The organism is Paractinoplanes pyxinae (genome assembly GCF_026626335.1).
In the GTDB taxonomy this organism is placed as follows: Bacteria; Actinomycetota; Actinomycetes; order Mycobacteriales; family Micromonosporaceae; genus Actinoplanes; species Actinoplanes pyxinae.
This window is the reverse complement of sequence record NZ_JAPNTZ010000018.1, coordinates 115,343-173,013: the sequence shown is the minus strand read 5'-3', so window position 1 is coordinate 173,013 and position 57,671 is coordinate 115,343. Positions and strand designations below refer to the sequence as shown.

Here is a 57,671-nt window from a genome sequence, read left to right as displayed (position 1 = left end):
GACCTGGACCCACCAGGTGCTGCGCTTCTCGTTGTTGTAGATGTAGGCGTACACCTCTTCGCCCGATTTCTTGCAGTACGCCTGCAGGCGCGTGCCCGGCTTGGCCCAGCCGACCTGCTTGCCGTTGTCCTGCCGGGCCACGCTGAAGATCTCGTTGCCGTTGCGGCCGTCGCGATCCTTGTCGCAGTACGTCGCGGTCTCGCCCTCCTGGCCGTTCTTGCAGGTGGCGATGCCGAAGACCGCATCGGTGGTGGCCGTGGTGGTCGCGGTGACCGTGCCGGCCGCGTTCTTGGCGGTCACGGTGAACGTGTATTTCGTGCTCGGTTCGAGGCTGCCCACCTTGAGGCTGGTGCAGCCGCCCGCAGCGGTGCCGCCGCCACTGGACGCGGCCACCGAGCAGCTGGCCGTGCCGCCGCCGGCGTCCACGCTGAACCGTACGGTGGCCGTGTTGAACGTCGGGTCGACCCCGGTGACCGTGATCCGCGGCAGCGCGACGGTCTTGGCGGTGGCCGTGCCCGGCTCGCTCTCGCCGGCCTCGTTGACCGCGCGCACCTCGACCGCGACCGTGGCCCCGGACTCGAACCCGGTCAGCGTGGCCGCCGTGCCCTCGGTGACGTCCAGGCTCTTGTCGCCCGCGCTCACCACGTACTTGGTGATCGGCCGCCCGTTGTCGGCCGCGGGCTGCCAGGCCACCGAGATGGAGCCGGCCTGGTCGCCGGCGGTGGCCGCGTCGGTGCCCTCGGGTTTGCCCGGCTTGGTGTAGGGGACCACGCTGCCGCTGACCGGCGAGGCCTTCGACCCGGCGCCGCGTTCGTTGATCGACACGACGGTGAACGCGTACTGCTTGCCGTACTCGAGCTGCCCGTCCTTGATGGTCAGCGAGGCCTCGGTGGCGTCGCCGGTGGGGGCGCTTCCGCCCTCGCTGATCGCGGTCACCGTGTAGCGGCGGATCTCGAGCCCCTGCCCGTTGGCCGGCGGCCAGCTCACCACGACCGAGCCGTCCGGCTTGGCCTCGGCGGTGACGGCTGTCGGCGCGTCGGGCACCTCCGACGTCGGCCGGACTGCATTACTCGTACGGGCCGGGCCTTCGCCCTTCTTGTTGACCGCCCGCACCGAGAACTCGTACGTCTGCCCGTTGACCAGCCCGGTCACGGTCAGTGCACGCTGGTCGGCGCCGACCTGGAAGCTGCGGCCCGCACCGGCCACCACGTAGCGGGTGATCGCGGCGCCGTTGTCCCGCGCGGCCTGCCAGGTCACCCGCGCCTCGGCGTTACCGGCCGCGGCGCGCACGTTGCGCGGCGCGCTCGGCTTGGTGACCACCGGCTTCCTGGGCTTGGGCGGCGGGGGAGGAGCCTGCGGCGGGGCGGGCGGTGCGTCGCCCCCGAGCACGTCGTCGGCGTACTTGTCGACGGTCCGGACGCCGTGCGAACCGTCCACCACCCGCGCCGTCGACGAGCCCGGCGCGTTGATGAACAGGTAGCCCTCGCGCACCTCGAGCTCGAGCGGCCCGCCCGGGTTCTTGAAGCCGATGTCTTTCTGCCGCTTGCCCGCCGAGTCGAACACCCGCACCGAGCCGGTGGCGTCGGCCACGTAGAAGTAGCCCTCCCAGGCCACAGCCGGCTGCAGGTTCTCGCCGTCGCCGGGTACCGCGAAGTCGCTGCGGAAGCCGTTGTCACCGACCACATAGACGTGCCGCGCGTCGGGCACCGTCACCGGCACGCGCTTGCCGTCGGTGTGCGGCGCGAGGGTGCCCGGACCGGCCAGGGGCAGGGTGGCGCTGGTGAAGCCGGGCTCTTTGCCGAGCACTGTGTGCAGGGCGTTGTTGGTGCGGTCGAGCACGGCCACGCCGTCGTCGAGCGTGGAAAGGGTGAGGTCGTGCGAGGGTTGCGCCACTGATTCCGTACGGACGCGTTGGGGTTCGCTCTTGGCCGGAGCGGACGGGGACGGGGCGGCCGGCGTGATCGCCGTGACCGTGCCCTCGCTGGGCGCGGCCACCCACAGCTTGCCCTCACCGTCGAACACCCCACCGGTGATGCCCGGCGGGAACCTCAGCGGATTGCCCAGCTTGCCCAGCGTGCGCGGGTCGAGCTGCTGCACCTGCCCCTGCACCGCGTCGATGACGAAAACGGCGTCCTCATGCAGCGCCACCCGCACCCCGATGCCCGAGGTGGACGAGGCGTTCCAGAACTCTTGCAACGTGGTCAGGTCCATCGACCCGATCGCGCCGGTGGTCACGTCCCGCAAGATCACGAAGCGGTCGTTCTGCACCACCTGCAGCTGGTGCCCGCGCGCCTTCGGCACATCGACCCGCGTGTCCACCTTGGCCGTGACGCCGTTGATCCGCGCCACCTCGCCCTTCGCCCGGCTCCAGACCCAGGACGCGGAGTCGAAACTGGCGACGGCCTGATCGGCCGAACCCAGCCCCAGCACGGTCAGCGCGAGACCCCCAGCCAGGCTGAGGACGGTGCCCATCGTGACCAGATAGCCGCGACGCCGGCGGCGTTTCGGTCGGTCGACGGTCACCTCGTCTGCGCTGGTCACTGCCACTTCCTCCCCGTGTGGACCTCGGAACGCAGGCCATCATAGGGGAGTGCGGCAGGCGTCGATACCCGCTGTGGATAACCTCGGTCGCTCTGAGTGATCATCCTCTCCGGAGAGTCACAATGATCTATCGCGGCGTAGCCGAAGCCCGGCTCGTGCACGCCTGCGGAGACGTCGCGAACTGATCTCCTCGATAGACAGCCACCACGGCGAAGCAGTAGTTGACGGTCGCATTCAGTCCACTCATCTCGAACGATGTCTGCCCAGGTCCGAGCGTTCCCACCGGCTTCAGCTCGAGCCCCGGCCGGCCCATGATGACCATGAAGGACACGGAGGCCTCGGTCGGATCCGTCCAGCTGACCCGGATCGTCGTGCCCGTGTCCCGCAACTCCACATCGCTCGGAGCCGGCCCCGTCAGAGTTGGCACATTGTCATTGTCAGACGGGTCACTCGTCCGGTTGGCCAGCACAAAGACCAGCGCCGCAACCGCAATGACAGCCGCGAGAACAGCGGCGATGGCCGCGAAAACCCCGAGCCCCTTACGCCCCGTGGGGCTAGTGCTTGCTTGCGCGTACGGGTTGAAGCCCTCCGGCGGGTACGCAGGCGCGAACAATTCCCCCGCACCTGCCGGATGTGCCTGCCCATGTGGATAACTCGGCGCGCCCGGATAGCCAGGCCCTCCCGCGAAACCCGGCGCGCCCGGATAACCCGGCGGCGCGGGGTGCCCGGTACCCGGGTGGGCCGCGGTGGCGTCCCCGTCGAGCGCCGGGGCTGCCGTCTCGCGGACCCGGGGGAGGACGACGGGCTGCACGATCGTCGGCTCCTCGATCGCAGGCACAGGCCGCGGCGCGGGGATCGGAGGCGCAGCCTGCGGAGGCTCGCTCCACGCGGTCTGGTTCTCGGCGGACGGCGGTTGCACCTGACCAGGCCGCGCCGGAGGCGGAACAGCCTCGAACACCGTGGTCGGCGCCTCACCCGCTGAGGCCTGCGGATTAGGCGCGCTCTCCACCCGTACGCCTAATTGGTCAGGGCCGAGATAGGCCCGAGCCTTAGCCACAGCCCAGTGCCCGTCGCCGAGCACGCCCGGCCCCAGCTCAGCCACGCGAGTGAACGCCTTGCGGGCCTCATGCCGATTCCCCAGCTCCTCGGCCACCGCCCCGATGTCGTGCGAGATCTGAAGCATGAGCGGATCAGAGTCCCCCAGCCGCCACTGCCCAGCCGCGTACGCCTCCTCGAGGACCCGGCGAGCCCCCATCGGGTCGTCACCCTGCTGCAAGACCCGCCCCAGCTCGAACGCGGTGGCCAGAACGGCCGGATCATCCTCGGAAAGGTTCAGCTTCCCCAGCTCAACCGCCTGCTCAAGCACAGCCCGAGCCTCCGCCAGATTCCCGGAGGAAGAAAGAGCAAGGGCCCGCTGCCGAGCAGGCGCAAGAGGCGATGGCTGAGACACGCAGGCCATGCTGCCCGCAACAATCCCCCCAGGCCACCCCACCCCGCTCAACAGGAACGTATGCCCCCTTTTGTCCGCACCCCCACCCTCCCTGCAACCCCCTGGCAAGGCCGTGTACAGTTCTCTCCTGTGCGGCCCGCCGGGACGCCGACCTCGGTCGGCCCCGAACAGGCAGCATGCAGGTCCGGGTGGCGGAATGGCAGACGCGCTAGCTTGAGGTGCTAGTGCCCTTTATCGGGCGTGGGGGTTCAAGTCCCCCTCCGGACACGTTAACCCCCACAAATGCCTTTCACGTTTCGTGGGGGGCGGCGGTGGGGGTTTCTCTTTTCCGCCGCTTGATCGGTGTCCCAGCCCCGGGATGGTCGGCTGGATCGGCCCCTTCAGCCCGTGCTTTCCACCGGTCGCCGCTAGGATCTCCAGCGTGGCACTGACTGCGGTGCAGACGATCGTCATCTGACGGGCTCTCATGTGCGCGGTGATGTCGTCCGGGTGGACGTCGGGAAGTTGCGCAGCCACCTGGGTCAGGAGCTGGTCCTCGCGTAGGTAGAGCGTAGGCATCCGGCCGGCGGTGGCGTCGCGGCTGCTGGTGGCGCCGTGCCGGCACCGGTAGCGGGCCCGACCGTTCGCCCAATGTCCCTCGGCACGGCGCCCGCACAGCCCGCAGAGCACCAGCCCGGTGAGTTGGTAGCGGCGCGGCGTGCCGCCGTCGTCGGGGCGGGTGATCGCGTTGACGTGCTGGGCGCGGACGAAGTCGGCCTCACTGATCAGCGGCGGGTGGGCTTGTTGGGTGGAGATCACCCACTGGTCCTTGGTGTTCCAGCCGTGCGTCGGCTTCCGGCCTGGCTCGCGGGTGGTCTTGTCGCCAGAGTCGCTCTCGTGGTGGTCGACCGATTGTCGGTTCCAGACCTGTCGGCCGGTGTAGCGCGGGTTACCGAGGATCGCCGCGACGATGCGCAGCGTCCACGCGGCGCCGGTGCGGTGCGAGTTGCGGGCTCGGTCGTGTGCGGACGGCGGGATGACGCCGAGCGCGTTACTCCTCGGCCTCGCCACGGATGATCGGCAACACGCGGTCGGTGATGACCTGCGCGGCATGCAGGGCGCGTTCAGCCCGTGCCTGGCACTGGGCAGCGATCAATGTGCCGGGCTGCAGTCGCTGCAGGAGGCGACGCTGGCCGTCCGCGTGCGTCTGCAGCCGCGACACCGCGACCCACAGCGCCTCGTCGATCTCAGCGCTCCCGCGTGGGCCCGAACCTCCCGCTGTGTCATGCCCGTCCCGTGCGGCGGGCACGGCGGCATCAATCAGATCAGCGATGACCGGACCGAGCTTGGCGGCAGGCCAGACCGCGGCGTCGGGAAGCTCCAGGGCGGCGAGGGGCATGCCCCGGTTGGCGGCGTCGACCGGATCCTGCACCAGGACAGTCCCGCCGTTCGCGGCCACAGCGGCAGCCCCGTCCGCGCCGTCGCGCAGCCGCCCGGACAGAACCACCGCGATCGCCCGGTTTCGACAGACGCCAGCGACGCTGTGCAGCAGTGGGTCGACGGCCGGACGCGCGCGGTGGACCAGCGGTCCACAGTGCAGACGCAGCACATCACCAGCGGTCAGCACCAGGTGCTGCCCGGGCGGGGCGATCGTCACCAGCCCGGCTGTGAGGCGCTGGCCGGGCACGGCGTACGCCGCGGGCAGCGGCCCGCAGCGGGCGAGCACATCGGGCAGCAGCCTCGGGGACGTGGGCGGCGTGTGGACAACGACCAGTACGCTAGCCGACAGCCCGGCCGGCAGCCCACCGAGCACCTCGTGCAGAGCGTGGATACCGCCCGCGGAGGCGCCGATCACCACCACCCCGTGTTCGTGCACAGCCAGCCACCTCTACGGTCCCGTGCCCGCGCCGCAACGCATCGACGACACAGCGCACTTCCCACATCGCCGATGCACCACCGGGCATGTCCAGCGCGTCGACCACCGACTCCGTAGCTAGCGCGACCCGGCTCCTGCGGTGCGTTCAGGGGCGGGTTGTGCGCTGAGCTGACGCGCGAGCTCAGCCAGCAGTTCAGCGTCAGACAGAGCCACGAATGAGGCTCATGACATAGGCGGCAGCGACGAACGACTCCGCTTCAAGCCTCGTGCTTGGGACGGTTGCCGGATACCCGGCACGGCGCAGAACGGATACGCGAAAAACGAACCGGTGATGCGCTGGGCTACAGGATTCCCCTCGATGTGAGCGATCGCCCGCCGGATGGATTCAACGCTGGCATTCCAGCCCGGTCGTCCTGCCGGCCATCGGCAGCCTCAGAATCGAACACCGAGAGGCAGGTGGCGGCCGGCAGCCGCTCCAGTGCGCCCAGGACCAGCGGGCTCGGTTCGGCCGCATCGTCGGCCAGCACCGTACCGGTCATGTGATCGACCCGGTGCTACCTATGTGGGCAGTTCCGGTGTCACCGAGTCGGTTCGGTATCACTGGGCCAGCGCGCTGCCCGGCTCATCGATGAGCCGATCCAGCAGCGAGGAGGCAATGAAAACGACCTTCATACGGCGCCGCCCACCCAGGAGCGGTAAGTCTCGCCGAGCTGTGCCAGCAGTATGACCTCGCCAAAATGCGCCCGTGCGACGTGCGTAATGTATCGATGTCGGCCGTTCCCCTTCCCCGGATGACGATCAGAGCAACTGGAACAGGTGCTCGTCGCTGGGGCGGAGTCGGGAGAGCGCCGTTGTGCCAATATGGCGGCCCTGCTTGGGTGTTCGACTCGAGCGGTGCCTGCGCCGGGCCGGTAAGACAATGGCTGCGGCTGGTGTACCGCCTGCCGTTGCGACCGACATGTCGGATCAGAACTTTCGCCACGTCGTTGCGTTACCGGGTGGCGACGGTGTGACCCGGAGAGCCCGTGCACGACCATGGCGGGTCGCGCGGTGGGCATGGGCGGTGTCCGGGAGGTCGACGAACAGCACGCGCATGGACCGGAAGGAGGTCAGGCCGGCCGCCCGCCAACGGCCGGTGGCCGCCGGTCGGCGAGACACCCGAGGTCGTGGAACACATAACCGGACCGTACCGGCCATCCGGCTTTCGAGATCAACCAATGTGATTACCGAAAGTGTCGGACTGGTCTCCTAGAATGACGGCGTGTCGGGCCGGGCACCTCACGGCGGTCGATCTCCCGCGGTGTGCGGGTGGGAAGGAGATCACGAGTGCCAAGCGAGTGGGACGTGCCGGTGGAGCCCGTCGACTGGGACATCACCATCCCGACCGATGACACGTCCATCGCCCGGCGCCGGCGCGCACTCGCACCCATTCAGGTTCTGGCCGACATCGAGCGGACGAAGTCCAGCCTCGACGGCGACTTCTGGCACCGGTACGACCTGTTCACCATCGCGCTCGCCGTCATCGATCAAGTTGCGCTGGCGATGGGGATCTCGGCCGGCAAGACGTGGGACGAAACCGTCGACTATGCGACCAGCCAGGCCGCTCGGCAGGCGCCGGACGCCGCCGGCAACCAATGGGCGGCGGTGGCGGAGCGCGTCGTCGTCTCCCTGGTGACCACCGACATCGAAACAGTTCCTTACCTGACGTACACCGGGGCAGGGCCGCAATGGCGCGCGCAGCGTTTCCGGCTGCTGTACGTGCATGCCGGCGGCGGCGACGCTGTGGAATATCTACGCGCCTCCGAGCAGGCGATCAACATCTTCATCGACGCGCTCGACCTGGACATCGAAGCGGCGCAGATCGCCACCGAGGCGCAGCTGACCGCATTGATCGCCCGCGGAGCGATCGAATCCGCGGTGCAGATCGCCCGCTACGCCCGCTACCAGTCGATCCAGTATCAGGAACGGATCCGCCGGATCATCGCCGACACCCTCATCGACCCGGACACCCACGACTGGGTCAGCGAAGTGCCCGCGTTACTCGATGCGGCGTTGCTGCACGTCCGGGAACGTCTGGCGGGCGAGTCCTCGCTGCTGGAGGCGGTCGCCGAGCGGCGGTTCGAACTGGACGACCGGGTCAAGCTACAGGCAGCTAACACGCTGATCGAGATCCTCCGCGAGTGCCGTCACCGGCACGACGAGCTGCACACCCACCTGATCGGCGCGCGGACCAGGCTGCGGGAGGCGCTGGACGACCGATTTGTTCGTGCCCCGCGCTCGACGCACCGTTCCGACCTCGGCCGGGACCTGCTCAACCCGTGTCTGGCCGCGCCGACGGCGACAGCCGCTGCGCTGGCCGATCGGCTGGTCGCGGCCGTCGGCGGCCTGTCGGCCCGGTGGCTGCCGTCGTTGGCCGTCCTGACCGACGAACTGTGCGCCCCAGCCCGGGTGCCAGAGCCGGGGGAGCAGTTCGAGCCGCCGGAGTTCGACGACGATGAAGCGCCGGAGTGGTGGGAGACCTACGAGGACACCGTCGAGGCGATCTTCGCAGCGGTCGACGAGCCGGTACGGCTGTCCCAGCTGGTCGCCCGGTCCGATGAGCTCGCTTCGCAGGTCAGCGACGATGACGGTGAGCCGCTGAATCCCGAACTGCTGGCGGCAGCGATGGTGCACGCCGCCCACCGGGCGTGGGCGGCGCGGCTGGCAGGACGGTCGGCCGGCGACCGGGTCCTCGTCGCCGTGGACACCGGCAGCCAGCTCAGCAGCGACCTGCTCCGGACGGCCGATCTCCTGCTGATGCCGGGATGGGTCACCGCCGACATCGAGGAACCAGCAGCCGGGCGCGTCGATGTCCCGGACACCGCGGAGGCAGCATGAGCGCCAGCAATGACAGCGTCGACGTCGGCCGGATGCTGGCATGGGCCAGCCGGCCGCGAGAAACACCGGGCCGCCACGACGACTACCACCGGGTCGTGACCCGGTACCGCAACGAGCCGGACTTCGCCGCCACCGTCGACGCGGTCTTCACCGGCGCCGGCCTCTACCTGCTTGTCGATGACCGTGACGGCATCGTGGCCACCGCCAACCCTGACTCGCCGCTGCGGGTCACCGCGTCCGACGTCGTCAAGCGGGCGCAACCGGCGCACCGGGCGGCGATCGGAGCGGTGATCCTCACGATCGCCCGCACCGCGTACCCGGACAGCGCGATGCTCGACGACCCGGACCGGGTAGCCGTGTTCACCACCCAGTCCGTCGTCGACGCCCTCGACCGCGCCGTGCAGGCCCACGCCGAGGCGACCGGCGAAGACGGTCCGGTCGACGACGACCTGGTCGAGGCCTGGCGGCAATGGGCCGGCCTGCAGACGGCACGCCCGAACGCGCGACGACGCTCCACCAATGACCGCCCCGGCCTGGTCAACCGGGTATGCCGCCTGCTGACCGACGCCGGCTACCTGACCGCCCGCGGCGACACCGACGGCGGCACCTGGCTGGCCCGGCCACGTTTCCGGCACGCGGTCACCGTGCTGTGCGAGGACTCCGACCTGTACGTGATCGTCAATCAGCTCACCGAGGTCGACGAGGACCGCCCGTGACCGACATCGGACCGCACCACACGATCGCCGCCGTCGACCTGTTCACCCAGGCTGCCGAGCAACCACCGGACCGGCTCCCGGTTCCGCCGTTGCGGCTGCGCCGCATCTGCCTGCACGGCGTCGGCCCCGACGGAGCCCGGTTCGACCCGCTCGACGTGGACTTCACCACCAGCGACGGCGCCGCCTCCCGCGTGTTGCTGTCGTTGACGAACACCGGCGGGAAATCCACGCTGATCACGCTGGTGTGCAGCCTGGTCGTACCCGCCTCCCGTGCCCAGGTCGGCGGCAAGAACCTGGGTGACTACGTCCTCACCGGCGACACCTCCCACATCCTCTGCGAATGGGAAGACGCCACGACCGGAACCCGCACCGTCACCGGCGCGGTGATGGAGTGGAAGGACGGCCGCCGTCAGCCCGGCCACAAACAACGCTCCACCACGAACATGCACCGGGCGTGGTACCTGTTCCGCACCGGGCCGGGCCTGCCCGGCATCGACGACCTGCCGTTCGTCACCGACGGCCGCCGCACGGGCCTGGAAACCTACCTCGCGCAAGTCACTGACCTGATGTCGAGCAATCCTCGAACGCAATGGGTCCTCACCCGGATCCAAACGGAGTGGACGCAGGCCCTGCAGGACCGCACCAGCATCGACCCTGTGCTGTTCAGCTATCAGATGCGCATGAACGACTCCGAGGCCGGCGCCGAGAAACTGCTCGCCAGTTTCGACTCGCCGGACAACGTGGTGCGGTTCTTCATCGCCGCCCTCAACGACGACCGGGAGATCACCGACTTCACCGGCAAACTCGGCCCCTACGCCGAACTCGCCGCACAGCGGCCCTACCTGGACGCCCTCGCCGGATTCGGCACGGAACTGGCCCCACGAGTCGAACTGCTGGCCCAACGAACAGCCGCGCTGGACGAGAAAGTCGCCCTGGCGCTCAAGGCCAGAGTCGCCGGCGGTGAACATGCGGCCGCACTGTCCAACCGCGTGGCCCAAGACACCGCCGCGCTCAGTGATCTGACGAGGGCCGTCGAGGCCGCCGTCCGGGAGCTGGCCGCCGCGCGCCGGGAGTACGGCCAGATCAGCGACATCCGGCTGCAGTTGCAACTGGAACGAGCACGGCATCGGCTCGCCGAAGCCGACGCCGCCGTCCTGCGCCGCGCCGGGCTGGCCGCCGATGCCGCGAGGGAAAGAGACGCCTGGGAGGCGGTCGACCGGGTTCTCGAGGTGGACGTGGCCCGTGAACAACGCGACGCCGCGAAGATCGCCTACGAGGCTGCGCACGCGGAGCTGGCACCCCTGCGCGAACAGGTCACGCGAGCCGCGGCAGCAGTCGCGGGCCGCCTGAACGGCCTGATCGCAGAGGCTGATGCCGTTGCTGAAGCCGCCGACGAACAAGCGCGGGAGGGCGAGCAGGCCCTCGGTGAAGCCCTCGACCTCGAGAAGGAGGCAGAAGGCGCTCGCGACGCGGCACGCCAGGAACTGGCCCGCATCGACGCGGCCATCCAGACCGCCGAGGCGGCCACCGAGGCAGCCTATGAGGCAGGGTGGCTGCTGCCGGGTGAACGTCCCGCGCGATGCCTGCGCCGGTGGCACGATGCGATCGAGGCGGCCGCCGCGGAGATAGAACGGCAAGACGGCCTGGCCAAGACCGCCGAGACCGCCTTCGACGACCTCCAGACGGATCTGGACAACCTTGAGGAACAACTCGTCGAACTGCGCACCGCGGCCAACGCCGACCGGATCAGGCTGGAGGCCTTCGACGCCCAACTCGCCGCCATCGCCGCGAACGACACCGTGACCGCCCTGCTCGGCGGCACGCCCGCCGACGTGTCCGACGTCGGCCGCGTCGTCGAGCTGGCCGGACAGTCCGCACGGCGTGCCGACGAGCGCGCAGCCGACCACGAACGCCAGGTCCGAGCCGCCCGCGACGAGCTGGCGCACCTCGACGAGGCAGGCACCGCCCCCACCGGCGCCGACGTGCTCGCCGTTCTCGACATCCTGCTGGCCGAGCGCATCGGAGCAGTCACCGGCCTGGACTGGATCGAACGCAACATCATCGAGCCCACCGATCGGCCCGCGTTCATCGCCGCCCGTCCGGAGATCGCCGGCGCCGTCATCGTCTCCGATCCCCACCGCTTTGCCGCGGCCATCACCCATCTCACGCAGGCCAAGCCCCGAACCCGTGTACCGGTCACGGTCACCGTCGCACCCACGTCGACGAGCAGTGCCGCCGCCCGCACCGATCCGGGACCGCGGCACGTGGTCGTACCGCACCGCGCGACATGGGACCGTGAATGGGCCCGCGCCGCCCGCGCCGAACTCGAGACCACCCAACAACAGCAGGGCCAGAAGCTGGCCGAAGCCCGCACCGCTGCCGAAGCACACCGGGCAGCAGCCGCGTCATGCTCCGCCTTCACCGACAGCTGGCCCGCCACCACACGATCCGCACTGCTCGCCACCTCGACAAGCTCAGCCGACCAGGTGGAATCGGCCGTACGGCGCAAGACCACCCTGAGCGCCGAACGCGACCGCCAACGTCAAGCAGCCGCCCAGCATCGCCGCCTCGCCGACCAAGCACGACGCGAACACCAGCACGCACGAGACACCGCCGCGCAGGCTGCCCAACTCGTCGCCATCGCCGACACCGCCGCTACTGCAGCCGACCAGCGAGCACACATCGCGACGGCCGAGGCTGACGCCGTACGATGGCTCGCCCTCGCCGAAGAGAACCGAGCCGCCGCCAAGGCCCGGATGTCCGCCGGCCTTGGCGCCGCCGCTCAGGCTCGCGCGGACCGCCGGACCTGGCAGACAGCGCGCGACGAACTGGGCGTCGAAGACGCCGCTGCCGACCCCGGCGGAAACCTCGCCGTCGTCCAGGCCGCCTGGGAGTCACTGCGCAGGGAACTCACCTCTGCCGAACAAGGCCTGCGGGAGGCCGAATTCCTCAACCGCGCGCAACGGCATCTGGACCAGGCCATCGAACGTCGTGACCGGTTTGCCCCACTTGTCGTGCAGCGAGCCGTCGTTCTGGCCCGCTCCACCTCCGCCTCATCACGTGACGCGCTGATCGCCGCGCAAAACCGGTCGCGGGCCGAGGCGGACGAGGCCGCGAAAGCCCACCTTCGAGCAGTCACCGAACAGGAGAACGCCGCCACGGAAGTCCGGGAGGCAACTCCGGCCTCCAGCGACCGGCAGAACCACATCGACTTTTCCAACACCCCGCAGTGGCTACCGGCCACACCCACGGACATCCCGCACCTGCTGGAACGCCTCGAGATTCACAACGCCGAGCTGCTCGCGCGCCGCGAAGCCGCCGAGCAGGCCCAGCACGACGCCGAAGAGTTGCACGCCGCCGTCGTGGCCGACATCAGCGCATTCAACGACACCATCGGCATGTGGCCCGCCGAACTCATGCACACCGACCGCATCTACGCCGGCGGCAAAGACACCGCCCGGATCGACATGCGCACTCTGTTCCAAGCCCATCGCCAAGCGGAAACTGCCGAACGCACCGCTCGTGACCTGCTGGGCGAAGCCGTCACCAACGTCCGCGCCGGCGCCAACGAACCCCGCTGGCGCGACCTGGACGCCCCGGCCGCTGCCCGGCTCCGAGCCCTGCCCGACGCCGACCTGATCACCGAAGCGCAAACCCTCGCCCACCGGATCCAATCCATGGCCGAATCCGCCCGCGCCGACCTCAACGACCTCGACACCCACCGGACCATCCTGCGCGACGGACTACTCACCCTCTGCCGCGAGCAACGCCGGCTGCTGCGCGAAGTGACCCGCGCCTCTCGCCTGCCCGCGGGACTCGGCGAATTCTCCGACCACCCGGCCATCAAGATCCGCTTCGAGGAAGCGACCGACGACGAAGCAGCCGCCCGTCTGGCTGACCGCATCGACGCCTGGGCCACCGAACTCGCCGCCAATCCCAAACGGGCCTCCTCAGCTGAGGTCCGCGCCCGCTGGCTTGCCGACGCCGTCCGCGACACCGTCCTCGACCGCCTCCGCGCCGGCGCGTGGTCCATCGAGATCCTCAAGCCCCGCATCGACGGCAAAGTCATCTACTGCCCACCCGACCGCATCCCGCAGGAATTCTCCGGCGGCCAAGTTCTCACCCTGGCCGTCCTCGTCTACTGCGCCCTGTCCGGCGTACGCAGCACCCACCGCCCTGGCGGCGCCCGACCACCCGGGACCCTGCTGCTGGACAACCCCTTCGGTGCCGCGTCCGCCGAAACCCTCATCGCCATGCAACACCGGCTCGCCGCCCACACCGGCCTGCAACTGGTCTGCGCCACCGGCCTGCACGACGCCGGCGTCGACGCCGCCTTCACCGGCCCCGGATCCGTCGTCGTCAAACTCCGCAACGACGGCGACCTGCGACGCAACCTGTCCTTCCTGCGGCTACGCGCCCGCATCGTCGACGGCATCGACATCGCCGCCGCCCTCACCGCTGGACGCGATCCGAACGAACCGAAGAACTGGGTCGACGCCACCACCTACGAGATCCGCCGATGACATTCGCCCTCACCCGTCCCGCCGAAATCGACGCCCTCGCTGACGGGCTTGGCCGGACCGGATCCGTCCGCGTGCCGCTGTCTCAGGTGTGGAGCCTGTGGACCGCCGCCGCGCCACGCCTGATCGGTGACGCGGTCCAGGCCGCGGCCCTGGAAGCGGCCCTGCGCAACCTCGAGACCCGCGGCCTGCTGGAACTGCCGAGCACCGCGTGGGACACCTCCACCACACCCCCGTTGCCACGATCGGTCACCATTCCAGCAGCCCGCCGTGCACTGCGCGCCAAGGAATGGATCAGGTTTCCGTGGCGGCACGAACTCGGCTGGGTCGCCTCCCTGCCGACGCTGTCCGACGCCCGACTCCGCGAACTCATCGCCATCAACACCTGGCTCGCCCGCACCAACGGCGGCACAACCAGCATCGTCCCGGTGCGCTACCGGTCGGCAGAAATCTTCGGCGACGAAAAGTGCCTGGACGGTATGGCCCGCACCAACCTGTTCGGCTCAGGCCGGCTCAGCTTCGACCTGCTGGCCTGTGTCCGCATACCCGCCCCGCTGCCTTCCGTCCTGGTCGGGCCGGGACCGGACATCTTGGTCGTTGAGAACAGCGACACCTACTGGGTCGCCGCCGACACCCTGCGAAACAGCCACACCCACCGCATCGGCGCGGTCGCCTGGGGATGCGGCAACGCCTTCCCTTCACAAGTCGCCGCCCTCGGCGTCGACATCGGCGGACGCGGCCCCGTCACCGGAACAGTCTGGTACTGGGGCGACCTCGACCCGGCCGGACTCACCATCGCCTCCGACGCCGCAACAGCCGCGGCCGCCGCCGGCTTGCCCGACATCAAACCCGCCGTGGCCCTGTGGGCCGCCATGGCCGAGCGTCCCGTCCAGAACACCGGAAGCGTCAACTGGTCGGCGATGCCCGGCCGGGACTGGCTCGGCGACCAGCTCTGGCAGCAGACCGCTCGGGTCCGCGAAACGCGAGGGCGCGTCGCTCAGGAAAACGTTCCTGCGCATGCTCTCGCATCCTGGGCACACGGGTGATCGGCTCGACGGCCCGTGTCACCAGCGTCCCAAGCCGTCGAACGAGCCGTCGCCCGCTTTCAGTGGATTGCTCGGCCCCTCGCGCGAGGCAGCTCAAGGACGGGACGTCGAGTCGCCCGCGAAAACGGAAATGCCCGGTGCAACTACTGATCGGTCATCCGCCATTGGAGCGAGCCCACCGGCAGTTGTGGCACCTGCCGGCCAGCCCGACGACGCGCTCACGCGGGACGCGTTCCACGCCCCTGCGGGACTGATCCCGCCGACCTGCCCGTAGCTTGGGCCAAGCCCAGTTGCCGGTCGAGCCCATCCAGCCGCGAGCGCTCACCACGAGCCAGCAGATGCCCGTACACATCGAACGTCGTCCTGATCGAGGCGTGGCCCAGTCGTAGCTGGATGGCCAGGAAGTCCCAGCCCGCGGCGATCAGATACGCGACATGGGTGTGCCGCAGATCCTGCAGCCGTGGCCGGACCAGCAGCCGCTCCGGGCAGCGGCAGGCCGAGACGGCTCGCGGGCTCAACCACCCGGATGAGGCGGCTACCGGTGGGTGCTGCGGGCATCGTTGCGCGGCGATCACTGCGGGCTGCCAGTACCGCTGCCGCAAGTTACCCGCTTTCCACGGCCCTCCGCCCGGCGCCGGAAAGACCAGGTCTTCGCCCAGCTTGCCGGCGACCAGCCGGCCGAACAGCTTTCCGGTTCTCGGCGTCATCGCGACCGCACGGCGCGAGCGCGTCGTCTTCGGCTCACCGACCGTGCCGTCGCGGTGCAACGTCCGGTCCACCTGCACCACAGGATCCGGGCCGAGACGCACGTCGCCGACGCGAAGTCCGAGCAGCTCACCGAGGCGAAGCCCCGTCCCGAGCAGCGCCGCTACGACGTCGTACAGGGGAGCCGGGCAGTGCGCCAGCAGGATGCCGGCCTGGGTCGGCTCGAGCACGCACGCGTGATGAGGTGCGACGCGGGGGAGTCCGTTGCCGCGGCGCCCGGGTGGGCGGCGCATCGGGTTGTCGGCACGCAGATGGGGTACCGCGTCGTGCATCACCTGATTCAGCACGGTCCAGTGCTTCCGGACCCCGGCCGGCATCATCGTCCGCGCCAGCTCAGCCTTCCAGGGATCGAGGTGCTCGTAACGGCTGATCCGCGCCACCGGCAGATGCCCAAGCTCCGCGGTGACCCGGCCATGCAGGATGCGCGCGTACTCGGCGTACGTGGTGGCCGCGACGTCGACCTTCAGCGCCAGCCACCGCTCGATCCAGTCGCGCAGCAGCATCGTAGGCGGACGCGGCATCGCCTGCGACGAGCTCGGATCGACCGCCGCGTACACCTGAGCCCTGCTCACCAGGGCACCTTGTGCCTCGATGTACTGCTTGGCCGCAACAGCCTTGATGTTGGAGGGGCCGCGGAACGTGCAGCACTGCTGCCGACCACCGGCGGCCCGCCACCGGACACAGAACGAGGTCCCTCGTGCGTATATGGAAGCCATGGGGTCGACCTTGACTCGGCACACGGGAAACCGTGTACACCGAACAGGTGCCGCTCCTCCGTTCGAAAGTGGCGATACCCCCTCGACCCAGCCTCCTAGGATGGTTTAGAGGTGGTGTGCACCGGAGCAGTCTTGAGTGTGGACTGGCTATCGACGGCGCGGCCCGAGCGTCTCCAGCACGTCGGTCACGTCCGGCGCGAGCTTCGGCTTGGCGATGTAGTAGCTCAGGGTGACCTCTTCGCTAGCGTGACCGAGTTGACGTGAGGCCTCCGTGGTCCTGCCGGCATTGCCCAGGGCTGTAGCTACGGTCTTGCGGAAGGTGTGCGGGGTCGCCCAGTCCAACCCGGCTCGAGCGCGGACCTCACGCCACTGTCGGCCGACGTTGTAGGGCGAGAGCCACGTGCCGTTGCGGCTTTCAAAGACGGCATCGACGGTCGGCCGGCCACGAACGGGATGTGCCCGGTCGTTGAAGCGCCGCCACAACACATCAACCGCAAAATTCGGCAGGACCACGGTGCGGAAACCGGCGTCGGTCTTCGTCCAGTTCTGCCGCAGGAAACCCCGTCCCTTGATGAAGACAATCGTCCCGCAGATCGTCGCTGTGGGGCGGCCGTCGTCGAGATCGATGTCCTGCCAGCGCAGCGCCAGGACTTCGCCGATCCGGGCGCCGGTCGCGATCAACAGTTCGACGATGTCGGCAAGGTTGTTGTTGCGCCGGGGCCCGGTGGTGTGCCGGCGCCGCCAGCCGGCGATGGCCGCACGGATGAGCCCGAGCTCGTCCAGCGTGAGGACGCTGACCGGCTTGCGCGCCCGGGGGAGGCGTCCCACTTCGCGTACCGGGTTGGCTGCGATAGCGCCGTGCCGGACTGCCATCGCCAGCATCTGTTTCAGCACGACCTTGGCGTTGCGTGCCTGCGATGGCTTCGCCTGCGCGAGCGTCTTCAGGAACCGATCCAAGCGGCCCACGGTCAGCTCGCTGATCACCGGGTCACCAAACGCGGGCAGTACGGTCTGGCGCAGACATCCGGTGTAGCGATCGATGGTCTGCGCGACGATCCGTCCCTCGAGCTGCAGCTCCTCGAGCCACATATCAGCCAGGCTGCTCACCCGGGTCGTAGTGGTCAGCTCATGTTGGGCCCGATCTCCGAGCTTTGCGTTTAGCCTGATCTCTGCTCGTTGCCGGCTGCTCTCGTACGCCTCGACCACACGAGCCACGTCGTCGGCGTCCCTGAAGGTTGCCCACGCCCGCCACTTACCTGGCTGCTGCTCGAGATGACGGATGCGGCCCCAGCTCCCGGCAGGGATACGTGACCTTGACATCTAGGCGGAGGTGATCGTGCGTCGAGCAGCGACGTTGCGCAACGCCATCGACAGGACGTCCTCCATCTCCTGCGGAGACAGAGTGTGAGGCCCCTCATCGATGATCTGAAGGCCGAACCTTTCGGTCAGCGGGTTGAGGAAGACCTCGATCCGGATCGCCCCATGAGGTTCGTCTTTCATGATCGTCATGGCGTCAGTCTGCCGCGGCGCACGGTCTCGACGGAAATCTGCTGGACGCGTATGCGAAGCCCGTTCGGGTCATCGTTGATGATCGCTGGGCCGTCGTCTGCGAGTGATGCGGCGCTGTGCGAGCTGCTCGCGTCAGCCGTGCGCGGTGTGTACTTGCCAGCCGGGCTCCGGATGTCAGTGGTCATGCCGGCGAAGACGGCTCAAAGTTCGTAGGAGTGATGCAAGCCGCGATCTGAGTATCGCTCGCATGCCTCAGTGGCTCACTAAGTGTCCGGAGTCCTTCTCCGGCTTAGGCGGGCCGCATTCGGGCGCATGGTGTCAGCCGCGTAGCGTATGGCCTGTGGGTGAGCGGCTCGAGCCATCGCAGTGGTATGCCAGCTTGCCAAGCTTTCTGTCCTCGGCGAGCGCGTTGATCACGGACCCCTCAGGAGGATCCGTACTCGCTGTGAAACCCAACTACCGGGATCACTGGAACGTTCCCGGTGGGATCATGGAGGCCGGGGAGCCGCCGCATCTCTGTTGTGCTCGCGAAGTGGCCGAGGAGCTTGGTTTCGAGCTCAGCCTGGGGCGGTTGCTGGTGGTGGACTGGGTGCCGCCGACTGAGCTACGAAAAGCATGGTTCGGATTTCTGTTCGACGGCGGCGTGATGGATGACCCGTCTCGCATCTCGTTGCAGTCTGAAGAGCTGGAGGAGTTCGCCTTTGTGGCGCGTACGGATCTGCGGTCACGGCTGACGGCGAACACCGCAGATCGTGTCGAGGCGGCGTTGCTGGCTCGAAAGTCGGGCGGCGTGGCCTACCTGTTCAACGGGGCGGTGGTGCAGCACGCCAGTCCGAAAGTCCCCCGCCCGACTTGATCGTCTGTCCGAGGAGGTCACGCGGCTCCCAGCAGCTCGCGGGCTTCGGACTTCCAGCTCAGAACGGCTGAATGCTGGCCATGCGCGGTCAGTCCGGCCGTGTACTCGTGGATGCGGTCGCGAAGCCGCCGTGATCGCAGGTGACCCGTCGCGAGCAGCGCCGAGCGAGCGGTGTGGCACGAGTGTTCGATGTCGCCGAGGCCAGCTTGGACGCGAGCGTGCAGGATCTGATGCAGGGCACGGGCTCGGATGCTGTCGGTCGGCAAGTCCAGGGCAGCGGTGCTGTACTTGTCGGCCTCCGCAAATTGTCCGAGGTCATGGAGGCAGTGCATGGTGGACCCGGCGTGGTGGGCCAGACTGGACGCGCCGAGCCAGCTTGGTGCGCTATCGGGTATCGAACGCGCGAGGGCGGTCTCGGCGCGTCGAAGCGAGGTGCGGCACTCGCCGGCGTCGTGGGCGAGAGCGTGTCCGCGGGCCTCAGTGGTGTGAATTCTGGCGAGTAGCGCCGCAGGAGCACGGCGCGCTGACGCGGATGCTGCGCGTGCCATCTGGGCGGCTTTGGCGCCGTCGCCGAGGTAGACGAGCTGGGCGGCCATGTTGCTCATGACGTAGGCGCCAAAAGCGGTGTCTCCGGCGTGTTTGGCCAAGGCGAGTCCTTGGATGCTCAGGCGCTGGGACAGGCCTTGTTCGCCGGCGTCGAAGGCCATGTAGGAGACGGTTTCGGTCAGGACCGCAGCGGCGGCGAACAAGGCTCTGCCGACGGTGTCGCGGTAGGTGCCGTGAAGGAGGGGCGTCACCTCGTGATCGAGGTAGTCACTGAGCCAGGCGCGAGCGTAACCACCGCCGTGGCGGCGGTCGAGATCGGCGAAGTCGCTGCGGGCGGCGAGGATCCTATCGACGTCGCTCATGCCGACTCGTCGGGTTCCGGAGCGCGAGACGTTCGCGGCGGCGGGCCCGAATGCCCAGCGCCAGCCGGCTTCGGGGCCCGCGGCAGCAACAAAGGGATAGCGAATAGCTTCGCGGCGCATGGCGATGCGGTGCCAGAGGCTGGTGGCTGAGGCGGTGGTCGCGTCGGCGGTGTCGGGCAGGGCGAGATAGGCGACGCCGTCATCGAGCACATCATCAGATGTGATCACACGGTGCAGGCGCCGGGTCAGGACGGCGGCGATCAGCTGAGGCGCCGGCGGGGCGGGAACGGCACCGCGTAGCCACCGGTGGACGGAGCTGGAGTCGTAGCGCAGGTCCAGGCCGCCATGCTCGGCGCGGCGGGCCAACTGGTTGACCTGCCGGGCCAGGGCCGCATGAGAGATGTCCGCCTCGGTAATGAGCCCGGCCAGACAAGAGTTGGCGATCGGACGTTGGGTGCCGGCCACTGTCGGTCCTCCCGAGTGGACGCATAACCAGGAGTGCGCGGGCGTGTGCGCTGGGTGTTGAGGGTAGCGGATTTGGACGGTGATCGACGGCCCCCGCGTATTGAGCACAACCCCGCACAACGAAGGACAGCGACGCACCAGCCGGTACAGCTGCTCACGTCTTCCGGGCTGCCTAGGCGCCGGGCTCTGATGACAACAGGCCCCACTTACTGATGTGCGCTGTCACCAGGAGAACCGATCGTGAGGCAACCTTGCTACCTCATCCATTCGTCGCATCGCATCAGCGCGCCCACCGGCGGTGAACGGCCGTGACCGCCTTTGAAGCACGCGACTTCACGCCCGAGCGTCCAGTGATGATCGGAGAACAGTTCCGAACCGTGATCGCCCAGCCGGCAACGCTGTGCAACCTCGACTGCGACTACTGCTACCTGCCCGGCCGTAACCGGCAAACCTTGATGCCGGCCAAGGTCGCTGAGCGTCTCGCGAGCTCAATCGCCCAGCAACCGGCAGATGTACCGGTCGAAGTCGTATGGCACGGCGGCGAACCGTTGACAACACCCCTGTCCCACATGGTGAAGCTCCTGGCGCCATTTGAATTACTGCGCGCCGCCGGTCGCGTTCGCCACGTTGTCCAGACCAACGCCACCCTGATCACGCCGGCATGGATCGACCTGCTGCGCAAGTATCAAGTCCAGGTCGGTGTCTCACTCGACGGGCCAGAACCGCTAAACGCGACCCGCGTCGACCGTGCCGGGCGCTCCAGTCACGCCCGGACGCTCGCCGGGATCGATCAGCTCAAGACGGCTCACATCGCCTTCAGCGCGATCTGCGTCATCACCACGGACACCATCGCGCACCCCGACCAACTCATCCAGTATTTCGCCAACCTGGGATGCGTGTCAGTGGGATTTAACATCGAGGAACTCGAAGGGCTCAACGCCCACCGGCCCCAGGTCACCACCGCCCAAGCCGAACAGTTCTGGGCCCGACTCTGGCAGCTGCGCAGCACTTACCCCCGGCTGCATATCCGCGATCTGGACCGGCTCCGCAGCTGGCTCACATATGCGACAGGCGGCGGCAAGGACGCGGCCGGCGCCTACGATCCCATCCCCACCGTCGCAGCCACCGGCCAGGTAGTCGTGCTCTCGCCTGAACTGCTCGGCGTCACCGCGCCCCGCTACGACGACTTCATCATTGGCAACATCCTGACCGAATCCCTGCCCGCCATGATGGCCCGCCTGCCGCGCGTGGGCTACGTCCACGAGTTCGACACCGGCCTGCGCCGCTGCGCCGCCCGATGCGAGTTTTGGAGCTTCTGCCGCGGCGCCCAAGCCGGCAACAGATTCTTCGAGCATGGCCGCTTCGACACCACCGAGACCAACTACTGCCGCACCGCCTACCAGGCCGTCGCGCGCTCCGCGCTCGCTCACGTCCAAGGAGGGACACTGTGACTATCGTTCAACAGCTCACCAGCATCGACGCCTCCGTCCTCGAACGCCTCGGCCGCGGCCCCAGCGACTCGGCCCCCGCTCCCGTCGATGGCGCGAAGTTCGACAACCGCCCCACCTGGGACAACACCAAACCGCAGTTCGACAACCGGCCCAGCTGGGACAACTGGAACAACAAGAGATGAGGCTTGCGGGCGGCGGCGCCCTCGCCGCCGCCCGCTGCTTAAGGTGAACCATGCAGATCCGTGCTGTACGAGACGTGAAGGTACTTCTGCCTGGTGAAGAACCTGATGACTTACCCCGATGGGAGAAGGCTCCGCGCGCGGGCGAAGCCGTCAGTGAGGTAGTCATCACCGGCGACACTTGGGCACGCGCAACGCTAGAAGACATCTCCGTGACGCGGTCCTGGCTGACCGACGCCGACCTGTCCGGTCTGACGCTGACCTCAGCCCGGCTGGACCGCTGCGTCCTTACTAGCTGCTCTCTGGTTGGCGCACATCTCGACACCGTCGCCGTCAAAGACGTGATCTTCGAAAACTGTCGCCTCGATTACGCCACCCTGCACCAGATCAAGGCAACCGGCCCCGTCGCCTTCGTCGGCTGTTCCTTGACGGAGACCGCGCTGTCCGCCTGCGCACTGCCAACGGCCGCCTTCGATGGCTGCAAATTCACCGGCCTCGCGATTGAAAGCTGCGACCTGCGGGGGACCGATCTGCGAGGCAACGATCTCAGTGGTCTTGCCAGCGCCACCGCGCTGCGCGGTGCGATCCTCGGCGACTCGCAGCTGCCGGCACTGACACAGTTGTTCCTCGACGAACTGGCCATTACCGTCGCGCTCGAATCTCCTTGAAAGGGAGGGACGCAGTCAGGTTCGTCGTGCACCACGACGCTGCGCGATTAGACAGCTCGCCCGATAGGCCGCGACGCCGCCCGACCACACTGTGGGTCGGCATAGCGCCACACCGATGGTGCGCACGGTGAATCTTCGGTCGGCTGGTGGTGGGGAGGGGCCCGGGCCGTCAAAAGGACGGCTGGCCGGTCGTCCAACAAGAAGCGTCGACCAGAGCCTGTCCTGGGTGATGGCTCGACCTTGTCGGCTCCTCTGTGCCAAAATCAAACATGTGTTCGATAGTCGGTTGGGGTGGAGCTGCGTGCGAGGCTGGACGGGTTCCCTGCGCCGCGCTTGATGGCGGGCTATCGTCGCAGGTGGTGACGGTTGCGATGACGATGAGGGTTGTGCGTGACGATCTGGGACTGAGGTGGTGATGATGACCACTGTCAGTCTTAGCCCGGCCGCACCGTCGACTCGCCCGCTCATCCCGGGCGCTCTGGCCGCCCGCAGGAGAACGTGCGGCTTTGCACGACGCGATGTGGCCGCGCTGGCTGGGATGTCCGGCCGGGAGGTCTTCCTTTTCGAGGAAGGGCTACGCGCAGCGAGCCCGGTGCAGGCAGAGCGCTTGGCGGAGGCGGTGGGGTGTCGCCCCGATGAGTTGATCGACGTTGAGCCCGGTCGTGAGACGCTAGCGGATTTGCGATTCGCTGTTGGGCTGCGGCTCGCTGACGCAGCGACTGCGGTGAGGGCATCTCCGGTTGGCCAGGAATTGGGCGTGTCGGCAGGGGTCTTGTCCGCGCTTGAATGCGGCGAGCCGCTCGCGGGTCAGGGTTGGAACGAGCCCGAGGCGACTGGTCGGCTGGTGACTACGCTGGCCAAGGTCTACCGCGTATCGACGCGGATGGTTTTGGACGCGTGGATGCGTACCCGGCCTCAGGAGTCCGCGCCGCTGGTGGAGGCCCCCGATCGCACTGGCCACTCGAGGGCGGCGATCGCTGCATGGGCGGCGCTCAATGAACGCCAGCGCGTGTATCTGGGTGAGATCATGCGCGACGACCGGATGACGGCCACGGAGATGTGGATGCGGCGGCTGCGGCGGTTGCCCGTGCCGAAGGCCGCCGAGTGGCGTCAGCTCCCGCTGACGCTGAAAGCAGCGCCGACACGGACGGGTTACACCCGCTTGCAGGAGCGGCTACGCCGACGTGGAGTTCACGACCCGGGTACGGGCGGAACAGTTCATGCCCTGGCCCGTCGTGGCCTGGTGATCGTGACCGAGGATGTCATCGAACACCCTGCAGTCGGTGAGGTAGCCCGGGTGCTGGTGGAGATCACCCGGCGTGGGCGGGCAGCGGCGCGCGCGGGGTTGGACGAGCCCGTGCAGGTCGATCATGAGCCGCATTTGCTGTCGGAGTGGTTGTGGGGCGTTCTGGTCCGGGTCGCGGCGGCCGAGCCGGAGGGGTTGCCGGAGGACCGTCTGGCGGGACGGGCGTTGTTCTTTCTCGGTGTCGGCTATCGCCAGGCGGTCGGTGGGTCGCCGAGCCGAGGGCTGATCGAGTCGGTTCCGGTGCTCGCCGCCGGTGGTACGCATGTGGAGGAGTTCCGGTGGAAGTTGACCGAACTTGGGCAGCATCACGTGACGGCGTTCGCTGACCTTTACCGCCAGCGGTATCCCGGGGTGGACGTTAGTGGGCTTCACAACCGCGTCTGATTTCTGACACTGGGCCGGGGCGCCGCTGGGCCGGTTTTTTGTCGGAGGGTGGGTCTAACATCCGCCCTCGTGACCAATGCTGTCAATGATGACACCAGCACATTCAGTGATCTTCATGCTCGCTATCTCGTGACCAAAGCGGCCGTACACGGGGCGAAGGCCCTGACCAGCCCCGGGCAGAACCCGGAACAGCGGCTGGCGACGCTGATGGAGTGCCACGGCACCGTCATGGCTGCGCGCGGGCCCGGCAACCCGCTGCCGTTCGGGCAGTTTCGTGACGCGCTGTCGGGGGATCTGGCGCAACTGCTGCCCACAGGAGTCGACCCGGTCGACCTCCAAGGACTGTCGGTCGTCGATCAGGACGGGCAGGTCGCGGAGAACGCTTTCGACCTGGACTTCGAGCAACGGATGCTGCTGCATACGCTGCGCAGGCTCAACCGGGTGACGAGCGTGGCGGGCGGGCGGGAACTGCGCGAGGAAGTCGAGCAGGAGACGGTGTACCTGGCGTTGAGCAAGCAGGGCGTCCAATCGATCTACGAGAACGGCCGCGAGGACCTGATCCGGTACCCGGCCGGCCCTACCGCCGACCTGGCGGACCTGCGGCTGCCGCCGAGCGTGGTCGAGTTCTACCAGGACATCCCGTACGGCTCGACGCACCAGGGCTGGTGGTACGGGTGCCCGATCTGCCGGTGGCCGATGCGGCTGGTGCTGCGCAAGAGCGCCGGCACCCTGACAGGCTCGGCGCGATGCTGGCACGCCCCGCACGCGGAGATGGGTGCCTCATACCTGTTCAGCCCGGCCAAGGACTCATCCCCGGCCGTGTTGCTTCCCGAACCGCGGCCGGACCGGCTGGCAGCCCGCGAGCAGGTGCTGTTCCCCGACCTGGAGGAGATCCCCGAGCCGAGGCCGGTGGACAAGCACAAGGCTCTGGTCCGGGGCGTTTGGCGCTACACCACCGTCCCGGGCATTCCGGAGCTGGCGCTGCGTGACCAGTTGCGCAAACGCGGCCTAAAAGTGGAACTCTGGCCTTCGCTGGACGCCTACGACCTGCGCGTGACGGTCCCGGGCACGGACAAGCCCTTCAAGGTCGACGTCAAGGACTACACGTCGGCAGCAACGCTCGGCAGCCTCATCCACGCGCAGGAAGGCGACCGCGGCGGTGCCGAATGGCTCGTGGTCCCGGACTACCGGGCCGGGCAGATCCCCCTGCTATCCGAGGTGTGCGCCCGCTGGGGCATGAAGGCGATCACCGCCTCGGCTTTCGGCGAGTTCGTCTGCACCCGGGCGGGGGTGAGCTGGGCATGAGCGATCCCACTGTGCAGACCAGCGTCGTGAACGCCGCCCTGGCGCTGGCGGCCCACTACTTCCCCCGCCGTATGGCCGGGGATGCCCGCGACGCAGCCGGGTTCGCCGACGCGGCGTTCCTGCTGTCGGGCAAGTACACGGCGTGGGACCGTTGGAGCGACCTGACCCACGACGAGAAGCAGCGCATCGCCCTGCTCGGCTCGGTCGCTCCGGCCGATCTGGCCGAGCACCGAGCGTTCTCGGTCGCCGCCCGCACCGCCCTGGTCCCGCAGGATCCCGGCGAGGACGACGAACCGGGCCCGATCGCGGCTTTCGAGCTGGCCGGGGCCAACCCGTTCACGGCCGACGCCGCGTTCCCCCGGGTCGGCGGGAACCTGCTGGACTACGCCGATCGTCAGACCGCCCGGTTCCGGCGGCCCAGCGCCCGCCCGAAGCCGCCGGACTTCGCCGGCCCCGGAACGTGGATCACCCCGACGATCTACGTCAAGGACTGCGGTCAGATTTCCGGCCGGGTGAGCATCCCCCGCTACCCGCACTTCACCGAAGCGTTCGACCTCGATCGGCTGCCGCACGTCTCGACCGTCGCCCACGCGAGCGAGCTGCGAATCCCCAAGGACGAGTTGCTGGCCCTGGCCGCCGAGATCGACGAACGGTTCCCGACCGGCAAACGGTTCCTGCACACCACGCTGTCCGGGCTGTTCGAGGTGTTGCAGACTTCCGACACCGTCTCGCCGGCCGACGTGCTGACGATGTCGGCCGGCGGCCTGGAAATCTTCCACGCCCCCACCGGCACCGGCAAGAGCGTCCTGGTTCGCGTCCTGGCCAGCTGGTTCGCCTTAAACAACCTGCGTCTGACCATCGTGCAGCCCGACATCAAGGCCTGCCTGGCCATGACCTGGAACATCCAAGGCGACCTCGCCCACCTGCAGGCCAAGCCGCGCTCCTGGGACCACACGCCGAGCTGCGCGCACTTGATGTCCACCAGCAGCATGCAGGACCGGGCCGTCAAGCACGCGTCGCTGATCGACGAGGACCCCGAAGCGCCCGGCGACTGGGGTTTGCGCGGGCAACGCGACATCGACCCGCTCGCCTACGGCTGCGCACAACGGGAGTTCACCGAGGCCACGGGAGACTACCCGCCCGGCCGTGAGCCCTGCCTGTCGCTGACCCGTCAGGGCGTCGGTGCATCGGCCTGCCCGTGGATCCCGACCTGCAGCAAGTTCACCCCGGTCTACCAGGCATGCGACGCCAACGTGGTCGTCATGAACCACTTCCTGTTCCTGCAGGGCACCCTGCGGATCGGAATCAACCTCGACGGCCGCCCCGTGTACACGTTGACGGCCGCCGAGTTCGCGCTGCGCACCTGCCATGCCGTGCTCATCGACGAGGTCGACCAGTTCCAGTCGCGGGCCATCGACCGCTGCGCCAGCGACGTGAAGCTGCACTCGCGCCGGCATTGGACCTCCGCCCCGCAGGCGATGGACACCGACGCGAAGCGGCTGCCCATCGACGACGAGAACGAACTGCTGCCGTCGGTCAGCCACGTGCGGCTCATGGCCGAGTTCCTGCTGCTGAGCATCTGCCGCAACAGCCTCAAGCTGACCGTCGTCGAGGACGCGCGGGCCAAGGACCGCGTCCCCGACCAGACCAGCAGCCGCTGGCACATGGCCCGAGGCCGCGACCGTACGCTCGCTGCCCTGATGTGGCCCGATCTTGACCTCGGCGACGCCGGGATCCCCACCGAGGTCGTCGAACGGATCAACGCGCTGATGCCTGAGCGCTACCGGCAAGAGGACCGGCACGGACGCGCCAGCGGCACGCTTGAATCCGTCTGGGCCGATGTGCAACGCGGCCTGAGCGCGCTGGTAGGACCCCGGGGCGAGCTGCTGCTCGACGCTGTCAAGATCCAACTGCACGAACTGCTCAGCGAGTCGATCAGCGACGGGCACCGCCGGGCGCAGATCATCAACCTGCTGGCAACCCGCGCTGTAATGATCGAACTCGACGAGGCCCTGGCCGAGGTCCGCAGCACCGCGCAGCGTTTCCGCTCCTCCGGACTGCGCTCCGCCCAGAAGATCATCGACCAGCTGCAGAACTCGGCGATCACCGCCGTGATGCCGATCGGGATGCTCGGCCGGTCCCTGACCGGCTACCGCGTCACCGGACTCGACGACAAGGAGCGCAGCGCCGAACTGGTCGCGCAGACCATCGGCGGCGACCCGCACCTGTTCACCTCTGAACTTGGTGGGATCGTCTCGCTGAGCCTGGCCGGCGTCGAGCGGCCCGTCATGGGGCTGTCCGCGACCGCGTTCTTCCCGCAAGCGGTCCGCGAGCACGTCAACGCGCCGGTCCGCTGGTGGATGACCGACGCGCAAGCCCGCTCCATCCGCGCCCGCAAACGCCGTATCGAGTACGGCAAAGGCCACCCGCTGTTCGGCGAGCCGATCAAGGTGTCCGGGCTTCACCCCAGCCGCAAACGCGGCGCCCTGATCGAACTCGGCGACCAGCTCTACGACCGCTACATCCGCAGCGAGCTGGAAAAAGCCGTCACCAACGACCCCGACCGCGCGCATGTGCTCGTCGTGGCGAACTCCTACGACCAGTGCGCGTGGATCGCCCGCGGCATTTCCGAGTCCGGCTCCTACCGAGAAGGGCTGTGCGTAGCCGTGCACGCCGAGGATCGGCACAGCCACAACCCGGAACTGCCGCGGGAGAACCGCGCCGTACGGCTGACCAGCGAGGAATTCGAGACCTTCCCCGACCGGGGCAACATCCTGGTCGTGCCGCTATCGGTGATCGCGCGCGGGCTCAACATCGTCAAGGGCATCCGCTCCGCGGTCCGCTCGGTCTACCTCTGCGTGCGGCCGCTGGCACTGCTCAGCGAGCCGTCGGAGATGTACGCCAGCATCAACGCCGCCGGCATACGCGCCCTGCCCGCCGAGGGCAGCAGCAACCCAATCGCCGCGCTCGCCGGCGCCCGCGACGCCGCCTGGGACCGGCTTCGGCTGCTCTTGCGCTCAGCCAACCAGTTCACCTCCATGCAGAAGTCCCTGCAAGAGGAAGTCGTCGCCGGCATGATCGTCGACCTCATCCAGCTCGCCGGCCGAGCTCGCCGCGGCGGCACCGAAGCCGTCCTGCACATGGTCGACCACGCTTTCCACGAGGACACCTGGAGCGCCGACCTCGACACCATCCTGCGCCGCATCCACGCCAAATGGCCACCCGACGTGCGCGCGCAGATGAACGACCTGTACGGCGAAGCACTCAACGCGTTCCTGTCGTACGCCGGCATCGACCCCACCGAGTACCCCCTGACAGATGTCTCCCGAGAAGAGGACGAGTGACCCCCCAACGCCGTGAGCCCGGCCGCTATCTCGACACGCTCGCCTACCGCTGCACCCCCGACCTGGTCGGCGACGACGTCGTGTACCTGCGGCACCTGAGCTCCGAGACCCGATCCCTCTGGGAGAACTTCGAACGCTCCTGCAAGGACCGCTACGGCAACGAGTCCGCGCAGGCGCCGTACTCGATCGCCACCACCGTGCTCAGCGTGCTGACCGGTGGATACGTGTACTTCGAACCTAGCGGCCCGCAGCCGTTTCTGGCCTCGCGGGAGCCCATCGACGACAAGCTGCTGTGCCGGGTGTTCGCCCTCACCCACGGTTTGGCCCACGGGGTGGCGGTCCAAGACATCGATCTGCGGCAGCCACCCGCGGTCGCGCAGAGCATCGCGGAGACGCCGCAAATCGCGACCAACCTGGCCGAACACATTCAACCGAAGGCCGGTACCCAGCCGATCGCCCCGAACTGGGTGTTCCGCACCGTCGCCTGGGGACTGGCGCAGAAGCTGGCTGCCCGCCCATGGAAGGTCCGTGACGGGCTCACCATCGGGTTGCGCCCGGACGTCACCGGCGGGCTGATCGCCCTCGACGATCCGTGGGAGAGTGACCAGGGTGGCCGATACGCGCTGTCGCGGACCACCCTGAGCCTGGAGACGATGCCCAACATCGTTCACCCGGTGCTCATGGTGACCTCCAAGGTGACCCGCATCTCCGACTCGTTGATCTTTGGAAGGACCGTCCTGGCCGTCCAACCGGGAGAAAATCGGCCGGTCCTCGAGGTGGCCCTGCACGGCGGCGGTGGAGCCCGCACGATCAGCCGATACGCGCTCGAAGCGCTCGGACGCCTCGACATGGACTACTCCATCCTGAAGGCCATCGCGACCCGCTCGCAGTCCGAACAGCGGATGCGCGCCGAAGCCATCGCCGCGGCCGGGCCGGACGGCAAGCCCAAGCTGACGTTCCCCCGGGAACGCCCCGGCCAGATCTGGCCAGTGCTGGCCAAGAACAAGCAGTTCCCCATCGGGGTTGGCACCGGCATGCACCACCTGCGCGTGCTCAACACCCACGTCCTCCAGCAATTCGGCGACCAAGCCGAGCCCCTCGTCGCCCGCGCCACCACCCTGACATGGCCGCATCGCCCCACCGACCCGGAAAAAGTGTCCAAGGCCGAGATGGACCGGCGCAAAGCCGCCCGCGAGTCCGGCGAAGACATCCGGCTCCGAGCCAAGGGCTCCGCGTTCCCCGACCCCGCTTCCATAACCGCCGCGGTCAAGGCCGCCGGCTTCACCAAGCTGCGCCTGGTCTGCCTCTGGTACCGCGACGAGACCCGCCTACGGATGCTCAACACCCTCGCCAATACCTACGGCCTCGACACCAAGGGCCTCGACCCCCGCGACGGCCAAGAGATCGACCTCTACGGCGGCACCATCACCGCGGTATTCCACTTCATGGGCGATTTCCTCGCCCACGGCAGCCCGAACGGCCGCACGAAGGCGTTGAAGCCTGCGCAAGCGGCGCTCGACTCTGCCGGCGGTGTCCTGGTCGGCACCTGGTGCGAGACCCACATGCCCACCACCGAGGACGCCCCCGGCCTCAAGAAGGCCGCGTTGCAGGAGCTGGACGCCAAACCACAGACCAAGACCATCCTGGCCGCTCGCGACATCGCCAGCCAGTACCTGCTCGGCGCGAACGACAAGGGCATCATCGAGCAAAAAACGCCCGATCATCCGTGCGAGATGGCACTGCTCGACCTGTACCGCTCGCTGGGCATCATCGACGACCGCATCGCCAACGCCCTGCGGCCCGAAGCCCGGCATGCCGTCTATGGGGCCGACCGCCTCGCTCACGTCGGCTTCCACATCCGCCAGCAGAACAATCGCAAGGGCGAGAAAGGCGCACCCAAAGCCATCGTGACGGCCACCGCCCTGATCCCGCCAACTGCTTCCGGCGACGTGTGGCAACTGCACGGCTGGAGCTCGACCACGGCCCGCTGGCAGCCCTACCGCACCGCCCAGAACCAGTTCCACGCCACCGACTACCCGACGGAGAGCGGTAGTAAGAAGTCCTATCGCCAGCGCTGGGACGACCTCGGCACCGTCATCGAACAAGCCCTCGAAGACCTCGTCGAAGACCTCGACGGACGCCCCTACGTGATCACCGTCGACGAAGACAGCGCCCGGCGCATCTGGGACGGCCTGCAAAACAGCAAGCAAGGTAAACGACCCGACACCGGCAAGAGCAAATACTGGCTGCCCGGCTACAGCCTGCCCGCAGACGAACGGCCCGACGCGATCATCCGTGTCAACATCGCCGATGACCGCGTGCCCCCACCCACCGGGTACACACACCAGCTCAGCAGCCGAGACGCCACGAAGGAAGGCGAGACATCCAACGCGCTGTACAAGATCGAGACCGACTTCGGCACACCGGTCTGGCTGCTGTGCAACGTGCCCCGCAACTACGACGGCGGCAACTCGGGCCGGCTCGGCGCCAAATACACCAGGTGGGACGCGCAATGCGCCGTCATGTCCGACATCAAGGAAGAACGCCGCAAAAGCGAGATCCCCGAGCCGTGGTACTCGATGACCGCCACCGAGATCTTCCCCATCGCGCTCACCGACCGGGTCTCCCACGAAGCGCTCGCGTTCGCCACCGCCCAACTCTGTCACCAAACCATGTACTGGTCCGATCGCGCCCGCTACCCCGTCGCGTTGCACGCGGCTATCCAAATGGACAAAGACCACCCCCAGTACCGCCGAACTGCACAATCAGCCGACGAGGAAGTCGACCTCGACGACGAGGCTTGAGCCCTGATGATGGCGTGGTAACGACTGCGAATCGCGTAGGGGGCACGGCTCTTTGCTCCCTACGCGGTGCTAATTCCGCCGACAGCAGCTGTGTTTTTATGTCCCCGAGATCGGTCAACGCGTGCGCTCGGCGCTGAGCGCTTGTGCTCTCGCGAGAGCAGATCCTGGCGGATGGATTTGTACCCGGCGCCCGGCGCGCGCTTAAACGTGAAACCACTTAGCGGTACCGCGCGATCAGATTTGCTGCACGACGTTGTCAAGGCCGGCAAGGCCGCTATCTCGGCGCGTCGAGTATGTTCGCGTGGCAGTTCGCGAAACTGCAGCACGCTGCCGACTGGCGGGGCTTGACTAGATTCGCGTCCATGTGTCAACGCTCCGCGAAATTTGAGAACCCGACGACCACCCGGGGGTCACGCTTCCGGGAGCGGCGACACCATGCAGGACCAGTACAACTCGGTGCAGCGCGGCGAGTAGCAGGAAATGTTCCCGCTGCTCGCCGATCAGGGCGTAGGCGGCCTGCCGTGGAGCCCGCTCGTCGGTGGGGTCATTGGCCGCGCGCGTGGGGGCAACGACACCCGAACCCATCGCCGTTCGAACCAAATTCCCCCTCATGATCGCCCGGGATTTCCGGCCACTCAGCCTCCTAGGATGCTTTACAGAAGTGGCCCATGACGACCTGCCTCATGCAGTCACCGCAGCACGGCCGTGTGCAAGGGTGCCGGCGTACCTAACGGCTGTTCGCCTGCGAGAGCTCGCACTTATCGCCGGAAACTGTCGTGTGTTTGGGAAACTTGCCGTTCTTGTTCAGCTTCAAGACACGCTGGCAGCACGGACATCGTTGGCCGCTGTGGGTGCGGCGGCAGCCACCGCGCATGTCCCGCTCGGCGGTGTACCGGTCGGTGCCGGAGGCGGGGCATTGCTTCTGCTCGCCGTACGACCACCACCCATGGGTCTCGGCGGAGTAGTGCTTGGGCAGAACCCTCGTCTTGGTCAAGGGCAGCCGCAGGCAGCAGTCGTTGCAGTGAGCCATGGTGATCACTCCGCCCCTGCGTGATGCAGATTGACGGTCGAGGAGAAGGCAGTACCTCGGCGACTTGCTCGGGGTCGTAGAGTTCTGCCGTGACTTCGGATTCCGCCACACGCTCGGCACGGGTACGGGTGTCCGGCGATTTGTACCATCCGGTGGTCCCGCCAGCAGCGATCTATGTGGGCCGTCAAGGTTTCGGGCTGCGGCGCTCGCCCTGGGCCAATCCCTACAGCGCCCGCGTGTACGGCCGAACGGAGGCGCTGCGCCTCTACCGTCAGTGGCTGCACGAGCGGCCCGAATTGATCGAACGGGCCCGGCGGGAACTGCCGGGGCATGTGCTGGCGTGCTGGTGCCCGTTGACGGCCGACTGACATGCCGACGTGCTGCTGGAGGTCATCGGCTGACTCGCAGACGATGCCGGCTTGTCGGCCGCGGTGGTGCGTAGACCCCGCCGATGCTGAACGCCTGCGGGCGTGCGGCTTGATTGCCGACGTAGAAGGCGACGTCACGATCGGCGGAGCACAGCTGATCGAGGAACTTAGCGCGTAGCTGGTTGGCGGCCTCGGTGTCGGTCAGGCTGCCAAGGCGGCGCTGCAACGCGACGAACTCCCAGTCGAGCAGGCTCTGTCGATGGCCGCGGCAGCGTGGGTCGGCGCACCGATATCGGTACGAGCCGGTGAACCGCGGGGCCTGCAGCGGTGCGCGGTGATGGTCATCGAGGATGTCGAGCTGGCTCAGGTAGCCGTTGATTTTGGCTTGTTGTTCAGGTGTCCAGCCCCGGTGCCGGTTGATGGTCATCCCGCTGATGTCATGGGTGCGGATGAGCGCGATCGACGGGGCATCGGACGCCTCGCGTGTCCGCTCGATGAGCCGGCACATCGATTCCTCGACGTACGGGTCGAGATAGCGGCGCCGGGCGGGACCGGGGTTGAGATGGTGCTCGAACCGGACGGTACCGACGATGGGCTGCCAGCTTTCTGGACGCCGGTCGTGGACGGCCGGGACCGCGTCGACGGTGACGATGTCGTACTTGCGGAACTTGTTGTCGTCGTCGAGGTCACGAAAGTGGATCGGGTAGAGGCGGATCCAGCTGCGCCGGCCCGGATCTACGCTCAGAGCTCCCACGCATACGGTCTCGCCGTGCCTGGCTGACGGATTGGGCGCCGCCTTAACGGTGATCAACAGCCGCAACGTCGCTACCTTGCCGACTTTGGGCGCAGGGCTGCGTTGGTCGTCGGGGCCCCAGAAGGACAGTTGGGTCACGCCACCACCCGCACGAAGAGTGTTTACGCTATTACTCCTAGCTAGAGCGATGCTGACAATGTCCTTCATGAACGCGAGGCAGTGACCCACACCGTCGGAATAATGACAATCACCGATTCGTGGTCGTGCGGTCAGCGCCCGAAGACTGACCATGTGGACGGTCACGCTCGCCGATGGTCGCAGCTGTCGGCGAGCCGTTCGACTCGAATCCGATCAGCCCGCGTGCCATCACGCTCAAGCGCGGCCCACATCTCGTACGGTTCTGCGAGCACACTGACCATCCGGCCGTCTCGAAACGCCCGGGGGCCTCGACAACAGCCGCCCTCCGAGTGACGGATGGTGCTGTGGTGGCGGAGATGGCAGTCTGGCTCGCGCTGCTGGTAATGGTGGATCGACTTCTGCGGCTTGTGGGGGTTCCTTCTTGGAAGTGTGGTACGAGCGGATGGCCGCGATTCCGGGTATCCGTTTCGACGGCAGTCCCGGTATTGATTGGTCCCTCTTGCCCGAGTCTCGGACCCGGCCCACTACGAACATGGGATACCTCATGTGGCCCGCAGCGGGCGGCTCGACTACATCAGCTTCACCAGCAAGCCGGCATACGGGTTCTGACGTGACACGTCTTCGACACGAGGATCTTGTGCGGTCGGTCTGGGAAGGGCTGGAACTTCCCGGCACGACAGCGGACTATCACTTCCTGTTGCAAGGCGCTGTGACGGAGCTGTGGTCACGTCGTAAGCGAGAGCCAGCCGGGCTGCGGATGGCAGAGACCTTCGGCTACCTAGACCTGGCCCTACTCGAGGCCGTCCCGCGTACTGCATGGCGGAACATCGATCATCCGAATGATGGCTTTCTGCGCATCACCAGCCTGGAACGCCTGGTCAGCATGTTGGAACGAGAGGGCGCCCTGCGGGAAGCCTTGGCGCTGAGCCGCCGCGCGCAGCGCTTCGGTGACCACTACCGAAGTGAAGAGTTGGAAGCAAAGGTTGCTGCCCTCGACGAGGAGTTGCGGTGATCGGCTCTCGTCTCGTGGATCTAGTCCCAGGGCAGTCATTTCTGGAGACCGCATTTGTTAGGTGGGTGCTGGCCGCCGCGGCGACGCCCGGCATCGCGGGGTGTGTGATCGCGCAGCACCCCGTAGCTGTGGCAGACCGGACGTACTGCTTGGACTACATGCTGGCCGGGTCCGGACTGAGGGTTGTGGTCGAACTCGACGGCTTCGCATTCCATAGCAGCAGAACGGCGTTCGTCTACGACCGGATACGGCAGAACGACCTGACGAGCCTTGGCTTTGTCGTCTTGCGGTTCTCCTACGATGCCATCCGGGACGACACGGCGCGGTGTGTTGCGCAGTTGCAGGCCGTACTAAGCGACGATCCGACGTTGGCGGCTCATCTCATCGCCAACCCCATCGTGCCTGTCCCGGATGACATGACGCCGAACCTTCTCGGATTGGCGACACCGCCAGCGCAGACTGTTCGACCGCAGCCCGACTACTTCGACCACGTGCGCCAGCGCATGGACCTTGGGCCGCTGCGGCTCTGCCAGCGGGAGGCGATGGCAAGCCTCGCCAACTACTACCGGCGCGGAGGCATCAACGCCGCCTGCGTGATGTCGGTGGGTGCGGGCAAGACCGCTCTGGGTGTCGCCGCCGCACTGGCGTTCACCAGGCGTAGGGCGTTGATCGTGACCCCCGGTCGGGTTATCCGCGGTACGTTCGCGACGGCTCTCGACCCCGGCACGGCTGGCAACGCGCTGTACACGCTGCGCGGAGGCCCCCTCATCGCCGGCTGCCGGCCGCCCAGGGTCAAGGTGCTTGACAGCGGCGCCGGGCCCATTCGGTCCGTCAGCCGCGACGAGTTGCTATCCACTGAAATCGTCGTGACGAACTTCCACGCCCTCAGCGCCAACGGTGGTGACAGCGGGCTGCTCGCCAAGCTGAATCCCAACGACATCGACTTCATCGTGATTGACGAAGCACACATCGCAGCCGCTGAGTCCTACCAGCAGCTCTTCGACCACTTCCCACACGCCCGCCGGCTGCTGATGTCCGCGTGCTTCACACGCGCAGACGGCAAGACCGTGGCCGCCGACGTGGTCTACCGCTACCGGCTCATCGACTCGATCACCGACGGACACGCCAAACACCTCCGCGCCCACCGATTCACACCGGACGTCGAGGAGACAACCTACGAAATCATCTGGCCGAGCGGCGACCGTGAGGAGATCATCGGTAAGCAAGCGCTGTTGGAAGTCATGCAGGATGAACGCAAACTCGCCCGCATCACAGCGACTTCAGAGGAACCCATCCGGCGCGTCATGCAGACGGTTCGCCAATGCCTGAACATGCAACACGATGTGCTCGCACCAGTCCGGCCACGCGTCCTGTTCGCTGCCCTCGGACAACATCACGCCGAGCAAGTCGCTCGCATCGCCAATGACCACGGCATCCCCTGCGCCACCCTGCACCACTCGATGAGCGACGCGTCGATCGCCGCGACCAGGGCCCGTTTCGAAGCCGAGTCCGGCAACCTGCAAGGCATCGTCCAACTCAAAATGCTGGGACAAGGCTATGACCTGCCGGCCATCACCGTCGTAGTGCCGATGCGACCCTATGGAAGCTTCGGCGAGTTCTACCAATTCCTCGGCCGCGGTATCCGCATCATCCACCATCCCGCCCTGATCGGCCGGGACGATCGCCAGCACCTCGATGTCGTTTACCACGGCGAGCTCGGGCTCGATGATCACTTGGAGACGCTTCGCCTCGAAAACGACATGGACCCTCGCCCGACCGACGCTGACCAGTTCGGCGACGCCCCCGTGCCCGACCTTTCAAACTTTGGTACGGCTCCTAGCGGTAATCAGTCAGCGCAGAATCCCGACGCGGTCGTCCTCGCCGAGCAAGGGGACACTCCCCAGCAGTTCCTTCACGACCTCGAGCAGGTCGAAGCTCGACGCGAAGAACGCGAACTGCACACCCTCGCCCAGCGGTACGCCGACTACGCCGCTACCAGACCGAACCCACGCTCGTTCGAAGAATTCGTGGCCGTCATCCGGAGCACCCATGGCTGACCTGGGCTATGCGCACGCCATCGCGGCCGCCGCGCCCGAGCAGTTCCTTCGCCTGGAACGCGACGCTGGACACTCGAGCCGTTTCACCGACGTCGACCAGGTCCTCGCCAACCTCATCGCAGCCGCCCTGGCCGGTGCGAAGATCGCGGACATCAAGGCCGGCCCGCCAAGCGACAAGAACAACGACACCATCACCCTGACACCGCTCGGCGCAGCCGAGAAAGCCTACGTCCACACGGCCTTCTCGCTGACCGCGCAGCAGGCCCGCGGCGCCTGGTTCCTCCCGGAGCAAGGCTCCCTCAAAGCCGGAATCATGAACCTGCCCGCGTACATCCGGAACGACCCGTGGTACGCCATAACCCGCAGCGCCGACGACGTCGCCCGCGTCCAGTTCGCCTCCACCGCCGACGCTGTCGCAGCCTGGTCACTTCTGATACCTCTCTTCGAGCGCCTGATGGCGCCTGTGCACACCCGGGCGGCCGGATCAACGGACACTCCTGAGGAGCAAACGGCTACGTGGGAGGCGATCACCAACTCCTTCGACCGCCTCGGGCTCAACACGCGAGCGACGCTGTCGGTCCTCACCTACCGAGGCGGATGGAGCAGCTTGGACCGAACCGGGCAAGCCCGAGCCCGAGCCGGTCTGCTCGACGTCCTTGCCGGAAGCGACCTGCAGCAGATCGCCGCTCGTTACCGCGCCGAACGAGTCCAAGCATTAGCCGCTGCGACGGGGAAGAAGGCGAAAGCCGGCACACCTCTGGCCCGCAAAGTCCTCACCCGATCGCTGCAGCCCGTGCTCAGCGCATACTTCGCAGGCGACTGGTTGGCATTCCTGGACTACCTCGACATGCCGCCCAACCCGAACGAAGAAGTTGTGACAGCTCTCCCGACACCGAAGCTCTACGTTAGTGGCGCAGCCAAAGCCGCGACCGTCGCCGCCGACCATGGGCTCGACGTCGATGACGTGCATGCCATGCTGGCGGCCTTCATGGGCCAAGACACGTCCGTCTCCGCAGTAGAGAAGCGTGTCGAGGTGATGAGCCGGTGGTGGACGCAGTTCGATGCACTGCACGCCAAACAGACCGCCGGTATGCCCGCACTGTGGGGGCTGCGCGAAGAAGGCGGGATATTCATTGGCAGAAGGAACCGACATGTCGAGCCGATCTACCGAACACTTCTGACAACCGACCTGGTCGCCGACGTCGACCAGCTCTGGGACGGCATTGTCCTTCCCCGCTGGCCCGAAACCATCGTCAGTGAGCCGTACCCGCACAGGCTGATGGCCGAGACGTTTGGCCCAGCAATGAAGTTCTGGGAGGGCGTGGCGCTCACAGCCTGGTACATCTGCGAAGGTCCATACTCCCGGACAAGCCTTGAAGGACTCCGCAACTACCACCAGCGAGACCTCCGAGCCCTGGAGGAAGCCGGCACCCCCATCCACCAAAGTCTGTTCGAAGAGCTGGCCAACGCCGAGCAATACCTTGGCCCCGCCCAGGAGATCGGATCAGAATCCTACGAGACTGACATCGCGGAGGTGGAAGGCGTACGTCTCAGCCTTCGCATCTCGAGTGGTGGCCAACGGCGGGACGGATTCGAGATTCTCCGCGACATAGTCACCCGTCATCGCCAAGGCTGGACTCGACGATATCTGAGGGAATACCTCCAGTTCCGTTGGAACAACGAACTCTCAACCGTGGCGCGCGAACTTCACCGCCTTATCGCTGTCCGAGGAAAACCGCCGACCTTCCGCCAATTCGCTAAGCTGGCAGCCGAAGCAGCGAACCACTGGTTCAACGGCGACCTCTCCAAGTTGTACACCACCATCGGCGAGAAGGCTCCGGCCGCGCCTCGCAGAGTTGACCTCCTCCCCACTAGCGCGGACAAATTCGTCAACGCCGTGTACCTCGCGCTTGGAGGGCAGTACTACGACGACGAGCTACATACAAGCGACCCAAAGGCAGTGGACCGCTACCGTGAAATTGCCAGACTCGCCGCCCGCGGCATCTACTACCTGCAGATCGCTGAAGCCACCGGACAACGACCGGAGCCTGCCCAATTTGGCATCAAGGAATACGAGTGGGATTGGGCAGGAGGTGTCGATCGAGGCTGGCCCGTTTTTGAGCGAGCGATCGACCAAGCAATTGGTGGATTCCCGTCCCTCCTACGCGCCCGACCTCAGTAACGTCACCCGGGTCGCGCTAGTCGGTCCTGAATGGGCTTCGCCATCGAGGTCGGCGCCCTCCGACTGGCGGAGCCACCGGAACCCTCAAGGAAGACCGCTGGCGAAACAGTCTTGGTAAAATGGTAGGTCAGGTGCCTGGCGACGACTCCAGGCGAGGAGATTCGTTGGACCCCTTTACTCGGCCGAGTATACTTTTCGGTGACCTGGTAAAACGTTAGTTAGCACGTCGCTGGGCCCTCTAAATGCTGGGGGCCACTTGTAACCGCACCTTGCCGAATCTCGCGGGCAAGGTGCGGTCGGAAGCGGAGAAAGTCTTAACGGTTCGCCCTACCTGAGTTCAGGTTCAGTTGGCGACCCGTATCGTCCGAGTCCCCGGTACGTCCAGCCCACGCCAATCCATTCTGCCGGGTCCAGACAGTTCATCGCGTCGATGATCCGGGTCTGCCGAACCACACCAGCAAGGGCAGCCGGTTCGACGTTGCGGAACTCGTCCCAGGCGGTCAGAACGCATACCAGGTCGGCGTCGCGGGCAGCGTCCTCGAGGCTCTTGGCGTAGGTGAGGTGCGGCGCAGCAGCCTGCGCGTTCTGCAAGCCGGCCGGGTCGTACACCCGCAGGTCGGCGCCGCACCCCTGCAGCAGACTCGCGACGGCGAGTGCCGGAGAGTCGCGTACGTCGTCGGTATTGGGTTTGAAGGCCGCGCCGAGCACCGCGATGCGGCGACCGCTCAGGTCCGGCTGAGTGGGCCGGCTTACGTCGCAGCCCAATAGCGCTGCCGCAAGCTCAACTACCCGGGTACGCCGCCGCCGGTTGATTGCGTCGATCTCGCCGAGGAAACGCAGATCAGTAACTCCGAGCTGTTCCGCCCGGGCGGCAAAGGCACGGATGTCCTTCGGTAGGCAGCCGCCACCGAACCCGACGCCGGCGCGCAGGAACTTGGAACCGATGCGTTCGTCATATCCCATCGCTCTGGCCAGCTGCGCCACGTCGGCGCCGGCCGCGTCGCACATCGTGGCCATCGCATTGATGAACGATATCTTGGTGGCCAGGAACGCGTTCGAGGCTACCTTGACCAGCTCGGCAGTGGCGACGTCGGTGATCACCACCGGGACCTCGCGGTCCTCGTTCATAGCCAGGTCGAAGACACCTTTGTGGGCAGCGTAGAGGGCGTCGATAGCCCAGTCCGAGGAGGCGCCAAAGACTACTCGGTCCGGCCGCAGCACATCCTCGACCGCGTGCCCCTCTTGGAGAAACTCGGGACTCCAAGCCACCTCCACCGCGACATCGGTAGGAGCGAAGCGGCGGCAGAGATCACGAATCCATTCGGTAGTGCCGACCGGCACGGTGGACTTGCCGACCAGCATCACCTTGCGGTCGAGATGGGGGACCAGCGAAGTCACGGCGGCCTCGACGTAGCGCAGATCGGCCACACCTTCCGGACCTTGCGGAGTTCCGACGCAGATGAAGTGGACGTCACCGAAGGCCGCAGCCTCGGCGAAGTCGGTGGTGAACCCCAGGCGGCCGGAATCGAGGTTGCGGTGGAGCACCTCGTCCAGGCCGGGTTCGTGAAAAGGTACGACTCCGGACCGCAGGTTCTCGATCTTGTCGGTATCGACGTCAACGCCGAGCACCTCGTAGCCGAGTTCGGCGAAGCAGATCGCGTAGGTCGCGCCCAGATACCCGGTACCGATGAAGGTCAGCCGGGGCCGGGTGGTTCCCGAGGGAAATGTTCCCGTGCCGACCGCGCGTGAATGGATGGGAAGGGTCATCGCCGGAATCCTCTCGTCGGGTCGTTGCGGCCAGGAACGTTCAGCGCTGTCACGCCGCAGCCCAGTCGAAGCTGCGCGTGGCGCCGTTTTCCCACCAGGTCTCAAAGAAGGCGATGGTCCAGAGCAGGCGGTCATGGTCTGCGGTTCCAGCGGCGTGCTGGTCGAGCAGCTCACCGACGAGATCTGCGCCGACCGCCCCCGCGACCACGGCACGCTCCGACAGCAGCAGGTCCCGCAGCTCACCGGCCCAGGAGCCGCGGAACCACAGGTGGAACGGGAGCAGGAACTTATGTTTGCGCTTGGCCAGCGTTTCCGCCGGAAGCGTGGTAGCTAGCGCGGACTTGAGGAAGCTCTTGTCGTCCAAACCGGCCTGGCGCACATCGGCCGGTAGAGCGGCCAGATAGCGCGCCAGCTCGCGGTCCATCAGCGGGAACGCCGGGCGCAGCCCCTGTGACAGCAGCACCTGGGTGTCTTTCGGGTAGACCCCGTCGACCAGCCAGGTGCGCCACTGGCCCAGCAGCAGCCGGTCGAAAGCGTGGTGCGAGACGTCGGTGCCGTGGACAGCGACCAAATGGTGAACGGGCAGGTCGTGTGGCACGCCGAGGCGGCCCAGTAGCCGCTCGCGCAGGGGTGCGTCTGTGAGCGCGGTCCGGTCTAGATACCAGCTGGCCAGTTTGACCGGGTCGAGCGGGGCGTCGGCGAACAGGGTGGGGCGTCGGGTGCGGGGATGCCCGAGTAATTCGTCACCGCCTTCGCCGCTGAGCACTATCTGGTGGCCGTTCGCGGCTGCTGCTTGGGCAATGAGGTGTTCGGCAAGCACAGACCGGTCACCGTGGGGGAGGTCGAAGCCTCGGGCGATGTCTGGCAGTAGGTTGAGGTGCTCGGCGGAGACTTTGACGAAATGGTGGTCGAGATCGAATTTCTTGGCCACGATCGCCGCGTACGCCGATTCGTCGTACTCGGCGTTGTCGAAGGTTGCGGTGTAGGCGACCGGTCGCACGCCGAGCCTGGTCGCAGCGATCGCCCCTACTGTGCTGGAGTCCATGCCGCCGCTGAGAAACATGGCGGGCGTTTCGTCGCCCTTTAGCTGTCGCCGCAGGCTGCCGGTGATGAGGTCGACGATGTCCGGCCCGGCCTGCCGGATGGCCTCCGGCACGTCTGGGCTGTGTGCACCCGAGGCGTGCAGCGGCTCGGCGATCGGGCTGAATCTGATCTCGCCGCCGGCCAATTCCGCGCTGTTGCCCGGCGGGACCTGGCGGATCTCACGGATCGGGGTGTACGGATACGGCACGTACTGGAAAGTCAGGTATGCGGCCAGAGCGTCTCGATCGAGAGTGCCGTTGGAACCGTTCTCAGCCAGCGCCGCGCGCAGGCGCCCGAACGTGGAGGAGATCCACAGCCGGTCTCCGCCGGCAGCGACGTAGGCCCGTCCGAGCCCCATCGCGTCCCTGAACACCACGGTGCGGCCGGTGGCCCGATCGGCGAGAATTACCACCAATGGAGCGGTCTCCAGCACCGGCCGGAGGGCCTGGTCGCCGTTTTCCAGCCAGGCGTGGGCCAGTTTGTGCGGGTCTATGAGGGTAGCCCCGGAGCCGTATACGGCGCACTGCACCCGTTCGTCGACATACTGGGCGCCGGCTCTGGTGAGGTCATCGGAGGTGAGTTCGGAGGTACGAACGAACATGGGATTCCTAATGTCGTCGAGAACGATGGGAAGCGTCACCTGCGGAGTTCGAAGACGTCTTCAAGGCCGGCCCGGGCCTGCTCATCCGGGAACGCGTCGGCCCATGCGGAGGCCAGTCGTCCGGCCCGTGGGTCCCGATGCCAGCGGTTAGGTGCTCCGGTGCGAAAGACAGATCGGCGTACCGCCCAGATGTCGTTGAGGTCGCGCAGCCGTGCCCGCCCACTGTGCAGCGTCGCGGCCAGCATCGTGAGCAGCGCGTATCCCGGGTCGGACAGTCGCAGTCCGGAGCCGGCCGGTCTGCCCGCCGCAGCGACCACGTCTGCCCAGGCCAGGTCGGGCATGGCGAGCCCGGCAGTCACATCGACGGGTAGCAAGTCGGCCACCGGTGGGGCGAGCGTGAAATCACCCGGGCTGTTGGCTGTCAGATGCCATCCTTGATTGCGCAGGGCGGTGGCTACCGCGCCGGCAGTGTCGTTGTCGGGGACGACGATGTCGAGGTCGTTCGACTCGCGCAGCCCGGGAGCGGGGTAGTTGCCGGAGAGCGCTGGACCTTTGGTGACCAGGTATCGGTCGATCCCGGTGAGTGCCTTGGCGCAGGCGGTGATGGTGTGCTCGAGCCGAGTACGGCGCTCGCTGACCGCGGCAGCCAGGCCGACGAGCGGGGCTGGTATTGGATGCGCGGCCTCCGTGAGCCGTGCGATCACGACCGCGGTTACCCGTTCTTGCGCGGCGGCCGCCGCAATGCAGGTCCAGTCCGCGTCAGGTCTCGGCATCCGGTCTGCGGCGAAATCGTCGTCCTGGTCGAGACGGCCGAGCGCGCCGAGCACCTGCCAGCTCTGTGGGGTCATTGGCTTGCCTCGGCCAGGGCCGGCATCGCAGTGGCCGCTGCGGCCGGCACCTTGGGGTCGCCGTATTGGTTCCACCACAGCGCGATTGTCAGGGCGTGCAGGCGAGTGCGGTCGTATTCGCCGGCCTGCGGCTGACGCGCCCGGCGCAGAGACAGCCGCAGTACCGGTGGCAGGTCCGGGTCAGCGAGTGCACGGGTCAGCTCCGCGTCGCACCAGGCGGCCAGCTCGCCCCTGAGCCAGGTCGGCAGGGGTGAGCCGAAGCCGCGCTTGTTCTGCTCCTCGGTGATGATCCGCGGCACGCCGAGCTTGCGTGCCGCCGTCCGCAGCAGGTACTTGGCGCCGTCCGAGGAATACTTCTTGTAGCGCACCGGCAGGGCGTAGGAGAACTCCGCGAACGTCCGGTCCAGATACGGCGAGCGGCGTTCGAGACCGAAAGCGCTGGACAGCTTGTCCGAGGTGAGCAGCAGTGGTGGAAAGGAGACTGCCAGGTCGGTCAAGGTCAGCGCCTGGCCGAGGTCGCCGGCCGCCTGGAACTGCTCATAGACCAGGCGCTGAGCGGCCGGATCCAGATCGGGGCCCCGCTTGATCAGCTGAAAATAGCGTTCCGCGGCGCGGTCGCTGGACTGCTCATGCCGGGCAAACTTTTGAGCCATGGGCTGATACGACGCGAGCGCCGCTTCCCGTGAGATGAGTTCAGCGCCCTCCAGGATGAGATGATGCCGGATGTAGCCCATGAGGAACTCGTCGGGGCCGATGCCGCCGGCCACTACGCGGACACCCCTGGCCGCGATCTCCCGGTACAGCATGTACTCGGAGAACACGCTCGCGTTGCCGACCGGGTAGTCGAGGAAACGGACGATGTCCCTTGCGTGCTCACGAAATTCGGCGGCACTTGGTTGCAGGACGACGAGCTCGGTGCCCAGATCGTCGGCGATGGCACGGACCTGTTCGAGCTCGTCGAGCTGGGGGATGCCCGGGTACTGCACGGTGACCAACAGCTCCGGGCGCATGGTGTAGGCCAGCACGGCGGAGTCCAGACCACCGCTGACCGCGAGCGCAAGGGGTTCGGCAGGCCGGCACCGGTCGACGGCACCGAGCAGCAGTTCGGTGAATTGCTTGGCTACGTCTCCGGTTGGTTCGCTCACCGGGATGTCGCGCAGCCGCCAGTATTCCTGCTGCTCGATGCGGTGCGACCGGGCGTTGAAGCGCAACATGGCGCCGGGCGGCAGCATCCGCACACTGTCCCAGGGAGTCTGGTCCGTCAGCGGCGTCTCCAGAGTCAGCCAGGACGGGGGTGCCGAGCGGGTCAGCTTGTCGACCGTGTCCAGCGCCTTGACCTCGGAGGCGAAGGTGAGCCGGGCGCCCTCTACAGACCAGTACAGCGGTTTCTCACCGAACCGGTCGCGTGCCAGTAGCAGGGTGGCGTCGCGCGGGTCATAGATGGCCAGCGCGAACATGCCTTCCAGGTGCCGCAGGACGTCGCTGCCGAGGCGCAGGTAGCCCTCCAGCACGACCAATGCGTCACTGTCGCCCGCCTGCAGATCGATCTTCCATTGGCGGGCGAGCTCGCGCCAGTTATAGATCTCACCGTTGAAAGTGAGCAGACAACCCGTCCCGGCGTCCTGGTACGGACCCAAACGGTCCTCACCGGCGAGGATGGCAAGCGTATTCATGCCTAGCGCGGCTGTTCCACCGACCGCGGCACGCACATGGGTCCCGTTGGGGCCGCGGTGTGCGATGCTGGCGGCCATCTGGCTGACCCGGGCGGACAGTGGTGCCGAATCCGCGCTGTCCTCGACGCATCCCGTTATCCCGCACATGACTGCTCCATGGGTGTGCTGAGGGGGAGACGGTCCGTGTAGTGCAGCGTCGTGTCGATCACCAGCCGGGGCCAGCCACTATGCTCCAGACCGGCCGCCGTCATCGCCGCCGTGATTGTTGTCGTCGTGTCCGGACCCCAGCTTCGCGGGGTAGCGAGCAGAATCATCAGGGAGCTGACCGGATCGGTGCCGGCTGGCAGTGATGGGAGTTCGTCTCGGACGATCGACTCGAAGGCCCGCCAGCGTGCAGTGGGCCCGTTCCGCTCGCCTGCGAGAGTCTCGAGGCGCCGGTACACCTCCTCCGTGCGCTCGCGCACGGCGACCGGTGCAAGCCGGCGGACCCGATTTTTCAAACGGATCAGAACACTGACCGGATCAAGGTCGTGTCCGGTGACCGGCTTCGCGGTCGCCTCAATCGTCTGCAGCGCGGCCGCGTGCAGGCCGTCGGCGTCGTGCCCGGCGTGCAGATCGGCGGCCAGCTCCAGCGCCCTGCGCAGGTCTTCTTCGCCGGCGAAGAGCAGGAACTCATGGGCCGACAGCAGCGAGTCGTCAGCCGAGTGGATCATGTTCATTCCCACGTTCGTCGCGAGCAGGTCGTGACGAAGCTGACCGGGGCAGGTCCGGTACGGATCGCTCGGCCCTTTGAGCGTGGTGATGACCTCGGCGGGCGAACGGCCGTCCGTGTCGGGAACGTAGAGCAGCGCAGCGATCGACGGACCAGCCATCAACACCTGAGCCGTCAGCCACCACGAACCGACCATGTTCTGGGGGTTCAGGGTGGACAGGTTGTACTGGTAAAGGCGCTCCCAGCGGCCCGGATCCGGCATCGCCGACACCACGTGCAGCGGCACCGCGCCGGTGGCCACCAGGCCTTTCCAGGCAAGGGTGCAGCAGTCCCGGGCCAGGCAGTCCGGTTTGAGCATGACGAAGACACAGCGAGGCAGGATGTCCCAGCGAGCACCCGGGACGGCGTCGTTGAGCCGCTGCCACAAAGGCGCGGCGAGGCCGACGCTAGCCGGGAAGTTTTCCCCGACCAGACCGGGCGGGGCGTCGGGGAAGACCTCCAGGAAGGCTTTCTCGTAGTCGTTGCCCGTCATACCGGGGCCGCCGCGAGCGCCTCGATCAACCGCCTCGCGAATGGCACCAGGTCCAGCTGCAACGCCTCATCGACGGCGCAGAAGCGCATCTCCTGACCCTCGCCGAGCACCAGGTCATCGATCGTGGCCTCGGTGCGCACGAGGAAGGCGGCCAGGATGTGGCCGCGTCCTTCGCGGTCGACGACGCTGCCGAACGTGACCGGATCGGTGACAGTGAGCTGAAGTTCTTCGTAGAGCTCACGAATTACGGTGGCATGGGCGTCCTCGCCCGGATCGGCCAGTCCGCCGGGGATCGACCAGAGACCCGGATGCACGATCTCGGGCTTGTCGTCGCGTAGCTGGATCAGCACCCGATCTTCCGGATCGACGACCAGGCCGACCGCCCCGTACGACGGATCTGCTGTGCCGGCAGCGAGCTGTGCGTCCTGCGGGCTCAGATAGGGCACGGCTGATATTGGCGTGGCGTTGATCAAGAGGTGCTCTCCAGGTGAAGGACGAGATCGGGTAGGGAGTCCTGAGCCTCCAAGGCCAGGAGGATGGTGAGGCAGAGGGACAACACAGACCCGGTCCACGCCTCGGCATCCCCGACATGCAAACCCTGCATCGTCTGGATCCGCTGGTATCGCTCCAGGGTCAGGAGGCACCCAAGCGGGTCACCCGACTCGGTGAGACGCGTGAAGGCATCACGGCGGCGCGCACCTGACGCAACACGATGACCGGCACCTGTGAGCAGTGCGTCTACCGTCGCGTTCAGGGCGTCGCGGGCGCTTAGCGCCGCGTCGAGTGCATGGCACCGGGTGAGCAGCGCCGTAGTGTTCCCGATGGCTGTCCGGGCCAGTCCGACGTACTGTCCGAGCGTCAGCTCGCGCAGCGCGGAGTCGCGGAGCCGTTCCTTGAGGCCTCGATGCCAGTCTTCGCCCAGCAGCGGTTCGGCGTTCATGATTCGGTTGAGCAGGTCCAGGTGGGTCGGCAACACATCGCCGGCCGAGCTGAGCCCTTCCGCCGCTGCCTCAATTTCGCGAATCGAGCGGTGCTCGCATTTCCAGCTCAGTCCGTGCGCATAGTGGTGATCCAAGCCGGCGGCGATCGGTCTCGCGGCGTGTACGACCAGTAGGTCGATACTGCCTAGCCCGAGCCAGTCGTTGTCCTCGCCGTGGGTGTGCAGCAAGGCTGCGGGGGCAGTCGTGAGCACAGCGTCCGGTACGGCGATGCCGTGCACGGACAGAGTCGATGAGGTGTGAGAGTGTGACACCTTTTTAGCCCCCGTGGCGTTGATAGGCGCTTTAAAAATTCACGCTTAAGAATGCTTCGTTCAGGCCTCTGTGGTGCTGGCGGGCCTATAAAGATCTCCGTCAGAACTCCATCTGCAAATGTCGGATGGTCGATTCGGCGATGGGTCGGATCGTCAGCCTAGATACCCAGCGTAGTTCTGCGTCAAGCAAGAACGTCGATCTGTTAGGTCTCTCACATGATCTCAGGTGGCGTGCCCCTTATGTCTAATTAAGACGGAAATTTTCGGGTGCAAATCGACCCTCCAATGAACGTAAGATTACTAACAAGGAATGCTCAGACCCCCTGAGTGAAGATGATCGCCTGTTCATGTGGGGTGGCCGGAGACGGCGACTACGGCAAATGTCACTCAGAGTATAAATCTTGACGGCTCGAATCATCGCAGCATACGATCCCGATCGATGCCGCAGGGGATCATGCCGCCCATGGCGTGACATTTTCCGTGAGGCATGCTAGCGACACGGGGAAATATGACTGAATGCATGGCCCTTGTTGGGGTCAGCTTTTTGCGCATGCCCATCGGCAGGTGCCGTAGCACTGTGTCGCCGTGCACGGCGGCCAGCAGGTCTGAGGGCCGTTCCCACAGGCAAGGCTCGATCGGCCGCCCCGCGCATCACGCAGTCCATTCCACGCCGAGCGCGTCCGCGTTCTGCGTCCGTTTAGGAGGCGTCGTTGACGATAACCTCGGCAGGAACTTCGTCTCGGTACGACGCGAGATGGCTCGCGGTGACGCCGGCCCAGACCTCGATCTGGCTCAGCGAGCATTTGCGGCCGGGCACCGCGCGCTATGTCGAGTCCCTGGCTTTCCGCCTGACTGGCCCAGTCACGCCAGATCTCGTCGGCCGGTGCTTCGCCGCGCTCGTCGATCGGTACGACGTGTTCCGGAGTTCCTACCGGCTCCACGACGGTCAGGTACGGCGCACGCCAGTGGACGGGTACGAGCCTGATTTCCGGTCCCGGCCGATCGAAGTGGACGCCGAGGCCGAGGCAATCCGTGAGTTCTTGACCGAGCCCATGAATCTGACAGCCGGCGAGGTGGCCCGAGCTCTGTTGCTGTCCCCGTCGTCCCGTGAACACATCCTCGTTCTCGCCTTCCATCACGTCGTAGTCGACGAATGGACGTTCGGGCTGATTATCGAGGAACTCGGCGAGATGCTCTCCGCGGCCATCGCCGGCCGTATGCCCCGGCTGCCGGACGCCGTCGGGGTCGCCTCACCGCGCCCCGAGCCCGGCGAGCCCGGTCACTGGCAGGTACGGCTGGACGGCGCCCCGCTGATAAGCACTATGCCCACCGATCGGCCGCGACCTACCGCACCCACCGCGACCGGCGGCCAGGTCAGTCTAGGGTTGGGCGACAGCGTCCGCCGACTGACCCGGGCACTTCGGACGACACCGGTCCCGGTGCTGTTCGCTGCCGCGTATGTGCTGCTGTCGCGGCACACCGGGCAGAACGATCTAGTGGTGGGCATGCCATGGTCGAGCCGCAACCCGCCGGCCACCGATCGGGTCGCCGGATGCTTCATCGACATGCTGCCGATCCGGCAGGACCTCTCCGGCGCGCCGAGCTTCGCAGACCTGGTCCGGCAGGTGGCCGCCGAGATCGGTGAGTCCAGCCGCAATGGGGTGTCCTACGCACGGTTGGCACAGGAAATTTCCGATCTGCCTCGCTGCCAGGTCGTCGCCACCGTCGGCGAACGAGAGGTACCACTACTGGTTGAAGGGTTGCACACCGAGCGGCTGCGCCCGCATAACGGGACCGCGAAGTACGATCTCTTCCTTCAGATGATCCCCGACGGTGCCGGGCACCTGGGCCTGCTGGAGTACTCCGCCGACCTGTTCGACCACCAAACCGCCGAGCGTTTCCTGGCCAGGCTGAGTCGGCTACTGGATAGCGCCGCCATCGCGCCCGGCACCTCGGTCAACGAGCTGGAGATTCTGACACCCTTCGAGGCAGACCTCGTCGCCCGGGTATTGCCGACTGGTCCGGTCGCCGACCGGCCGTCTCGGCGCCTGCATGAGCACTTCGAGGCGCAGGCCGCCCTGACTCCGGAGGCGCCGGCCGTGATCCGCGACCGTGAGCAGATGACGTACGGCGAGTTGGAGCGCCGAGCCGATCGCCTGGCTCGGGTGCTGCGCGCGCGAGGCGCGGCCGGCGCAGTGGTCGGCATCCTGCTCGACCGTTCATTCGAACTGGCCATCTCAGTGCTGGCAGTGCTCAAGGCCGGCGCCGCCTATCTGCCGCTCGACCCGGCCTATCCGCTGGATCGGCTGGACTTCATGCTGCGTGACAGCCGGGTGGAGCTACTGCTGGCCGACGGCGATGTCTCGGTCTCCGCGCCAGTCAGTGTGATCAGCACGCGCACCGACGCACCGCAGGACACCGCCTCCGGTGGGGACGGCCGGCTTGCCTACGTCATCTACACCTCCGGGTCCACGGGCATGCCCAAGGGGATCGCCATGCCGCAGGCGGTCCTGGATAACCTGGTGAGCTGGCAGCTAGGCGAGTCCACGCATGGATCCGGCCGGACGCTGCAGTACTCGGCGCTGAGCTTCGACGTCTCCTGCCAGGAGATGTTCAGCACCTGGGCCGCGGGTGGCGTGCTAGTTCTGGTCGACGAGAAAGACCGGACCGACCCGGCTCGACTGCTCGACATCCTGACCGAGCATCGTGTCGAGCGGTTGTTCCTCCCATACGCGGGTCTGCAGCATCTGGCGACTTACTGCGCTGCGGCACAGCGATACCCGAGCACCCTGCGCGAGGTGATCACCGCGGGCGAGGCGCTGATTGTGACCGACTCGATCCGGGCGATGTTCCAGCGATGCGCGGGGGCGACACTGACCAATCAGTACGGTCCGTCGGAGACCCACGTCGTCACCGCCCGCACTCTGAACGGCGACCCCAGACTCTGGCCGACGAACCCGGACATCGGCTTTCCCATCGCGAACACCCGTGTGCATCTGGTCGACCAGGCGCTGCGGCCGGTGCCTCCGGGCGCCGTGGGCGAGTTGCTGGTTGGCGGCGTAGCGGTGGCCGATGGCTATCTGCACCGGCCGGAGGCGACCAATGAGCGTTTCGTCGCGGATCCTTGGGAGCCGAGTGATACCGCGATGAGCTATCGCACCGGGGATCTGGGCAGGTTCCGGGCCGACGGGTCCATTGAGTTCCTCGGCCGCAGCGACGGCCAGATCAAAATTCGTGGGTACCGCGTCGAGCCAGGAGAAATCGAGCACCTGCTAACCACTGTCACCGGCGTCGATGAGGCGGCAGTCGTCGTACGGCCAACATCGATGGGCGCGCAGTTGGCAGCCTACGTGCGTGCCGCCGAGCTGGACCCGCAGTCGCTGCGCGCCGAGCTTGCGAGCCGCCTGCCCGCCTACATGGTGCCGCAGACAATCACCGTGATAGAGGCGTTCCCGCTAACGCCCAGCGGCAAGATCGATCGACGTGAATTAGCCGCTCGGCAGCCTGAGACACCGGGCACGGCCGGCAGCCGGCGGCCCCGCGACCGGGTCGAGATCGAGTTGTGCGAACTGTGGTCGCGAGTGCTGGGCCTGCCTGAGGTCGGAATCGACGATGACTTTTTCGACCTGGGCGGAAGTTCCTTCAGCGGCGTGCAGTTGGTGGCGATGATCCGACTCGAGATGGGCCAGCAGGTAGAATTGCCCACACTGTATCAAGCTTCGACAGTCGCGCTGCTGGCCGAGGCACTGCGCGACGGTGAACAGCCAACCCGAACCGCCAGCCTGGTCAAACTGCGCGATGGCGACCGCGGTGTCCCACCGATCTTCTGCTTTCACGCGTTGCCCGGCTCGGTGGTGCGATTCGGTGTATTCAAAAGCTTGCTGCGCCCCGGCCGTCCCATCTACGGACTCCAGGCCCGAGGGCTGGATCCCCGGCAGCCGCCTCATACTGACGTGGTAGAGATGGCCGGGGACTACCTGAGGGAGATCCGCGAGGCGTTTCCCGACGGCCCCTACGTGCTCTTCGGCTACTCGCTGGGCGGCGTGATCGCCTACGAGACGGCGCGTCAGCTACAAGCCGACGGCGCCGACGTGGCGTTGCTCGCGCTTGGCGATACGGACTCCGTGTGGGACTTCGAGAGCACTCGCGGCGACGTCCTCGAGCACCTGGTCACCAAGGCACTGAAGCTCGATCTCGATGTCGCCGAACTTGCCGCAATGAGCGGCCGGGAGCGGGTACAGCGAATCCTCGACGCCGGCATCGCCGGTGGTGCCCTGAGCCGCGATTTCGGCCTCGACCGGCTGCGCCGGATGCTCGAGATGTACGAGACCAACGCCACCGCCGTTGCTACTTACCAGGTCCGCCCCTATGCGGGAGACCTGCTGTTGCTACGTGCCGAACAGGCTCCATCAGCGCCTGACGATCTGGGCTGGGGTCGATTTGCCCGATCAGTACAGGTGGAGTGGGTGCCGGGCGATCACTTCCACATGCTCGAGCCGCAGGCGGCTGCCGTCCTGGCCGACATTCTGGACCGCCAGCTCGAACATCAGGAGTGCCGATGAGCGAGACGCGGTCGGCCGGCGCACGTCTGCTCGGCGGTTTTGGGCCGCCGTTGCAGGTGCGTCGCCTACGGCTGCTGTTGTCCGGACAGGTGGCCAGCCGCACCGGCGACCTGGTTTTCACGGTCGCCATCGCTAGCCACACCCTGTCCCTGAACCGGAACGGTTCGTTGCTGGCGTTCGTGCTTCTGGCCCAGACCATCGGCACGATCGCCATGCTGGTGCTGAGCGGCGCGGTCACCGACCGCCTCGGTGCACGCCAGGTGCTGCTGGCAGCCGACGTGCTGAGAGCCGCAGCGTTGGCCACCCTCTCCGGTCAAGTGTTGTTCGGAGGCACCCATCCGGCCGTGCCAGTGCTGGTGGGCGTGGCACTGGGGGTCGGCGACGGCCTGTTCGAGCCCGCCTTCGCGGTGGCCTTCGCGCAAGTAACCCCGGCTGAGAGCCGGATCGGAGCGAACGCGCTGAAGTCGCTGACCTGGCGGCTGTCCGCGATCGTCGGTGCGGCCGCCGGTGGGGTCCTGGTTTCCACGGCCGGAACCGCCACTGCGTTCGCGCTGGCGGCGGCCAGCTTCCTGCTGGCCGCCGCCGCCGTGCTACGGATGGGTCGGTGGGCAGAGCCGGCACCGGAGCACCGGGAGTCGATCCTGCGCGATCTACGCGCCGGCCTGGGCTATCTGCGCTCGGTTCCCTGGCTGCTGGCATTGATCGCTACGTCCGGACTGGTCACCTCGCTGGTCATGGCACCGTCACGGGCACTGCTGCCGCTCGTTGTCACCGATCGCTTCGGCACCCCCGGGCTGTACTCGATCCTGCTGGTCGCTGAGGCGTTCGGCGGGCTGCTGGCCGCGCTGGTCATTGGCCGCTACGGCGCGCTGCCACGCCGCGGGCAGGTCGCAGTGGGCGGCATGCTGTTCTACTGCCTCGGCTACATCACTGCGTCACAGTCGGCGAACGCAGTGCTCAGCGTCGCCGCGCTGGCGATGGGCGCGATGGCGATCACCGCGAGCGCGGTCGCCTACGTCTCGATCCTGCAGACCTCCGTACCGGAGCGATACCTCGGCCGCGTGGCCGCCTTCGACTCCATCTTGACGATCGGCGGCGCGCCCCTGGTCCTCGCGGCCGTTCCGGTGCTCTCACCGTATGTCGACAACTCGCTCATGTTGGCCGCTGTCAGCGCTGTCGCGGCCGCGTCCTGCCTGTGCTGCCTGACGCTGCGCCGGCTTCGTGTGCTCTGAAACGGAATGCAAATGCCTGAGAGCAGGGAAAGCTTCACCGAGCAGCCCTATATCGCACCGACCGGCGTACATGCCGCCGCGGTAGCCCGGATCTGGGCTGACGTGCTCGACCTGGACCGTGTGGGCGGCATGGACAGCTTCTTCGATTTCGCCGGAACCTCTATCAACGCCGTTGTGGTCTGTGGCCGCGTGGGCGACGAACTTGGTGTACAGGTCGCACCGGAAGCAATCTTCGAGCGAGACGTCCTGAACGACTTCATCGCCTCTCTGAACAATCGCGAAACGGCCGCGTCCTGACATCGAGGAGCACCATGGATCTGCTGAGGCGATTCACCAACTGCGTGAACCAGTATCCCGACCTGGTCGCCGTGTCGCACGGCGACGACTCCGTGACGTACGCCGAGCTGGATGCCTGGAGCCGAGACGTGGCGACACGGCTGCGGGCGACTGTTGGTCAGGCCCACCCGCGTGTCGGTCTCTGGCCGGTACGAGAGATCAGCGACTATGCGGGATATCTGGCGATCCTGCGAGCGGGCGGCATTGTCGTACCACTGAACCCGGCTTTTCCGGCCGACCGTAATCAACGGATCTGCACCCAGGCCGGCCTGCGCGCCGTGCTCACCCAGGACGGCGCGGTGCCCGCGGCGCTGCCGTCGTCGATCCCTGCGGTGGCAGTGCACGGGCCTGACCCGGCCGACGGCACCGTATTGCCGACGCCGCAAGTGGCGCCGGACGACATCGCCTACATCCTGTTCACCTCCGGCTCGACCGGTACCCCTAAAGGGGTACCGATCAGCCACCGCAACGTGAACGCCTACCTCGACCAGGTCCTCACGACCTATGACATCGGCCCCGGGTGCCGGCTGTCGCAGACCTTCGACCTCACCTTTGACCCATCCGTTTTCGATATTTTTGCAGCGCTCGGGACCGGCGCCACGGCGGTGCTCCCGCGTGCCGGAGACCTGATGAACCCAGTCCGGTATGTCACCGAGCAGCGGCTCACGCACTGGTTCTCGGTTCCGTCACTGGTCTCGGTGGCACGTCGGCTTTCCCTGCTGCCCGCCCGCTCGATGCCCGACCTTCGAGTCAGCAAATTCATCGGCGAACAGTTCACCCTGGCACAGGCCGAGGCGTGGGCAGCGGCCGCACCGGGCAGCATTATCGACAACGTCTACGGCCCCACCGAGGTGACCGTCGCCTGCACCGGGTATCGGCTGCCCTCCGACCGGGCCGACTGGCCGGTCACGGCTAACGGCACCGTCCCGATCGGTGAATCGTACCGAGAGGTTGAGGTGACGGTTCAGGAGGACGGCGAGTTGTTGCTGCGCGGAGCACAGCGATTCGATGGATATGCCGACCCGGCCGACGACAGCGGTCGCTTCGTTCCGGACACCGCGCCGATCACTGCCGAACATTGGTACCGCACCGGCGACCGGGTTGCCCGCCTCGACGAAGGTGGATTCCTGCACCTCGGCCGGCTCGATCACCAGGTGAAGCTCAATGGCTACCGTATCGAGCTCGGTGAGGTCGAGATGGCGCTCCGCGAGGACCGCAGAATCCTGGACTGCGTGGTGCTCGCCGTGGAGGAGGATGCTGGTCTGCACCAACTGCACGCCGTCTACTCGGGCAGCCCGGTGACGCCGGCCGAGATGATCCGCGGTCTTCGCGACCGGCTCCCGCAGTACATGATTCCGCGGCGGTTCACCCGACTGCCCGAATTGCCGCTCACCGCGAACGGCAAAATCGACCGGCGGGCACTACGGGACTTGCTGCCGGCTCTGTCCAGGTCGTGAGAACGGTGATTCGGCTGTCCCTTTCTCCCTTCGTCGAACAGGACCGTCTGCCGTGAATGAGCAAGCAGACCAGCGGTACGCACGAGTTCTCGACATCGTCGCGGCAGTGCTACGCATCCCCGAGGTTGAGGCCGAGAAGAGTTTCTTCGACCTCGGCGGTACCTCCTTGCAGGCCCTTCGCATTTGCGCCCGGCTCGAACGTGACCTGTATATCGCGGCCCGGCCGCAGGCCTTGTTCGACAGCGAGTCACTGGCGGAATTCCTGGCCGCTGCCTGCACATGACAGCTTCGTCAGCCACAGCGTCCCTCCCATCGGCCAGGAGTCGGATCATGCCGGAACTCGAAGGCAGCGAGCTCATCCATGAAGCCGTCGGCCGTCAGGCCCTCCGGCGCCCCGAGGCGACCGCTGTCTTCTTTCGAGGCTCGCGAGTCACCTACGGCACGCTGGACGCCGCCGCAGAGGCTTACGCCGACATGCTGGCGGGCGCCGGTGTCGGCCCTTCCTCGACCGTTGCCGTGATACTGCCCCGCGGACCTCAACTCATTGCCGTTCTGCTGGCAGTTCTCAAATGCGGCGCGGCCTATGCGGCCATCGACCGCCGATGGCCGCAGGCCAGGATCGAACAGGTCACGCGTCTCATTGCGGCGGGAACCGTAGTGTCGGGCTCACCGACGGATGCCACCGGTCACTGGCTGACCCTGGACGAGCCGCTGGAGCAGGTGGCCGCACGAGCCCGGCCGCGTCCACGCGTCCGCATCGACGGCGCCCATCCCGCGACAGTGTTCTTCACCTCGGGCAGCACGGGCAACCCGAAGGCAGTGGTGTCTCCGCACCGTGCCACCACGCGTTTGTTCACCCCGGGCGGCTTCGCCGACTTCGGCCCGGGACACACGATGCTGCAGGCGGCTCCGTGCTCCTGGGATGCTTTCAGCTTGGAGGTCTGGGGACCGCTGATAAGTGGCGGTACCTGCGCCGTTGCCGAGCAGGACCATCTACTGCCCGGGATCCTGGCCGATCTCATCAGGACGACCGAGGTGGACACGGCGTGGTTGACCACCTCGTTGTTCAACCTGCTCGTGGACGAAGACGATCCTGGCAAGTCCTGCTTCGCCGGTCTGCGCCAAGTCTTGACCGGCGGTGAGCGGTTGTCTCCCGCGCACGTCGCGAGTCTTCTCGCCCGCCATCCCGACGTCGATCTCATCAACGGCTACGGTCCGGTGGAGAGCTGCGTCTTCGCCACGACTCACAAGATCAGCGCGATGGACTGCGCTCGAGACACCGGGATCCCGCTGGGGACGCCTGTACCACAGACGACGGTGCTCGTGCTCGACGGCGAGCGAGTTTTGCCGCGCGACAGCCTTGGCGAGATCTGCATCGCCGGCGCCGGACTGGCGATCGGCTATGCCGGTGACCCGGATGCCACCGACGCTGCCTTCGCCACGGTACAGCTCGACGGCGTACCTACCCGCGTCTACCGCACCGGCGACTTCGGCCTGATCGACTCGGACGGCCTCTTGCATTTTCGCGGGCGACGCGACCTGCAGATCAAGATCGCGGGTTATCGCATCGAGCCGGAAGAGATAGAGGCCGTCGCGCGGCAACTGCCCGGCGTCCGCGACGTCGCTGTGGTCGCCACCGCGGCCCAGGACGGCGAATCAGCTCGGCTGTTGTTGCTGTACACCACGGCAGCCGGCGATGCTCCGCGTCCGCACGCCGTACGGCGTGCGCTCGTAGCGGTGTTGCCCGCATATCTGGTGCCGCACGTAGTTCGGCAGATGACAACCCTGCCCACCACCGCCACCGGGAAGCTGGACCGCCAGGCCCTGTTGGCTTCCTGCTGACCCGCCCACCGGATGAGAGAGCCCTCAGTGACGGCCGAGCCGCGACCCGCCCGCACCTATCCCATGTCCGCCGAGCAGGAGTCGATCTGGCTCAACGATCAGGCCAACGCCGGGCGCTCCCGCTACATCGAGTCGTGGGCATATCGTCTGCGCGGTGCCCGCCTCGACAGGGCGGCCGTGCAGTGGGCACTCTCCGAGATCGTGGCCCGGCACGAATCGCTGCGCAGCCAGCTGTCACTGGTCGAGGGCGAGCCCCGGCAGACTGTGCTGCCCCCTGAGCCGATCGAGCTTCTCGTCGTCGAGACGACCGAGTCGGAGCTGCCCGGGGCACTGCTCTCAGCAGCCGCCTGGCCGCTCCAGCTCGACAGGACACCCCTTTTGCACGCGACGCTTCTCGAGTTGGGAGACGATGACGCCGTCCTGACCGTCGCCGTCCACCATGCGGTTGTCGACGGCTGGTGTTTCAGTCTTCTGGATACCGAGTTCAGCGCTTTGTACCGGCAAGCCGTTACCGGCGTCCACGCGGATCTACCTGCGCTGCCACAGCAGTTCGGTCCCTATGCCAAGC

General features: G+C 67.0%; 40 protein-coding genes and 1 tRNA gene (2 of these 41 running past the window's edge). 24 read left to right on the top strand and 17 right to left on the bottom strand.

Annotation, left to right across the window (positions count from 1 at the left end):
• Positions 1-2,472, bottom strand: the 5' portion of a protein-coding gene (locus OWR29_RS39575) for a fibronectin type III domain-containing protein (protein WP_267568735.1). It extends 84 nt beyond the left edge of the window; 2,472 of the gene's 2,556 nt are visible here — the first part of the coding sequence; the start codon lies at positions 2,470-2,472; its stop codon lies beyond the left edge, outside the window.
• A 196-nt stretch (positions 2,473-2,668) separates the two neighbouring features.
• Positions 2,669-4,000: a tetratricopeptide repeat protein gene (locus OWR29_RS39570; protein WP_267568685.1), complete on the bottom strand. Its 1,332-nt coding sequence runs from the start codon at positions 3,998-4,000 to the stop codon at positions 2,669-2,671.
• 173 nt (positions 4,001-4,173) lie between these two features.
• Here OWR29_RS39570 and OWR29_RS39565 point away from each other — a divergent pair.
• Positions 4,174-4,258: transfer RNA gene (locus OWR29_RS39565), tRNA-Leu, on the top strand.
• Here OWR29_RS39565 and OWR29_RS39560 read toward each other — a convergent pair.
• The 3 genes from OWR29_RS39560 to OWR29_RS39550 all read right to left on the bottom strand — a co-directional run bounded on the left by OWR29_RS39560 (position 4,223) and on the right by OWR29_RS39550 (position 6,385).
• Positions 4,223-5,041 carry a recombinase family protein gene (locus tag OWR29_RS39560; protein WP_267568684.1) on the bottom strand — a complete coding sequence of 273 codons (819 nt, stop codon included), beginning with the start codon at positions 5,039-5,041 and terminating at the stop codon, positions 4,223-4,225. The genes OWR29_RS39565 and OWR29_RS39560 overlap by 36 nt on opposite strands.
• Positions 5,022-5,846 carry a chemotaxis protein CheB gene (locus tag OWR29_RS39555; RefSeq protein WP_267568683.1) on the bottom strand — a complete coding sequence of 275 codons (825 nt, stop codon included), beginning with the start codon at positions 5,844-5,846 and terminating at the stop codon, positions 5,022-5,024. Before OWR29_RS39555 ends, OWR29_RS39560 begins: the two co-directional genes overlap by 20 nt.
• 341 nt (positions 5,847-6,187) lie before the next feature.
• Entirely contained in the window at positions 6,188-6,385 is a 198-nt protein-coding gene (locus OWR29_RS39550; protein WP_267568682.1) for a hypothetical protein, read from the bottom strand.
• 787 nt (positions 6,386-7,172) lie between these two features.
• Between OWR29_RS39550 and OWR29_RS39545 the strand changes: the two genes are divergently transcribed.
• The 4 genes from OWR29_RS39545 (at position 7,173) to OWR29_RS39530 (ending at position 15,005) form a co-directional block, all read left to right on the top strand.
• The gene (locus OWR29_RS39545; protein WP_267568681.1) at positions 7,173-8,723 is read left to right on the top strand and encodes a hypothetical protein; all 1,551 of its coding nucleotides are present in this window, start codon (positions 7,173-7,175) and stop codon (positions 8,721-8,723) included.
• The gene (locus tag OWR29_RS39540; RefSeq protein ID WP_267568680.1) at positions 8,720-9,439 is read left to right on the top strand and encodes a hypothetical protein; all 720 of its coding nucleotides are present in this window, start codon (positions 8,720-8,722) and stop codon (positions 9,437-9,439) included. Before OWR29_RS39545 ends, OWR29_RS39540 begins: the two co-directional genes overlap by 4 nt.
• Positions 9,440-9,594: 155 nt before the next feature.
• On the top strand, positions 9,595-13,962 hold the full coding sequence (locus tag OWR29_RS39535; RefSeq protein ID WP_267568679.1) for a hypothetical protein: 4,368 nt from the start codon (positions 9,595-9,597) through the stop codon (positions 13,960-13,962).
• On the top strand, positions 13,959-15,005 hold the full coding sequence (locus OWR29_RS39530; protein WP_267568678.1) for a hypothetical protein: 1,047 nt from the start codon (positions 13,959-13,961) through the stop codon (positions 15,003-15,005). The genes OWR29_RS39535 and OWR29_RS39530 overlap by 4 nt, the downstream gene beginning before the upstream one ends.
• A 218-nt stretch (positions 15,006-15,223) precedes the next feature.
• Here the strand turns inward: OWR29_RS39530 and OWR29_RS39525 are convergent, their stop codons facing one another.
• The 3 genes from OWR29_RS39525 to OWR29_RS39515 form a co-directional block, all read right to left on the bottom strand.
• Positions 15,224-16,486: a site-specific integrase gene (locus OWR29_RS39525; RefSeq protein ID WP_267568676.1), complete on the bottom strand. Its 1,263-nt coding sequence runs from the start codon at positions 16,484-16,486 to the stop codon at positions 15,224-15,226.
• Between the two features lie 147 nt (positions 16,487-16,633).
• A complete protein-coding gene (locus tag OWR29_RS39520) occupies positions 16,634-17,575 on the bottom strand; it encodes a tyrosine-type recombinase/integrase (protein WP_438872714.1) in 942 nt (313 codons plus the stop codon).
• 231 nt (positions 17,576-17,806) lie between these two features.
• Positions 17,807-17,995 carry a hypothetical protein gene (locus OWR29_RS39515; protein WP_267568674.1) on the bottom strand — a complete coding sequence of 63 codons (189 nt, stop codon included), beginning with the start codon at positions 17,993-17,995 and terminating at the stop codon, positions 17,807-17,809.
• 340 nt (positions 17,996-18,335) lie between these two features.
• Here OWR29_RS39515 and OWR29_RS39510 point away from each other — a divergent pair, with 340 nt between their 5' ends.
• Positions 18,336-18,851, top strand: coding sequence for an NUDIX domain-containing protein (locus OWR29_RS39510; protein WP_267568673.1), 516 nt, complete (start codon positions 18,336-18,338; stop codon positions 18,849-18,851).
• A gap of 17 nt (positions 18,852-18,868) precedes the next feature.
• On the opposite strand, the gene OWR29_RS39505 is transcribed toward OWR29_RS39510, so the two are convergent.
• Positions 18,869-20,224 (bottom strand): NsdA family TPR-like regulatory protein, encoded by a 1,356-nt coding sequence (locus OWR29_RS39505; protein WP_267568672.1) that lies wholly within the window; start codon positions 20,222-20,224, stop codon positions 18,869-18,871.
• A 308-nt stretch (positions 20,225-20,532) separates the two neighbouring features.
• Between OWR29_RS39505 and amcB the strand changes: the two genes are divergently transcribed.
• From amcB to OWR29_RS39460, 8 genes are all read left to right on the top strand, one after another.
• Complete coding sequence (amcB, locus tag OWR29_RS39500) at positions 20,533-21,675, top strand: cyclophane-forming radical SAM peptide maturase AmcB (protein WP_324291302.1); 1,143 nt, start codon at positions 20,533-20,535, stop codon at positions 21,673-21,675.
• Complete coding sequence (amcA, locus tag OWR29_RS39495; protein ID WP_267568671.1) at positions 21,672-21,857, top strand: multiple cyclophane-containing RiPP AmcA; 186 nt, start codon at positions 21,672-21,674, stop codon at positions 21,855-21,857. The genes amcB and amcA overlap by 4 nt, the downstream gene beginning before the upstream one ends.
• Before the next feature lie 50 nt (positions 21,858-21,907).
• A complete protein-coding gene (locus OWR29_RS39490; RefSeq protein ID WP_267568670.1) occupies positions 21,908-22,522 on the top strand; it encodes a pentapeptide repeat-containing protein in 615 nt (204 codons plus the stop codon).
• 844 nt (positions 22,523-23,366) lie between these two features.
• Positions 23,367-24,212 (top strand): hypothetical protein, encoded by an 846-nt coding sequence (locus OWR29_RS39485; RefSeq protein ID WP_267568669.1) that lies wholly within the window; start codon positions 23,367-23,369, stop codon positions 24,210-24,212.
• 69 nt (positions 24,213-24,281) lie between these two features.
• On the top strand, positions 24,282-25,517 hold the full coding sequence (locus OWR29_RS39480) for a restriction endonuclease-related protein (protein WP_267568668.1): 1,236 nt from the start codon (positions 24,282-24,284) through the stop codon (positions 25,515-25,517).
• Positions 25,514-28,861: a hypothetical protein gene (locus OWR29_RS39475; RefSeq protein WP_267568667.1), complete on the top strand. Its 3,348-nt coding sequence runs from the start codon at positions 25,514-25,516 to the stop codon at positions 28,859-28,861. Before OWR29_RS39480 ends, OWR29_RS39475 begins: the two co-directional genes overlap by 4 nt.
• Complete coding sequence (locus OWR29_RS48095; RefSeq protein ID WP_324291304.1) at positions 28,858-31,665, top strand: RNaseH domain-containing protein; 2,808 nt, start codon at positions 28,858-28,860, stop codon at positions 31,663-31,665. The genes OWR29_RS39475 and OWR29_RS48095 overlap by 4 nt, the downstream gene beginning before the upstream one ends.
• A gap of 1,119 nt (positions 31,666-32,784) precedes the next feature.
• The gene (locus OWR29_RS39460; RefSeq protein ID WP_267568666.1) at positions 32,785-33,063 is read left to right on the top strand and encodes a DUF4326 domain-containing protein; all 279 of its coding nucleotides are present in this window, start codon (positions 32,785-32,787) and stop codon (positions 33,061-33,063) included.
• Positions 33,064-33,085: 22 nt separating this feature from the next.
• Here the strand turns inward: OWR29_RS39460 and OWR29_RS39455 are convergent, their stop codons facing one another.
• The gene (locus OWR29_RS39455) at positions 33,086-33,955 is read right to left on the bottom strand and encodes a DUF8757 domain-containing protein (RefSeq protein ID WP_267568665.1); all 870 of its coding nucleotides are present in this window, start codon (positions 33,953-33,955) and stop codon (positions 33,086-33,088) included.
• Between the two features lie 610 nt (positions 33,956-34,565).
• On the opposite strand from OWR29_RS39455, the gene OWR29_RS39450 reads away from it, so the two are divergent.
• The 3 genes from OWR29_RS39450 (at position 34,566) to OWR29_RS39440 (ending at position 39,206) form a co-directional block, all read left to right on the top strand.
• Positions 34,566-34,967, top strand: a complete 402-nt coding sequence (locus tag OWR29_RS39450) for a hypothetical protein (RefSeq protein ID WP_267568664.1) — start codon at positions 34,566-34,568, stop codon at positions 34,965-34,967.
• A 65-nt stretch (positions 34,968-35,032) separates the two neighbouring features.
• On the top strand, positions 35,033-37,024 hold the full coding sequence (locus OWR29_RS39445; protein WP_267568663.1) for a DEAD/DEAH box helicase family protein: 1,992 nt from the start codon (positions 35,033-35,035) through the stop codon (positions 37,022-37,024).
• On the top strand, positions 37,017-39,206 hold the full coding sequence (locus tag OWR29_RS39440) for a hypothetical protein (protein ID WP_267568662.1): 2,190 nt from the start codon (positions 37,017-37,019) through the stop codon (positions 39,204-39,206). The genes OWR29_RS39445 and OWR29_RS39440 overlap by 8 nt, the downstream gene beginning before the upstream one ends.
• Before the next feature lie 327 nt (positions 39,207-39,533).
• Here the strand turns inward: OWR29_RS39440 and OWR29_RS39435 are convergent, their stop codons facing one another.
• Genes OWR29_RS39435 through OWR29_RS39405 form a run of 7 tightly spaced genes read right to left on the bottom strand, consistent with a single transcriptional unit; the run spans position 39,534 to position 47,641 of the window.
• A complete protein-coding gene (locus OWR29_RS39435) occupies positions 39,534-40,973 on the bottom strand; it encodes a UDP-glucose dehydrogenase family protein (protein WP_267568661.1) in 1,440 nt (479 codons plus the stop codon).
• 49 nt (positions 40,974-41,022) lie between these two features.
• Positions 41,023-42,696, bottom strand: a complete 1,674-nt coding sequence (locus tag OWR29_RS39430) for an asparagine synthetase B family protein (RefSeq protein WP_267568660.1) — start codon at positions 42,694-42,696, stop codon at positions 41,023-41,025.
• Positions 42,693-43,505 (bottom strand): nucleotidyltransferase family protein, encoded by an 813-nt coding sequence (locus tag OWR29_RS39425; RefSeq protein WP_267568659.1) that lies wholly within the window; start codon positions 43,503-43,505, stop codon positions 42,693-42,695. Before OWR29_RS39425 ends, OWR29_RS39430 begins: the two co-directional genes overlap by 4 nt.
• Complete coding sequence (asnB, locus tag OWR29_RS39420) at positions 43,502-45,325, bottom strand: asparagine synthase (glutamine-hydrolyzing) (protein ID WP_267568658.1); 1,824 nt, start codon at positions 45,323-45,325, stop codon at positions 43,502-43,504. Before asnB ends, OWR29_RS39425 begins: the two co-directional genes overlap by 4 nt.
• Positions 45,313-46,422 carry a hypothetical protein gene (locus OWR29_RS39415; RefSeq protein ID WP_267568657.1) on the bottom strand — a complete coding sequence of 370 codons (1,110 nt, stop codon included), beginning with the start codon at positions 46,420-46,422 and terminating at the stop codon, positions 45,313-45,315. Before OWR29_RS39415 ends, asnB begins: the two co-directional genes overlap by 13 nt.
• Positions 46,419-46,895, bottom strand: a complete 477-nt coding sequence (locus OWR29_RS39410; protein ID WP_267568656.1) for an NUDIX domain-containing protein — start codon at positions 46,893-46,895, stop codon at positions 46,419-46,421. The genes OWR29_RS39415 and OWR29_RS39410 overlap by 4 nt, the downstream gene beginning before the upstream one ends.
• Positions 46,892-47,641, bottom strand: a complete 750-nt coding sequence (locus OWR29_RS39405) for a hypothetical protein (protein WP_267568655.1) — start codon at positions 47,639-47,641, stop codon at positions 46,892-46,894. The genes OWR29_RS39410 and OWR29_RS39405 overlap by 4 nt, the downstream gene beginning before the upstream one ends.
• 797 nt (positions 47,642-48,438) lie before the next feature.
• Here OWR29_RS39405 and OWR29_RS39400 point away from each other — a divergent pair.
• The 7 genes in view from OWR29_RS39400 to OWR29_RS39370 are tightly spaced (at most 52 nt apart) and all read left to right on the top strand, a layout consistent with a single transcriptional unit that may run on beyond the window.
• Positions 48,439-52,236, top strand: coding sequence for a non-ribosomal peptide synthetase (locus tag OWR29_RS39400; protein WP_267568654.1), 3,798 nt, complete (start codon positions 48,439-48,441; stop codon positions 52,234-52,236).
• Positions 52,233-53,468, top strand: coding sequence for an MFS transporter (locus OWR29_RS39395; protein WP_267568731.1), 1,236 nt, complete (start codon positions 52,233-52,235; stop codon positions 53,466-53,468). The genes OWR29_RS39400 and OWR29_RS39395 overlap by 4 nt, the downstream gene beginning before the upstream one ends.
• A gap of 12 nt (positions 53,469-53,480) precedes the next feature.
• Positions 53,481-53,765 carry a phosphopantetheine-binding protein gene (locus OWR29_RS39390; RefSeq protein ID WP_267568653.1) on the top strand — a complete coding sequence of 95 codons (285 nt, stop codon included), beginning with the start codon at positions 53,481-53,483 and terminating at the stop codon, positions 53,763-53,765.
• Positions 53,766-53,779: 14 nt separating this feature from the next.
• Entirely contained in the window at positions 53,780-55,261 is a 1,482-nt protein-coding gene (locus tag OWR29_RS39385; RefSeq protein ID WP_267568652.1) for an AMP-binding protein, read from the top strand.
• Between the two features lie 52 nt (positions 55,262-55,313).
• On the top strand, positions 55,314-55,544 hold the full coding sequence (locus OWR29_RS39380; RefSeq protein WP_267568650.1) for an acyl carrier protein: 231 nt from the start codon (positions 55,314-55,316) through the stop codon (positions 55,542-55,544).
• 47 nt (positions 55,545-55,591) lie between these two features.
• Positions 55,592-57,103: an amino acid adenylation domain-containing protein gene (locus OWR29_RS39375; protein ID WP_267568649.1), complete on the top strand. Its 1,512-nt coding sequence runs from the start codon at positions 55,592-55,594 to the stop codon at positions 57,101-57,103.
• Between the two features lie 27 nt (positions 57,104-57,130).
• Positions 57,131-57,671 carry the 5' end (the start) of a non-ribosomal peptide synthetase gene (locus OWR29_RS39370; RefSeq protein ID WP_267568648.1) on the top strand. 3,788 nt of this gene lie beyond the right edge of the window, so only the first 541 of its 4,329 coding nucleotides appear in the window; the start codon lies at positions 57,131-57,133; its stop codon lies off the right edge, out of view.

What these genes read in the sequence shown, in the direction of transcription:
- OWR29_RS39570 (WP_267568685.1), bottom strand. Translation starts at nt 4,000, where the DNA reads ATGGCCTGCGTGTCTCAGCCATCGCCTCTTGCGCCTGCTCGGCAGCGG.
- OWR29_RS39550 (WP_267568682.1), bottom strand. Translation starts at nt 6,385, where the DNA reads ATGACCGGTACGGTGCTGGCCGACGATGCGGCCGAACCGAGCCCGCTG.
- OWR29_RS39540 (WP_267568680.1), top strand. Translation starts at nt 8,720, where the DNA reads ATGAGCGCCAGCAATGACAGCGTCGACGTCGGCCGGATGCTGGCATGG.
- OWR29_RS39530 (WP_267568678.1), top strand. Translation starts at nt 13,959, where the DNA reads ATGACATTCGCCCTCACCCGTCCCGCCGAAATCGACGCCCTCGCTGAC.
- OWR29_RS39525 (WP_267568676.1), bottom strand. Translation starts at nt 16,486, where the DNA reads ATGGCTTCCATATACGCACGAGGGACCTCGTTCTGTGTCCGGTGGCGG.
- OWR29_RS39520 (WP_438872714.1), bottom strand. Translation starts at nt 17,575, where the DNA reads ATGTGGCTCGAGGAGCTGCAGCTCGAGGGACGGATCGTCGCGCAGACC.
- OWR29_RS39515 (WP_267568674.1), bottom strand. Translation starts at nt 17,995, where the DNA reads ATGACGATCATGAAAGACGAACCTCATGGGGCGATCCGGATCGAGGTC.
- OWR29_RS39490 (WP_267568670.1), top strand. Translation starts at nt 21,908, where the DNA reads ATGCAGATCCGTGCTGTACGAGACGTGAAGGTACTTCTGCCTGGTGAA.
- OWR29_RS39475 (WP_267568667.1), top strand. Translation starts at nt 25,514, where the DNA reads ATGAGCGATCCCACTGTGCAGACCAGCGTCGTGAACGCCGCCCTGGCG.
- OWR29_RS39440 (WP_267568662.1), top strand. Translation starts at nt 37,017, where the DNA reads ATGGCTGACCTGGGCTATGCGCACGCCATCGCGGCCGCCGCGCCCGAG.
- OWR29_RS39435 (WP_267568661.1), bottom strand. Translation starts at nt 40,973, where the DNA reads ATGACCCTTCCCATCCATTCACGCGCGGTCGGCACGGGAACATTTCCC.
- OWR29_RS39425 (WP_267568659.1), bottom strand. Translation starts at nt 43,505, where the DNA reads ATGACCCCACAGAGCTGGCAGGTGCTCGGCGCGCTCGGCCGTCTCGAC.
- asnB (WP_267568658.1), bottom strand. Translation starts at nt 45,325, where the DNA reads ATGTGCGGGATAACGGGATGCGTCGAGGACAGCGCGGATTCGGCACCA.
- OWR29_RS39415 (WP_267568657.1), bottom strand. Translation starts at nt 46,422, where the DNA reads ATGACGGGCAACGACTACGAGAAAGCCTTCCTGGAGGTCTTCCCCGAC.
- OWR29_RS39395 (WP_267568731.1), top strand. Translation starts at nt 52,233, where the DNA reads ATGAGCGAGACGCGGTCGGCCGGCGCACGTCTGCTCGGCGGTTTTGGG.
- OWR29_RS39390 (WP_267568653.1), top strand. Translation starts at nt 53,481, where the DNA reads ATGCCTGAGAGCAGGGAAAGCTTCACCGAGCAGCCCTATATCGCACCG.
- OWR29_RS39385 (WP_267568652.1), top strand. Translation starts at nt 53,780, where the DNA reads ATGGATCTGCTGAGGCGATTCACCAACTGCGTGAACCAGTATCCCGAC.
- OWR29_RS39375 (WP_267568649.1), top strand. Translation starts at nt 55,592, where the DNA reads ATGCCGGAACTCGAAGGCAGCGAGCTCATCCATGAAGCCGTCGGCCGT.